The following is a 55,921-nucleotide window of genomic DNA, read 5'->3' on the forward strand; positions in this document are numbered from 1 at the left end:
GCCGCGTCCCCAGTCCCTGGCCCCGGAAGGCGGGGTCGGTGCAGACCGCGCTGATCTCCGTCCACCCCGGCGGCCGGAGCCGCTCCCCCGCCATGGCGACGAGGGCGCCCTCCCTGCGGATGCCCAGATAGCTCCCCATCTCGATGGTGCGCGGCAGGAAGGGGCCGGGCTGGGTGCGGGCGACCAGGTCGAGCATCTCGGGCACGTCGGCGGGGCCGAGGCGGACCGCTTCCGGCTCGGGTGCGGCGGGCGCCCCGTCGTCGACGAGCTGTACGCCGTCCACACGGAACGTGAACTCCCAGCCGTCCGGCACCTCCCCGCGATATCCCAGCAGCGGGACCTCGCCCCCGGGCCCGGCGAGGACCGCGAGGTCGGCCCAGTCGTCGGCGTCCAGTTCGGCGGGGAGCGCCAGCCAGGGCGAGACGTCGACGGGGTAGCGCACGATGCGGCCGCGCCACTCGGCGAAGTGGGCGTGCGGACCGGTCAGCGAGGCGAGGGCGGGACGGTCCAGGACGTGGGAGTCATCGGTCCCGAGCGCGTCGGAACGGGGTGTCTGGGAGCTCATCCGGCGACCTCGATCACGATCTTGCCGCGGGTGTGCCCTTCCTCGACCGTGCGCAGCGCCTCACCGGCGCGCTCCAGCGGGAAGGTCCGCGTCACCTGCGGGTCCAGGGCGCCGTCTACGACCAGTCGCGCGACCGCGTCGAGGCGTTCCGAGGTGCGGAACCGGGTGACCCGCGCGCCGCCCAGCCGCTCGACGACCTCGGCCGGTGCCCCGGCGGTGATCAGCCTCGTCCGGTCGTCCAGCAGGGTCGCCGCCTCGGCGAGGACCTCACCGCCCACCAGGTCGTAGACCCCGTCCGGGGCGGCTGCCCGCGCCCGCTCGACCCAGCCCGGCCCCGAGGCGACGTGCACCGCGCCGAGGGACTCCAGGAAGTCCCGCTTCCCCTCGCTCGCGACCCCGACGACCTTGAGGCCGAAGGCCCGGGCGATCTGTACGGCCGCGACCCCGACCCCACCGCCCGCACCGGTGACCAGCAGGGTCGCTCCGGCGGGCAGGTCCAGCTGCCGGATGCCGTCGTACGCGGTCACCGCCGCGACGGGCAGGGTCGCCGCGTCGGCGAAGGACAGGCCGGCGGGCTTGCGGGCGATCAGGTCCACCGAGAGCAGCGCGTACTCGGAGTACCCGCCGACGACGGGACGGCCGAAGACCGCCTCCCCGACGGCGAAGTCCGCCACGCCCTCGCCGAGCTCCTCGACGACACCGGAGACCTCGTTGCCGAAGAAGGCGGGGAAGTCACGTGTGTCGGTCTCGCCGGGACGGCGGTAGCCGGTGCGCTGCTTCCAGTCGACCGGGTTCACCCCGGCCGCGCGGACCGCGATCAGCACCTCACCGGGTCCGGGACGGGGCCGGTCGACCTCGATCAGCGCCTCCGTCTCCGGACCGCCGTACCGCGTGAACACGTATGCCTTGGGCATCGCTGTCCCACTCTCCTTCGCTCGCGCCGGGCATCAGTCGGCAAGGAAGATCAGCGGCCGGCTATTCCCGGGCCGGCGGAGTGTTCATACGGCCGCAATGATCGCCGTCCTGACCAGGGACGGAGCACCGGAGAGGACAGCGTACGGTTGGACCATGAACGTCACCCGAGGCTTCACCGGACGCCCGCGCGTCCCCGACGCCGGGCTGCCACCCGGCCAGTACGACGCGGGCGACGACTGGCCCGTGCTGTCCGCGGAGGTCACCCCGGAGCTGTCGCCGGCCGACTGGACCTTCCGGGTGGACGGGCTGGTCGAGGCACCGCACACCTGGGACTGGGACGAGGCGCACGCGCTGCCGGGTTCGGTCTACGAGGGTGACATCCACTGTGTGACGAGCTGGTCGAAGTTCGGGGTGCGGTTCGGGGGCGTGTCCCTGGACGCCTTCCTGGATGTGGTCCGGCCCCATGGGTCCGCCACCCATGTCGTCGCCTACTCGCACACCGGGTACACCACGAACCTGCCCCTGTCCGACGTGACCGGTGGCAGGGCGTGGATCGCCTGGGAGTTCGACGGGAAGCCGCTGTCCCCGGAGCACGGGGGCCCGGCGCGGCTGCTGGTGCCGCATCTGTACTTCTGGAAGAGCGCCAAGTGGGTCGCGGGCCTCAGGCTGCTCGACCACGACGAGCCGGGGTTCTGGGAGCAGAACGGCTATCACGCGCGGGGCAACCCGTGGGAGGAGCAGCGGTACTCCGGTGACTGAGACGTCCCTCTCCCCCGCCTTCACTCCCCCGACACGGTTCGCCGTGCCCGGGCGGATCGCCGTCAGCAACCGGGCCGCCGCGGTGTGGCAGACCGCCACGCTCACCGAGATCCGCCGCGAGACCCCGTACGTGTCCACCTTCCGGTTCGCGGTGCCCGCCTGGGCGGGGCATCTGCCCGGGCAGCACCTGATGCTGCGGCTGACCGCCGAGGACGGGTATGTGGCCCAGCGCCACTACTCGATCGCCTCCGCGCCCGACGAGCCGGGGCACATCGAACTGACCCTGGACCATGTCGAGGGCGGTGAGGTGTCCAGCTGGTTCCACACCGTCGCCGAGCTCGGTGACGAGGTCGAGGTGCGCGGCCCGCTGAGCGGCTTCTTCGCCTGGCCCGGTGACCGGCCCGCACTGCTGATCGGCGCCGGTTCCGGGGTCGTACCGCTGATGTCTATGGTCCGGCACCACCGGGCGCGGGCTCTCGCCGTGCCGCTGCGGATGCTGGTGTCGGCGCGCGGCCCCGAGGAGCTCATCTACGCGGCCGAGCTCGGCGCCGAGACGACTCCCGTCTTCACGCGGACGGCGCCGGACGGTGTGCCGGTGGGCCGTATGACCGCCGCACATGTGGCGCCGCTCCTGGCCGAGCAGCCACCCGGTGGGTGGGAGGCCTATGTGTGCGGGTCCAACGCCTTCGCGGAGCACGCGTCGCGGCTGCTGGTCGAGGCGGGGCAGCCGGTGGACCGGATCCGGATCGAGCGGTTCGGCTGACGCGGCCGCCGCGACCCGGCCCGCGTTTCGGCGCGTCCTGCCCGGGCACCCCTCCCCGGCGGCCCCGTGGCACACGCCGCGTCGGGCCGTGGTGAACGAGGTGCGGCGGACGGGGTATCAGACTCATGTGGGCACTCGCGCATGTGCCTGGTGCTGAGGGAGGCGGACCGACCCCGGCAGGGCCGTCCCGCCCTCCGCTCCGGAGACGGCGAGGAGGTCGTGATGCGAACCCGGGTGCGCGGCTGGCGCTGGCGGGAGAACCCGTTGCGGCGCCGGTCCGACGTCGTCGAGGCGTGGGCGGCACTGTTCGTCGCCGTTCTGCTGCTCGTGGGCGCCCCGCTCGCCGGAACGGTCGCGGCGCGGTGGGCGCACTCCGAGGCGGAGGCGACCGCGACGGCCCAGCGTGCCGACCGGCACAGTGTGCGTGCGGAGGTCGTCGGTGCGGAGCCCGACCGGGTGCCGGCCGCGCAGAGCGGACGGACGCACGGCTACCGCACGACGGTCCGCTGGACGGAGCCGAGCCAGGAGACCAGGACCGCGACGGCCCGGGTCCCCGCCGGCACTCGGCACGGTGACAGCGTCGAGGTGTGGTTCGACTCCCGGGGCCGCAACGTCGCGCCACCACCGGACGCTCTGTCCGTCTGGCAGTACACCGTCACCATGGGCGTCTGCGGCACCGGCGGCGCGGTCGCCCTGATCCTCCTCGGCCGTTCCGTCGCAGGCCATGTGGCCACCCGCCACCGGCTGGCGGAGTGGGAGGAGGAGTGGACCCGCACGGAGCCGGTGTGGACCAGGCGCAGGTGGGCGTGAGGCCGGCCGTGACTACGGGATGTTCTGCATCCGCCGGGCGATCCGCCCGTGGTCCCGCAACGCGTCGGCCAGACCCGGCAGCACGGGCTCGCCCCCGTCGACGAGCACCCGGCCGCCGACCATCGTCGTCCAGGCCCGCGCCGGTCCGCAGCGCAACCACGCCTCCACGGGGTCGCTGAGGGCGCCCGCGAGGGCGACCTCGTGGAGGTCCCAGACGACGAGGTCGGCGCAGGCGCCGGGGCGGAGATGGCCGATCTCCTCGTCGCGGCCGAGACAGCGGGCCGAGCCGCAGGTGGCCATGTCGAGGGCGTCCCGCGCGGTCATCGCACCGGGGCCGCCGCGATAGCGGCCCAGCAGCAGGGCGTTGCGTGTCTCCATCCACAGGGAGGCGTGGTCCGTGGAGGCGGAGCCGTCACAGCCGATGCCCACGGGCAGGCCCAGCTCGCGCATCTCCCGCACCCGGGCCGTGCCGCCGCCGATCAGCATGTTGGAGCTGGGGCAGTGCGCCACCCCGACGCCCGCGGCGGCGAGCCGCCCGAGTTCGTCGTCGTCGGGGTAGATGCAGTGGGCGACCCAGGTGCGGTCGCTCATCCAGCCGCAGTCCTCGAAGTACTCCACGGGCCGGCAGCCGTACGTCTCCAGGCAGTAGGTGTCCTCGTCATGGTCCTCGGCGAGATGGATGTGCAGGCGTACGTCGTGGCGCTCGGCGAGTTCGGCCGTGGCCGTCATGACGTCCTTGGTCACCGAGAACGGCGAGCAGGGCGCGAGCGCGACGCGGATCAGGGCGCCCGGCGCCGGATCGTGGTGGGCCTTGATGAGCCGCTCGCTGTCGGCGAGCACCTCGTCCGTGGTCTGGGTGACGCTCCTGGGCGGCAGTCCGCCGTCCTCGACGGACCGGGTCATCGAGCCGCGGGTCGCGTGGAAGCGGAAGCCGATGTCGCGGGCGGCGCGGATCTCGGCGTCGACGAGCTGGGGGCGCGGGTGGACGTAGAGATGGTCCGAGGACGTGGTGCAGCCGCCCATGAGCAGTTCGGCCATGCCCACGTACGCCGAGACGTACGCGGCCTCCTCGTCGAGGGCGGCCCACAGGGGGTAGAGCGTGGTCAGCCAGTCGAAGAGGGAGCCGTTGACGGCGGGCGCGTAGGAGCGGGTGAGGTTCTGGTAGATGTGATGGTGCGTGTTGACCAGGCCCGGGGTGACGAGCCGTCCGGCGGCGGGGACGGTTCGCGTGGCCTCCGGTTCGGTTCCTGGCGTGCCCACGGCTGTGACCCGACCATTCGCGACGGCCACCCAGCCGCCGGGGATCTCCCGGTCCCCGTCCACGACCAGCAGTCCGGCGTCCTTGACCAGCAGATCCACGGCTGACGTCATGGCGCCATCGTAGACAGCCGGCCGGCCAAAGACCTGGCGAGTCGTCGGACGTCACACGTACGGTGTGATCATCCGCAGTGTCCTTCTTCAAAGGCGGTCCTACATGGCCCTGTTCGACCTCCCCCTCGACGAGCTCCAGGAGTACCGCAGCGCGTCCATCGAGCCCGAGGACTTCGACGCGTTCTGGACCAAGACCCTCGAGGAGGCCCACGAGCACGACCTGGACGCCCGTTTCGAGCCGGTCGACACGGGTCTGACGACGGTCGAGGTGTACGACGTGACGTTCGCCGGGTACGGCGGGCACCCGGTGAAGGGCTGGCTGACGCTGCCCGCCGGGGCCACCGAACCGGTGCCGCTGGTCGTGGAGTTCGTCGGGTACGGCGGCGGGCGTGGGCTGCCGCACGAGCACCTGCTGTGGGCCTCGACGGGCCGGGCGCACTTCGTGATGGACACGCGCGGCCAGGGCAGCGCGTGGGGCGGCGGTGGCGGCACGGCGGACCCCGTGGGCGGCGGGCCCGCCTTCCCCGGTTTCATGACACGTGGCATCGACGCACCCGAGAACTACTACTACCGCCGGGTGTTCACGGACGCGGTGCGCGCCGTCGAGGCGGCCCGCTCGCACCCGGCGACCGACGCCTCCCGCACGGTCGCGATCGGCACCAGCCAGGGCGGCGGCATCACGATCGCCGTAGGCGGTCTGGTCCCCGACCTGGTCGCGATCGCCCCGGACGTGCCGTTCCTGTGCGACTACCCGCGCGCCGCCAAGCTGACGGACCGTCACCCGTACCGGGAGATCGGCCTGTTCCTCAAGACCCACCGCGGCCGCACCGAGGACGCCCTGCGCACCCTGTCGTACTTCGACGGCGTCCACTTCGCCGCCCGCGGCCGCGCCCCGGCCCTCTTCTCCGCGGCCCTGGAGGACCAGACCTGCCCGCCCTCGACGGTCTTCGCGGCGTTCAACGCCTGGTCCCATGACGACAAGCAGATCGAGGTCTACGACTTCAACGACCACGAGGGCGGCGGGCCTTACCAGGAGGCGCTGAAGCTGCGCTGGCTGCGCTCGTACGCCTGAGGAACCGGGTCTTCCCTCCAGTCCGACCAGTCGGTACGTTCATCGGACCCGGGCCGCAGTGTCGCGGTCCGGGTTTCCGGCGTACGACGGAGGCGGTCCATGGCCGAGCACGAAGCCCGCGTTCAGGGGCACTGTGACGAGCGGTTCGCGGCGGTGCGTGCCGCGTTCGAGGAAGGCTTTCGGGAGCGGGGAGAGCTGGGTGCGGCGGTCGCCGTCACGGTGGACGGGCAGACCGTGGTGGACCTGTGGGGCGGGTGGGCCGACGCGGCCCGCACCCGGGCGTGGGAGCGGGACACGCTGGTCAACGTCTGGTCGACCTCGAAGGGCCCGGTCGCCCTGTGCGCGCACATCCTCGCCGACCGGGGCCTGCTGGACCTCGACGCCCCGGTGGCCACGTACTGGCCCGAGTTCGCCGCGGCGGGCAAGGAGAAGGTCCTCGTACGGCATCTGCTCTCACACCGGGCGGGACTGTCCGGGCTGCGGGAACCGCACTCGCTGGAGCAGCTCTACGACTGGGAGGTGACGACCCGGCGGCTGGCCGCGACGGAGCCCTGGTGGGAGCCGGGGTCGCGGTCCGGGTATCACGCGCTGACGTACGGGTTCCTGGTCGGAGAGGTGGTGCGGCGGGTGTCGGGGCTGCTGCCGGGGGCCTTCCTGGAGCGGGAGGTGACCGGGCCGCTCGGCATCGACTTCACGATCGGGCTTCCGGAGAAGGAGCACGGCCGCGCGGCCGAGCTGGTCCACCCGACGACCGCGACGGACAGTGAACAGGCCGCGATCTTCAGCCAGTTGGCGCCCCTGGCGCTGGCCGCGCTGGCCAACCCCTTGACGGGCGCCGCCGAGGCCAACACGCCGGGGTGGCGGTCCGCCGAGATTCCCGCCGCGAACGGCCACGGCACCGCGCGGGCGGTGGCCCGGCTGTACGGCGTCTTCGCGGGCCGGGGCACTTTCGACGGCCGGCGCGTCCTGTCGCCCGAGGCCGCCGAGCGGGTGCGCGAGGGACAGGGCCGCTGCCGGGACCTGGTGCTGGGCGCGGGCTTCGAGAGCGAGACCGAGATCGGGCTGGGGTTGTGGCTGAGCGGTGCGAACGGGTCGTACGGACCGAATCCGCGCGCTTTCGGCCATGACGGCTTCGGCGGTTCCTGCGGGCTGGCCGACCCCGAGGCGGGGGTGTCGCTCGGGTACGTCATGAACCGCATGGGGCCGCACATCGCCGACGATCCACGGAAGATGGCGCTGGTGGACGCCGTCTACCGCGCCCTGTGAGGGGTGGGACGGTTTCGGCCGATCCGGCGGGCCACCCTTCCCCTGTGGTTTAGACCAATGCTAGACCTGGTGGCGCACCGAGGCCGCACGGCTACGGCACGTCACCGACAGGAGGCGCGGCATGGCCCGCACCACCCCGCACCAGGACCCACCCCTGTACTGGAGGATCGCCACGGAGTTGCTCGGCGAACTGCGCGACGGCACCCTGGCACCCGGCGAACGGCTGCCGGGTGAGCGGAAGTTGGCCGAGCACTTCGGGGTCAGCAGGGAGACCGTCCGGCAGGCGCTCCAGGTGCTGCGCCGCGGCGGTCTGGTCGCCACCGACCGCCGGGGCACCCATGCCGCCCTGCCCGCGACACCGGTCGAGGCCCCCTCCACGCTCGCCTTCCCGGTGGGCGCCGACTCCGCGGGCCCGGAGGCGGCCGACCGGACGACCGTGGCCTGGGAGGCTCCCCCGCCGGAGCACGCGAAGGCCCTGGGGCTCGCCCCGCACCGGCCGACCCTGGTGCACCGGTACGAGTCGGACCGCCGCACGGCCGTCACCTCCTTCTCCGCCGTGGCGCTCGCCGAGGTCGAGGAGCTGGCCAGGTACCGGGAACGGGCCGACGGCCGCGCGTCGGCGCAGCTGCGGCGGGCCTACGACTGGATGCGCAGGGCGGGCCTGACCCTGCACCACCGCGACTCGATCACCCCGCTCGCCGACACCCCCTCGGTCCGGGTCACCCGCCGGGTGCACGACCAGTACGCCCGGCCGCTGGAGATCACCGACCTCGTGCTGGACGCCCGACAGGAGGCGCTGGTCTACGAGTTCACCCTCCCAGCCGATCTCCCGGCCGATCTGACGGCCGACCTTCCGGCCGACGGAAGTACAGCTGCACGACCGAGCCCGACGGATCCAGGTCCTCGGTGACCAGGTCGGTCAACTGCCGTACGAGCCACATCCCGTGACCGCCCGGGGCCGCCGGACCGGACGGCGGCAGATGCCCGGGGAAGGGCGGGCGGGGCACGGAGGTGTGCGCGCCCTCGTCCCTGACCTCGCAGATCACGTACTCGCCGTCGCCGCGCAGCCGCACCACGCCTCGACCGCCGCCGTAGCGCAGGGCGTTGACCACGGTCTCGTGCACCGCCGCCACCAGGTCGTACGTCCGCTGTTCCGGCAGGCCGGCGCGGCGGGCGTACACCGCGAGGCCCTGCCGCACGGCGGCCGAGCCCCCGCGGGCGAACGGGATGTCGTCCGGACAGGCCGGCAGAGAGCGGGGGCGCAGTGCGTCGCACTCCGCGTAGAAGTCGGCGGGGTCGGTGAAGTCGGCGGCCCCGTCGGTGAGTTCGGGGTGGGTGCGGGCCGCGGTGCGCACGATGTCGGCGGGCAGCGTCCGGGTGTCGTAGGGGCAGAGGATCCAGTGCGCCGAGTCGGCGAAGGCGACGTTCAGGAGGGACTCGTAGCGCATCCACTCCCGGGTCTCGAAAGCTCCGCGGCCCGCCCAGAGGGGCTCGCCGATGATCCGCACGCGCCGGTCGGGGCCGTGCCGGTCGCAGTAGGCGTGGTAGCGGCCCAGGGTGCGGGAGGGGTAGTCGTACCAGTCGCGGGCCTCGACGAACTCGACCGCGCCGGAGCGGTCGCCGAGCGCCTCCTCCAGCAGGGCGATGTTGTGCGCGGTCAGTACGGCGAGGACGGGGTCGCCGGCGTCCAGGCCGTCGGTGACGAAATCGGCCGTGGCGGCGAGGAACGCGGCGTCGGAGCCGTAGCGGAGCGCCTGGTGGACGAAGCCGGCGCGGATCACGGCGCACCTCCGTCGGGTTCGAAGAGCAGACCGGGGACCCGGTCCCAACCGGCCACCCGCATCACCCGCCGGATGTGCGGGGCGACTCCCGACAGCACGAGGGTGCCTCCGACGGCGGACAGGGCGAGGGCGGAGAAGACCAGCAGACGCAGGGCGCCGACGTCGACGAAGTGCAGTTCGCGCAGGTCGAGCCGGATGCGGGCGCCGCTCGCGGGGCGGGCCCGTTCGGCGCGCAGGGCGCGGGCGACGGCGGTGACGTTGGAGTCGTCCACCTCGCCGGCGAGGGCGAGGCCGGGGGGTGCGAAGGTGCGGGTGATGGAGAGCAGGTCGTCGCGCCACACCTCGTCGGCGCCCACCCGGCCGTGGTGGAGCCCGGCGAGCGGGGCCAGTTCGGTCTCGTCGAAGACCCGGCTGTCGTACTGGCAGATGCCGAGCACGGGCAGCGCCGCGAACACCGGGTCGAGGAGGAGCTCGCTGTCGTGCAGCGTCTTGAGTCCCTTCCCGGCCAGCGCGCGCAGGATCTCCGCGCACACCCGCAGCCCCAGGAAGCCGTCGCCGACCGCGCGGCGCGTCTCGCGGCGGATCACCTCGTCCAGGTCCCACAGGCCCTCGGGAGCGGCGAGATGGGCGTCGACGCACAGCCGGCCGGCCGCGAGCTCCTCGTCGACCCGGCAGCCGTGCGACTCCAGGAAGGAAAGGGCGACGCCGGCGGGCATGTCGGCGGGCGGCAGCAGCAACCCGCGATGGCCGCTGGCCAGGCCGTCGAGCAGGAACGCGGCGAGGACGGTCTCGCGCTCCTCGTCGGTGTCGTAGCCGAGGAGCAGATGGTCGCCGTGGCGCATCTGGCCCACGGTCCTCACAGCGGGTAGGACGGCCATCGCGCGCCTCCCTCGACGGGGCGGGACCGCTTCCAAGTTACGCCGGAACCGGGCCTCCCGTGAGGGGTTAGGGTGACCTACCGTCGGGTTGCGGTGAGGGGGGACGATGGCGGCCTCTGTGCACGGCGGCAGAACCGGCAACCTGCCCCCCGAGGCGAACGAGTTCATCGGCCGCAGGCTCGAACTCGCCGAGATAGCGGGGCTGTTGGGAACCGCGCGACTCGTGACGCTGACGGGACCGGGCGGCGTCGGCAAGTCTCGGCTCGCGCTGCGCGCCGCGCATGTCGCGAAGTCGGCCTTCCGCGGCGGGACCTGGCTGGTGGAGCTGTCGGAGCTCCGCAACCCCGACCTCCTGACGAACACGGTGGCCCAGGCGACCCGGCTGACCGAGCAGACACTGCGGCCCCTTCTGGAGGCCCTGCACGAGCACCTCGCCGGGCCGCCGCCGCTGCTCGTCCTCGACACCTGTGAGCACGTCCTGGACGAATGCGCACGCCTCGTACAGGATCTCCTCGCCCACATACCGGAGTTGCGGGTGCTGGCGACCAGCCGGCAGGCGCTGGGCGTCCCGGGCGAGCATCTCCTGACGGTGGCCCCGCTGCCGTTGGGTGAACGCGACGACGCGGTGGCCCTGTTCACGGCCCGGGCCTCGGCAGCCGTGCCGTCGTTCACGCTCACCGAGGCCAACCGGGCCGCCGTGGCGGCGATCTGCGCCCGCCTGGACGGGATACCGCTGGCCCTCGAACTCGCCGCCGTACGACTGCGCGGTCTCCCCCTCGACCGGCTGCTGGAGGGGCTGGGCTCCCGTTTCGACCTGCTGGTGTCGTCCGCCCGGCCGCGCCTAGCCCGCCACCAGACCCTGCGCACGGCCATCGGCTGGAGCCACGAGCTGTGCACCCCGCTGGAACGGCTGCTGTGGGCCCGGCTGTCGGTGTTCGCCGGCGGCTGGGACGTGGAGGCGGCCGAGTTCGTCTGCCACGGCGGGCCGTTGAGCGCCGAGGACGTGCTCGCGCTGCTGGTCTCGCTCACCGAGAAGTCCATCGTCACGCGGGACGGGGAGGGGCCGGCGGGACGGTACCGGATGCTCGACACCGTGCGCTCGTTCGGCGCGGAGTGGCTCGCCGGGCTCGGCGAGGAGGCGGCGGTCCGGCGGCGCCACCGGGACTACTTCCGGTGGATCGCCCGCCAGGGCGAGGCCGAGTGGCTGGGCCCCGGCCAGCGGATGTGGGCCGAGCGGCTGTCCGCGGAACACGCCAATCTCCGGCTGGCGATCGAGGAGTGTCTGGCGGCGCCCGAACCGGAGACCGCGCTCGAACTCACCGGCAGCCTCTGGTACTTCTGGTTCGCCTGCGGTGTCGCGGAGGAGGGCCGTGGCTATCTGGAACAGGCGCTGCGCCACGCCCCCGAGGGTGGCGGCCCCGAGCACACCCTCGCCGTGTGGGCGCACCGGCTGGTGACCGTCGTACCGGATGATCTGGAGGCCGCCGAGTCGGTGAGCTCCGCGTATGTCTGGCTGGCCGCGGAACGTCATCTGCCGGTCCCCGCGCTGCCGTTGACCGGGGCGAGCCTCGCCGTACGGGGTGAGTCGGCGCGCTCGGCGGTGCTGTACGGGAGCAGTGGGCATGCTCCGGCGGGTGACGGTGGCGCCGAGTTCTTCCAGCTGATGACCCTCGCCCTCCAGGCGTATCTCCTGGCCGGGCAGGCCGCGTTCGAGCGCTGCGCCTCGGTCGCCGAACGACTGCGCCGGGACTGCGCCGAGCGGGGCGAGCTGTGGATGCGGGCGTGGGGCGACTTCTTCGTCTCGCTCGCCGGGATCGGGCTGGGCCGTCCGGACGAGGCCCTGCGTCCGGCCCGCGAGGCGCTGACCGCGAAGTGGCGGGTGCACGACCGGCTCGGCGCGGCCGCCGTAGCGGACCTGCTGGTCGCCGCGCAGGCGTCCCGCGGCGAGGACGAACTCGCCGCCCGCCTCCTGGGCATCAGCAGGCGTCTGTGGCGTACGGCCGGGCTGCCGCAGCTGGGCCGACCGGACACCACCGTCTTCCACCGGGAGTACGAGCGCCGGCTGCGAGCGTCCCTGGGCGACGCCCGGTTCACCGAAGCGGTGCGCGAGGGCGGGGAGTTGGGGTCGGAGGCGGCGATCGGACTGGCGTTGGGCGACGGGGGTGGTGCGGGGGACGACGTCTGAGCGCGGGGCGGTGCGAACGGCCGGCAAGCCTCCGGCCGAACCGAGGAGCGCCCCGATCAGCTCGGCAGCGTCGCCACCACCATCCGGACGCGTGGACTGCCGTCGCGCCGGCGCCCGAACTCGGGCAGCGCCACGAGGTCCACGCCGAACCCGGCACGCTCGAGCTCCCGGCGCACGTCGGCGAGCCGGAACGCCCGGTAGTACATGACGAAGGGCGGCCGCCACACCGCGTTGCGGACCCGCATCACCGTGTCGAAGCCCAGCAGCATCCAGTAGCCGAGCGATCCCGGGCGAGGCGGCGCGATCACGGGGAAGGCGAAACGGCCCCCCGGTCGCAGCACGGAACGGACCTGCCCGAACAGTCCGGGCAGCTCGCCCGGCAGGAAGTGCCCGAAGGCCCCGAAGCTGACGACCAGGTCGAAGGCGGGCCCGAAGGGGAGCGCCCGGGCATCCGCACGGACCCAGTCGGCCCGCGCCCCGGCAGGCCCCACCTGCCGTCGCGCGACCTCGAGCATCCCGGCGCTGAAGTCGACCCCGACGACCCGCTCCCGGCACAGCCGCGCGAGCACGTCGACCCCCGCCCCCGTCCCGCAGCACAGGTCGAGCCCGGCGGAGAAGGGTCCCATCCGCGCCAGCGCCGCCTCGACGGAGTCGAGCACGGAGTCCGGGGTCCGGAAGGGCGTGTGGTCGAACTTGGGGGCGAGGAGGTCGTAGCCGCGTTCCACGGACGACAGAGCCTGGACGGCGAGTTCACGCAGGCTCGGGCCTTCTGGGCTGAACATCGCGTCAGCTTAGGCGAGCGCCCCCATGGACACGCCGCGGGCCGAGGCATACCGTAGGCCACGATTATTCAACTAATTGACTATGAGGTGAGGTCGGATGCGAGCTTTCCGCGAGGCCGTCGAGGCGTGGGACTTCGACGCGGTCGAGGCCCTGCTGGCGGAGGACGTCGTCTTCACCAGCCCGGTCGTCTTCAAGCCGTACCCCGGCAAGGCGATCACGGCGGCGATCCTTCGGGGCGTCTCCCGGGTATTCGAGGACTTCCGGTACGAGCGTGAGCTCGCCGGCGCCGACGGCCGCGACCACGCCCTGGTCTTCTCGGCCCGGGTGGGCGACCGCGCGCTGACGGGCTGCGACTTCATCCACCTCGACGAGAACGGCCTCATCGACGAACTCACGGTCATGGTGCGGCCGTTGTCGGGCGCCCAGGCCCTCGCGGAGGCCATGGGCGCCCAGTTCGACCGGATCGCGAAGGAGGCGGCGGCGAGCAACGCCGACTAGGCGCTCCGCTGGAGGTGCGGCGACGCGCCGTCGATCGTCTGCGGCACCGACGTGGCCGGTCGCGCCCACGCGGCGGCAGCCGCACGTCGACACCGCCCCGCGCCCCTTCAGGGCGCGGCCGAACCGCAGTACGGCTGTTGCGGTTGGATGGCCTCATGACCACCGACGAGCACGCGCGGTTCATGCGGGCCAACCAGGCGAACTGGGACGCCCGCACCCCCGTCCATCTCGCCAGCCGGTTCTACGGCCTCGACGGGGATCTCGACCCCGAGCGCTGGTTCGCGGCCTTCGAGTGGGCAGATCTGGGTGACCTCGCCGGCCGCAATGTGCTCCACCTCCAGTGCCACCTCGGCACGGAGACGCTCGCGCTCGCCCGGCGCGGGGCCCGGGCCGTCGGGCTCGACTTCTCGGAGGCCTCCGTGGCGGCCGCGACCGACATCGCCGCGCGGGCGGACGTGGCCGTCGAGTACGTCAGGGCCAACGTCTACGACGCCGTGGAGGCGCTCGGCGGGCGGCAGTTCGACGTCGTCTACACCGGGAAGGGCGCGCTGTGCTACCTCCCGGACCTGGACCGGTGGGCCGACACGGTCGCCCGACTCCTGTGCCCCGGCGGCCGGTTGTCCCTCGTCGAGTTCCACCCGCTGCTCAACTCGCTGGGCCCGAAGCCCGCTCCGGGTGAGGGACCCGAACTCCTCCTGCGCCACGACTACCTGGGCGGCGGCGGCCCTGTGCACCGGGACGCCACCCACACCTACACCGACGGCCCGGCCGTCGAGGGTGCCACGGACAGTTACGAGTGGATGCACGGAACAAGCGAGGTCATCAACGCGTTGGTGGGTGCGGGACTGACGATCCGGCGCCTCACGGAGAGCGACGAGCTGCCCTGGCCGCGCTGGTCGCGCATGGTGCGCACGGAGTCCGGCTGGTGGCGTCTGCCCGAGCCCCGGATCCCGCTGCTCTACGGAGTCCTCGCCACCCGCTGAACCACCGTGATACGGTCCTGACAGCACTTGTGTACGCCCCGTCGAGGGCGCCGGTGCTGGTTTCTCCTTCAATTCGCCGGTTGATCGACCGGCTTCTCAGCACCACCTCGCGACCGCGGTTCGCCGTACCCGAGGTGCTGTTCTCCGCCGCCCGAAGGCGCTTCGACCGCCTTCCCGATGTGCGCGGCAACCCCCTTCCTTCCGCATGTCCCATGCCTTCCGTCCTCGAAAGGACACACCCACCATGACCACCACACTCGAACCCTCTGTCCAGCAGCAGCTCCCGGTCCGCGCCGCCACCGGCTTCCTCGACATCGACGCGAACGGAAAGGGCCACCTGCGCACCGAGAGCCTGCTGCCGCTGCCGTCCGACCTCCAGGTCTCCCCCGCACTGATCCGCAAGCACGGTCTGCGCAAGGGAGACGCCGTCGACGGCGTACGCGGCACCCAGCGCGCCCTCACCGAGGTCGCCCGGGTCAACGGCCGTTCCCCCGAGGAGCTGCGCGGCCGCCGCCACTTCCGCGACCTGACCCCGCTCCACCCGAGCGAGCGGATCCGTCTCGAACACCCGGCGTCCGGTCTGACCGGCCGGGTCGCCGACCTGATCACCCCCGTCGGAAAGGGCCAGCGCGGCCTCATCGTCGCCCCGCCCAAGACCGGCAAGACGGTCCTCCTCCAGCAGATCGCGGCCGCCGTCGCCGGCAACCACCCCGAGTGCCGGCTGATGGTCGTGCTGCTCGACGAGCGCCCCGAGGAAGTCACCGACATGCGGCGCTCGGTGCGCGGCGAGGTGTACGCCTCCACGTTCGACCGCACGCCCAAGCAGCACATCGCGCTCGCCGAGCTGGTGATCGAACGGGCCAAGCGGCTCGTCGAGGCCGGCGAGGACGTCGTGATCCTGCTCGACTCCCTGACCCGGCTGTGCCGGGCCCACAACAACGCGGCCGCCGCCGGTGGCCGCACCCTCAGCGGCGGTGTCGACGCGACCGCGCTCATCGGCCCGAAGCGGTTCTTCGGCGCCGCCCGGTCGGCCGAGGAGGGCGGCTCGCTCACCATCCTCGCCACCGCGCTGGTGGAGACCGGCTCCCGTGCCGACGACTTCTTCTTCGAGGAGCTCAAGAGCACCGGCAACATGGAGCTCCGGCTCGACCGTGAGCTCGCCGCGCGCCGTGTCTTCCCGGCCGTCGCCATCAACCCCTCCGGCACCCGTCGCGAGGAACTCCTGCTGCCCCCGGCCGAGTTGACGACCACGCACGGTCTGCGCCGGGCCCTGCAGAGCCGTGACGGCCAGGCCAACCTGGAAACGCTCCTGGAGCGCATGCGCGAGACCCCGGACAACGCGACCTTCCTGCGCCGCATCCAGCCCACGCTGCCCACGGGCTGAGCACTCCCCCGTCCGGGTGCTCGCGCGCCCCGCACGGCCCGGGCAGCGCCTCGGACGGAGGGTGCGTTCCTACGTTTGCGGTATGACCATCGGATTTCCTTCCCGGGTTGCCGTGTCGGCCTGCGCGCTGTGCACGGCGGGCCTGCTGACGCTCGCCCCTGTCCCCGCGGTCGCTCACACGGGCTCCGACCCCGACACGCCCGGCGGGGCGCCGGCCGCGGCCCCGCGCCCCGCCCTGCTGTACCGCTCCGGCACGCACCTCCGGCCGCACCAGGGCGCTCCCCGGGTGCCGAGCGTCTCCGCGCTGTCGTGGGTCGTGGCCGACGCCGAGAGCGGCGAGGTGCTCGCGGCGCACGACGCGCATCGCAGGCTGCCGCCCGCCAGCACGCTCAAGACCCTCTTCGCCCTGGCCGTGCTGCCCGTGCTGCCCGGCGGGATCCGGCACCGGGTCGGACGGGACGAGCTGGCCGACGTCGGCGCCGGAAGCAGCCTGGTCGGGGTGCGGGAAGGACACACGTACCGCGTGTCCGACCTGTGGCGCGGGGTCTTCCTCAACTCCGGGAACGACGCCGTGCACGTCCTGGCCCGGCTCAGCGGCGGCTGGCACTCCGCGGCCGCCCGGATGCAGGCCAAGGCACGCTCGCTCGGCGCCCTCGACACCCACGTCCGCTCCCCCGACGGCTACGACACACCCGGCCAGGTCTCGTCCGCGTACGACCTGGCCGTCTTCGGCCGGGCGGGGCTGCGCAACCCGGACTTCGCGCGGTACTGCGGCACGGTCGGGGCCAGGTTCCCCGGGGGCGGCGGCTGGTCGTACGCCATCCAGAACACCAACCGGCTGCTCACCGGCGCCGACGGGGTGGAGCCCTACGACGGGCTGATCGGTGTCAAGAACGGCTACACCAGCCATGCGGGCAACACGCTCGTCGCCGCCGCCGAGCGGGGTGAGCGCACGCTCGTCGTCACCGTGATGAACCCTCAGGCGGGCGGTGGTTTCGCCGTGTACGAGGAGGCGCGCGAACTGCTCGACTGGGGGTTCGACGCGGCGGGGCGGGTGGATCCGGTGGGGTCGCTGGACGCGCTGCGGGCCAGACCGCGGCCGGGGCCCGAGGCGGTGCCCGCGGCCGCCACGGTCGCGGTGGCCCGGGACAGCGGCTCGGGCCTGCCGGAGACATGGGCGATCGCAGGGGCCGCCGGGCTCGGCGCGCTCGCCGTCGCGTTCGTCCTGCGGGCCAGGGCCGGACGGGCGCCGCGGGGCTGACCGGTCGGCAGCCACAGCAGCAGGCCGAGCGTGATCCAGGTGTACGTGTTGGATCCGAGGAAGCCGTCGACGCCGGACGCGTCGTCGAACCAGAGCCACACCACGCTGGTGCACAGCACCGCGTACAGGGCACCCGCCACGCGCGGGTGCCCGGCGCGGACCAGCACGGCGAAGGCCGGGAGCAGCCACACCAGGTGATGCACCCAGGTGATCGGGCTGACCAGACAGGCGGTCAGTCCTGTGAGCGCGAACGCCGCCGGCCAGTCACCGGCAGTGGCCGCCCGGCGGGCCCGGACCGCCCAGACGCCCAGGACCAGCAGGGCCGCCACGGCCCACACGGCCCGGTCCGGCTCGCCCAACCGGGCCAGGATCCCTTGCAGCGACTGGTTGGAGACGTAGTCCAGGCGTCCCACCCTGGTCGTGTCCCACATCGCCTCCGTCCAGTAGATACGCGAGGCCTGCGGGGCCACCCCGGCCGCGAGCGCGGTCGCACCGACGGCCACCGCGGTCGCGACGGCGGCCGCCCGTCTGCGCCCGGCGAGCAGCAGCAGGACGATGAACAGGGCGGGCGTGAGCTTGATCGCGGCCGCCACGCCGATGCCCCAACCCGCCCGCCGCTCCCGTCCCGTGGCAAGCAGCCAGCCGTCGCACAGCACCAGGGCCAGCAGCACGAGGTTGACCTGGCCGAAGCTGAACGTGTCCCGCAGCGGCTCGAACAGCGCGAGCGCGCAGGCGCCCAGCGCACAGCCGTACCACCCGTGACGCCGCCAGGACCGCCCGGCCAGCAGACGCGCGATCACCGCGAGGGCGGCCAGGTTGAGCAGCATCGAGCCGGCGATCGCGACGGGCAGTGGCATCAGCGCCATCGGCAGCATGACGACCGCGGCGAAGGGCGGATAGGTGAAGCCGTACGTCGTGCCCGGCACCAGGTAGTCGTAGATCCGTCCGTCGTGGTGGACCCAGGTGTCGATCGTGCCGTAGTAGACGCGCAGGTCGAACCAGTCGCGCAGCAGCGGCACGGTCGCGGTGAAGACGGTGACCGCCGTGGCGAGGGCGAGGACCAGCGGCAGTCGGCCGCGGTCGGTGCGGGGCCGGTTCATACCGTACGGCCCGATGCCGGTGCGGGTGCCTGGGCCGCTTGGCGGGCCTGCCACAGGACGACGACGGCCAGTGCCCCGCCGGAGACCGCCAGGACCAGCTGAGCGGTGTCGACGGGGCCACCGCTGGGCAGGGTGGCGAGCGCGAGGACACCCGTCACGGCCGCCACCCGGTGCCGTACCGAGGTGGTGGGCGCCGCGGCCGCGATGAGGAACAGTCCCCACAGGGCGTACCAGGGCCGGATCGCCGGGCCGAACGCGGCGACCGCGGCGAGGCTCAGCCCCAGCGCGTACACCGGGCGGGGTCGCAGCCGCCACCAGATGGCCACCACCAGGACCGAGGTGAGGGCGAGTCCGAGCAGATGCCAGGCGGGCACGGCCAGCGGTGCCAGATCGCTGCCGAGCCGTTCCAGCAGGGCTCCGGTGGCCCGGCCGAGGAGGCTGGTGAGGGCCCAGTTCTGCGGTGAGACGGGGGTGTCGAGGGCGCCTGTCCAGCCGTATCCCGTCCCCGCGACGGCGGTCGCGGCGACCGTGGTGGCCCCGGCCGCGAGGGCTGTCGTCAGCACCGCCTTGGCGGGGCGGTGCCCGGCGCGGATCTGGAGGAGGACGACCGCGGCGAGTCCGAGCGCGGCGGGCGCCTTGACGAGTGCGGCGAGCGTGACGAGCACGGCGCCCAGGACCGGCCACCGTCCCAGCGCCGCGACCAGACCGGCGCCGAGCAGCCCGAGCATGATGGCGTCGTTGTGGGCACCGGCGACCAGGTGCAGCAGGACGAGCGGGTTGAGGACGCCGAGCCAGAGCGCGGCGGCCGGGTCGGCGCCGCTGTGCCGGGCCAGCCGGGGCAGTGCGGCCGCCATCAGGGCCACCCCGAACAGTGCCACGAGCCGCATCCCGAACAGACCGGCGGGCAGCTCGCCGCGGGTCAGTCCGGCCAGCGCGGAGGCCAGGGCGAGGAAGACCGGGCCGTACGGGGCCGCCGTGTGCTGCCACAGCGGGGCCACCTCGTCGGCGAGCGGACCGCCGAGCTGGGCGGGGCCATGCGTGTAGACGTCCATGTGGGCGTCGACCATGGCGCCCTGGGCGAGGTAGCTGTAGACGTCCCGGCTGAAGAGCGGCGGGGCGAGCAGGAGCGGGGCCGCCCAGATCGCGAGGACGAGGAACAGGGCGCGCGGGGTGGGCGGTTCGGCGCCGCGGACGAGACGGCCCAGCAGGAGCCAGGCAGCTATCAGCAGGACGACGCCGAAGTAGACCCCGATCAGGCCCAGCGCGGCACGGACGCTCGCGGGGGCCAGCAGCTCCCGTACGGGCAGGGCGCCGGCCGTGTCACCGCCCAGCGCTAGGAAGGCGGTGCCGGCCAGGCCGAGAACCTGACAGCGGCGGAGATCGACGGGGAAAGCCATGGCCAACACTCGGGAAGCGTCGCAACGCCGGGTGGCCGGGAATTGACGAACCGCACTCGGTGCAGCGGCCTTCGTGTGACCGCCGTGTGATCAGAACACCGACAGTCCCGTCAGCGTCGTGAACCGGTCCAGGGCCGCCACTCCCGCCACCGAGTTGCCCCGCTCGTCCAGCCCCGGGCCCCACACACTCAGCGCGCACCGACCCGGCACGACGGCAATGATCCCGCCGCCCACACCGCTCTTGCCCGGCAGCCCGACCCGGTAGGCGAAGTCCCCGGCCGCGTCGTACGTCCCACAGGTCAGCATCACCGCGTTGACCTGCTTGGCCTGGCTGCGGGTGAGCAGTCGGCTGCCGTCGGCGCGGATCCCGTGCCGGGCCAGAAAGGTGGTGGCCAGGGCCAGGTCGGCGCAGGACGCCAGCAGGGAGCACTGCCGGAAGTACTGGTCGAGCAGGACGGGGACCGGGTTGTCGATGTTGCCGTACGACGCCATGAAGTGGGCGAGGGCGGCGTTGCGGTCGCCGTGGGCGGACTCGGAGGCGGCGACCTCCTTGTCGAAGTCCAGGCTCGGGTTGCCGCTCTCGGCGCGCAGGAACGACAGGAGTTCGCCGGCCGCGTCTCCGGTACGGGTCTGGAGACGGTCGGTGACGACGAGCGCGCCCGCGTTGATGAACGGGTTGCGCGGGATGCCGTTCTCGTACTCCAGCTGGACCAGGGAGTTGAAGGGGTTGCCGGAGGGCTCGCGGCCCACGTGCTCCCAGAGCGCGTCGCCCTCGCGGGCCAGATCGAGGGCGAGGGTGAAGACCTTGGTGATGGACTGGGTGGAGAACGGCTGCCGCCAGTCCCCCACGCCGTAGACCGTGCCGTCCAGCTCCGCGACGGCCATGCCGAAGCGGCGTGGGTCGCAGGCGGCGAGCGCCGGGATGTAGTCGGCGGGCCGGCCGCGCCCGGGCGTGCGCTCGATCTCCTCGGCGATGCGTGCCAGGACCGGCTCGAAGGTCATGGACGAAGTCATGATCACCATTGTGCCTCCGCTGGTGCCTCCGCGCCGGTCCGGCGCCCGTCCTCAGGTCAGGCCGACAGCTGTCCGGTGCCCGCGACGACCTCGGGCCGCAGCAGGTCGGCGAGGGTCTCGGCGGGCAACAGGCCCTTCTCCAGCACGAGTTCGGCCACCCCACGCCCGGTGGCGAGGGCCTCCTTGGCGATGTCGGTGGCGGCCGTGTACCCGATGTGCGGGTTCAGGGCGGTGACCAGGCCGATGGAGTTCTCCACGGTGGCGCGCAGTACCTCGGTGTTGGCGGTGATGCCGTCCACGCAGCGCTCGGCGAGGGTGAGGCAGGCGGCGCGCAGATGGGTGAGGGACTCCGACAGGGAGTGCAGGATGATCGGCTCGAACGCGTTGAGCTGGAGCTGTCCCGCCTCCGCGGCCATGGTGATGGCGACGTCGTTCCCGATGACCTCGAACGCGACCTGGTTGACCACTTCGGGGATCACCGGGTTGACCTTGCCGGGCATGATCGACGAACCGGCCTGCACCGGCGGCAGGTTGATCTCGCCGAGGCCCGCGCGCGGACCGGAGGACAGCAGCCGCAGATCGTTGCAGCTCTTGGAGAGCTTGACCGCGACCCGCTTGAGCACGCCGGACATCTGGACGAACGCCCCGCAGTCCTGCGTCGCCTCGACCAGGTTGGCGGCGGTGACCAGCGGCAGCCCGGTGATCTCGGCGAGATGCCGACGGGCCGACTCGGCGTAACCGGCGGGCGCGTTGAGCCCCGTACCGATGGCCGTGGCGCCGAGGTTGATCTCGTGGATCAACCGCACGGCCTCGTCGAGCCGAAGACGGTCCTCGTCGATCATGACGGCGAACGCGGAGAACTCCTGGCCGAGCGTCATCGGCACCGCGTCCTGCAACTGCGTACGGCCCATCTTGAGCACATCTCGGAACTCGACGGCCTTGCGGGCGAACGAGTCCTGCAACACGGCCATCGCCTCGAGCAGCCCGCGCACCGCGAAGACCGTCGCCACCTTGACGGCGGTCGGGTAGACGTCGTTGGTCGACTGCCCCAGGTTGACGTCCTCGTTGGGGTGCAGGTGCTGGTACTGCCCCTTCTCGAACCCCAGCAGCTCCAACGCCCGGTTCGCGACGACCTCGTTGGCGTTCATGTTGGTCGAGGTACCGGCTCCGCCCTGGATCACATCCACGACGAACTGCTCGTGCAGCTTGCCCTCCCGGATCTCCCGACAGGCCTCGACGATCGCGGCGGCCTTCCGCGGCTCCAGCAGCCCCAGCTCCTCGTTGGCGAGAGCGGCGGCCTCCTTGACGGCGGCCAGCGCGTCGATGAGATGCGGATAGGCGGAGATGGGCGTACCGGTGATGGGAAAGTTCTCGACGGCCCGCAGGGTGTGAACACCCCAGTAGGCATCGACGGGAACATCACGGTCGCCGAGCAGATCGTGTTCACGGCGGCTGACTGCGGCGGTCATGGGAGTAAGGGTCCTCTTTCTGAAGGGGCTCGGTGTGAGCGCCCCTTTAGGGGCGCGGGGAACTGCGCGACCAGCCACGAACGGCCCGCGGTCGCCAATCTCGAAATCCGGCACATCCTTAGGCGCAGGCCGGCACGACAACCGGCTCCAACGAACGAACGGGCCGCACACACCCGACCTCTCGCCCGCCGCCCAGCAGGGCTTCCCCCTGGAACTCGCCCAGAACCGCAGGATCAACCCCGGCCCAAGCCAACGCCGCAGCAGCAACAGGCACCCGCGCCCGATTGGCCCCGTCAGCGATCTTCACAGCAACAGAACGCCCGTCAGGCAGCGCAGCGACCTGCACACCCTCGAACCCGTCCTTGGCAAGAAGCCCCGGTACAGCGGCCATCAACGCGGCCACATCCCGCCCCGCCCCGGACGCCATCTCCGGATGCGACCGCATCGCATCGGCCACCCGCGCCTCCGGCGTCCCCGGCACCGCGGAGGTGATCCGCGCGGCGGCCCGCGCCAGCCCGTGCAGGGAGATGGAGAACAGCGGCGCCCCACACCCGTCGACCGTCACCTGGGCGATCCGCTGCCCCGTGAGGTCCTCGACGATCTCGGCGATCGCCTGCTGGAGCGGGTGCGCGGGGTCGAGATAGCCCTCGAGAGGCCAGTCGTTGAGCACGCACGTGTACAGCATCGCCGCGTGCTTGCCGGAGCAGTTCTGGGCGAGCCGCGAGGGCAGCCGGCCCTCCCGCACCCATCCGTCCCGCACGACCGGGTCGAACGGCATGTCCGGCACATTGCGCAGCGCGTCCTCGCCGACCCCCGCGAGCTCCAGGATCCGCCGGGTACCGGCGAGATGGCGCTCCTCGCCGGAGTGGCTGGCCGCGGTGAGCGAGAGCAGCTCGCCGTCGAGCGGGAGCCCGGCGCGGACCATGGCGACGGCCTGCACCGGCTTGAGCGCCGACCGCGGGTAGAACGCCGCCTCGATGTCGCCGAGCTGGAACTGCACCTGCCCGTCCGCGCCGAGGACGACGACGGAACCGTAGTGGATGCCCTCCACGACCCCGCCGCGTATCAGGTGGGCGACGGGGGCGTGGAGGGGCTCGCGGATCATGGGTGGGGCCGCGACGGAACTGCTGTACATCACTTCCTACTTCGCAAGGAGCGTCACGCGGGTCACGCGCCGACGCCGGTGGTGGACTGGCGGGCGATCCGGCCGCGGATGGCGTACCAGCCGCCGACCAGCGCACCGACGATCAGGGGCAGGCACAGCACGGTGGTGCGTCCGGCGCCGCCGTCGGCGTACATGAGGACCAGGACGGAGGCGAGGAAGGCCAGCGTCACGAGTTCGGTCCAGGGGGATCCCGGCAGTCGGTAGCCGGGGCGGGTCAGTTCGCCCTTCTGGGTCTTCTGCCAGAAGAGCAGGTGACAGAGCATGATCATGCCCCAGGTGGACAGGATGCCGATCGCGGCGAAGTTGAGCACGATCTCGAACGCGTCGGCGGGGACCACGAAGTTGAGGCCGACGCCGAGGACGCAGATGCCGCTGGTGAGCAGGATGCCGCCGTAGGGGACCTGGCTGCGGCTCATCACTCCGGTGAACTTGGGCGCGGAGCCGGACTTGGCCATGGAGCGCAGGATGCGGCCGGTGGAGTAGAGGCCGGAGTTGAGCGAGGACATGGCCGCGGTGAGGACGACGAGGTTCATCACGCCGCCGGCCGCGGGGATGCCGATGTTGGAGAGCACGGTCACGAAGGGGCTCTCGCCCGACTTGTACGCCGACCAGGGCAGCAGCATCGAGAGCAGGACGACCGAGCCGACGTAGAAGAGGCCGACGCGCCACATGATCGAGTTGATCGCCTTCGGCATGATCTTCTCGGGGTTCTCGGTCTCGCCGGCGGCGACGCCGACGAGTTCGACGGAGGCGTAGGCGAAGACGACACCCTGGATGATCAGGAGCATGGGCAGCAGGCCGTTGGGGAAGACGCCGCCGTTGTCGGTGATCAGTGCCGGGCCGGGGGTGGTGTCGCCGACCTCGTGCTGGGTGACCAGCAGGAAGATGCCGATCAGCATGAAGGTCACCAGCGCGCCGACCTTGATGATGGCGAACCAGAACTCCAGCTCGCCGAACATCTTCACCGAGACCAGGTTGACGGTGAGGACCACGGCGAGCGCGATGAGCGCGATCACCCACTGCGGGATGTCGGAGAACATGCCCCAGTAGTGGGTGTAGACGGCCACCGCGGTGATGTCGGCGATGCCGGTGGTGGCCCAGTTCAGGAAGTACATCCAGCCCGCGACGTACGCGCCCTTCTCGCCCATGAACTCACGGGCGTACGACACGAAGGCGCCGGAGGAGGGGCGGTACAGGACGAGTTCGCCGAGGGCGCGGACCACGAGGAAGGCGAAGATGCCGCAGACCGCGTAGGCGATGAAGAGGGAGGGGCCGGCGTCGGCGAGGCGGCCGCCGGCGCCGAGGAAGAGGCCGGTGCCGATGGCGCCGCCGATGGCGATCATGTTGACGTGCCGGGACTTCAGCGACTTGCTGTAGCCCTCGTCTCCGGCGTCGACATGGCCGGAACGTTTCTGCACGCCTTCGTGCAGGCTCTGCTCGCTCAAGGCTGGGGTTCGCCTTCCGTGGGGGTGTCCGTGCCCGTGCCCGGGGAACGCACGATGTCGGTGAGGGTGGTCTCGACGCGGTCGAGGTGGTGGGACATGGCCTCCACCGCGTCGAGTTCGGAACCGTCGATCAGCGCCTCGACGATCGCCCGGTGCTCCCGGTTGGACTGCTCGCGGCGTCCACCGAGCTCGTTGAGGAAGGCCGACTGACGCGCCAGTGCGTCACGGATCTCCTCGATCACCCGGCGGAAGACCGGGTTCTGGGCGGCCTCGGCCACGGCCAGATGGAACAGGGTGTCCATCGCGACCCACGCGGTGGTGTCCGTCTCCCGCTCCATGCGGTCCAGGAGATGGGCCAGGTGGTCGAGGTTCTCCGGGGTGCGGCGCAGGGCCGCGTACCCGGCGACGGGGATCTCGACGTGGCGGCGGACTTCCAGCAGGTCGCTGGCCGCGTAGTCGCCGAAGGTCGGGTCCTCGACCGCGTCGGCGATCACGAAGGTGCCCTTGCCGGTCTTGGAGACGGTCAGGCCCATGGTCTGCAACGCCCTGAGGGCTTCGCGCAGGACGGGCCGGCTGACCTCCAGGGTGCGGCAGAGCTCGGCCTCGGAGGGGAGCTTGTCGCCGATGGCGTACTCCCCGCGCTCGATGGCGGCACGCAGATACGCCAGCACCGCTTCCATGGCACTGACGCGCCGCGGGGGCTGTCCGGCTGTCCGGCTGTCTGACAGGTTCACGGGAGAGATACTCCGGGCGGCGGGAGGGTGCTGTCAAGGCGTGTGAATGAGGATTTTCACGGGGTGCGAGCGGTGAAAGCCGTCTCACACCCCGCTCCCCGGCCGTCAGCCGCTCAGTACGCCCGCGCCCAGCAGGCCGAACAGCAGCAGACCGACGACGATCCGGTAGACGACGAAGGCGTTGAAGGAGTGCTTGGCCACGAACTTCAGCAGCCAGGCGATGGAGCCGTAGGCGACCACGAAGGAGACGGCCGTGCCGACGGCGAGCGGGGCCGCGCCCGCGCCGGTGCCCAGCGCGTCCTTGAGCTCGTAGATGCCGGCGCCGGTCAGGGCGGGGATGCCGAGGAAGAAGGACAGCCTGGTGGCGGCGACGCGGTCCAGGTCGAGCATGAGGGCGGTGGACATGGTGGCGCCGGAGCGGGAGAAGCCGGGGAAGAGCAGGGCGAGGATCTGGGAGCTGCCGACGAGCATCGCGTCCTTGAACGAGGTGTCGTCCTCCCCGCGCTTGTGCCGCCCCATCTGGTCGGCCGCCCACATCACACCGCTGCCGACGATCAGGGAGCCTGCGACCACCCACAGCGAGGCGAGCGGGCCCTGGATGAGCGGCTTGGCGGCGAGGCCCACGACGACGATCGGGACGGTCGCGTAGATGACCCACCACGCGAACTTGTAGTCGTGGTGGTACCGCTCCTCCTTGTTCCGCAGCCCGCGGCCCCACGCGGAGACGATCCGCACGATGTCCTTGAAGAAGTACACGAGCACGGCGGCGATCGCGCCGACCTGGATGACGGCCGAGAAGCCGACCACGGCGTCGTCGTCGACGGGGATGTTCATGAGCCCCTCGGCGATCTTCAGATGGCCGGTGGAGGAGACGGGCAGGAACTCGGTCACCCCCTCGACGGCTCCGAGGACGACGGCCTGACCGACGCTGATGGCGCTCATGGGTTCCAGTTCTTCTACGGGGAGGGCGGGTGCGGCGGGGACAGTCTTACTACACGCGGATGTGCCCCGAACCCCTACGCCCAGACGGCCTGGGCGAGTTCCGCCCCCGCGAACGCCGCCCCGAGCCCGGCGACCAGGCTGCCGCCCACGTTGAGGAGCGCGTACAGCCCCGCGCCGGTCTCGGCGAGCCGCAGGGTCTCGTACGAGAAGGTCGAGTACGTGGTCAGGGCACCGCACAGGCCGGTGCCCAGCAGGAGCTGGACGTGCGGGGAGACGGCGGCGCCCGTGAGCAGGCCGAGGACGAGACAGCCGGTGACGTTGACCGCGAAGGTGCCCCAGGGGAAGACCGAGTCGTGCCGGGACTGGATGGCGCGGTCGGTGAGATACCGGAGCGGGGCACCGACCATGGCGCCCGCTACGACGAGCAGCCAGTTCACAACGAGCTCTTACCCTTCGAGTCCGGTTCGTCCGGGTTGTCCACGCCATCGCGGCCGGCGTACCGGATGACCTCGCAGTCGTCGAGGATCACCAGTCCCTCGGTGACTAGCTCGTCGAGCTGGGGCAGGAAGGCCCGGACGCGCTCCTCGGTGTCGACGACGACGATCGCGACCGGCAGGTCCTCGCTGAGGGACAGCAGCCGTGAGGTGTGGATCCGGGAGGAGGCGCCGAAGCCCTCGACCCCCCGGAAGACGCTGGCTCCCGCGAGGCCCGCCGCGTGGGCGCGGTGCACGATCTCGCTGTAGAGGGGCTTGTGGTGCCAGGTGTCGTGCTCGCCGACGAACACGGTCACCCGCAGGGCGTGGCCGGTCAGCCTCGTCATGACTGCCTCCGCTTCAGGACGCGCCGGGTCGCGGTCGCCGCGAGCCACACCGCCGTGAGGGCCGCGAGGAGAGTCGCGGCGAGGTAGGCCAGGCCCGTACCCGGGTGGCCGGAGTCGGCCAGTTTCCGGATGTCGACGGCGTACGTGGAGAAGGTGGTGAAGCCGCCGAGGACGCCGGTGCCGAAGAAGGGACGGACCAGGCGGTGGGCGGCCCACACGTCGGTGATGAGCACCATGAACACGCCGATGACCGCACAGCCGACGACATTGGTCCAGAACGTCGCCCAGGGGAAGCCGCCGGGATGGACGGGCCACCACAGGGACAGCGCGTACCGTGCCGTGGCCCCGAGGGCTCCGCCGAGCGCCACCACCGCGACGACAGGCGCCTGGCCGCGCGCGACGGGCTGCCTGGGGGTGCGGAGGCGTTCGGCCTCCGGAGCTGTCATGGTCGTACGTCTCCTGCCTGGACGGCCCCGATCAGGGCCGGTCATCAGGCTAACGCGGGACTCCCTTGCCGGCGGGCGGCTCGCACAGGGCCACGCCCCGCTCCCACAGACTGCCCAGGACCAGATGGCCGGCGGCCTCGCAGACGCTGGTGACCATGCGGAAGCCGGAGTGGCGGCGGGTGAGGTGGTGGACGGTCTCGCCGTGGTCGTCGACGGCGAGGACGCCGATCGTGCCGGTGGGCCGGAACGGGGCGCGCACGGCCAGCCGGGCGGCGGTGCGGCGGGCGGCCGGTGCGGCGCGGTGCAGGAGGTCCAGCGGGGGGACGCGGGGGCCGGCCAGGGAGACCCAGATCGGTCCGTCGGGACCGCCGCGCCAGATGTTGTCGGGCATGCCGGGGAGGTTTTCGACGAAGGGTTCCGAGCTGCCCGCCTTCGGGCCGGTGAGCCAGTGGCGGGTGAGGCGGTACGCGCCGGTCTCGGCGACGACCAGGAAGGACTCGTCGCCGCTCGGGGCGAGGCCGTTGGCGAACTGGAGCCCCTCCAGGAGGACTTCGGGTGTCTCGCTGCCGGGGGCCAGCCGCAGCAGACGGCCCGTGCCGGTGTGCTCGACGAGGTCGCCGATCCACTGGTCGAGGGGGTAACGGCGGCTGGAGACCGTGAAGTACACGCTGCCGTCGGAGAGGGCGACCGTGTTGCTGCAGAACCGCAGCGGCTCCCCCGCCACCGAGTCGGCGAGGATGCGTACGACACCGGTGGTCAGGTCGACACGCAGCAGACCGAGTTCTGCGTCGCACACCAACAGGGTGTCGTCCGCGAGGAGTTCGAGGCCCAGCGGCCTGCCGCCGGTCTCGGCGAGCACCTCGACGCGGGCCGTGGCCGGGTCGGTGAGACCGTGCAGGCGGAGGATGCGGCCGTCCTCCACGCCGGTGAGCACCCGCCCTCGGCTGTCGGCGACGACGTCCTCGGGGCCACGGCCACCGATCGCGACGTACCTGTGCGGGACCAGCACCTGTGCACGCTCCACGGACATCCGCCCTTCGTCGCCTGAGGGTTTGTCAGGGCCTTACGGCCCTTCTTACCAGCCCTTCTCGAACATGCGCGCCACTTCCGCTATTCGCACCTCGTCACGCCGGTAGTACGTGCGCCGACGAATCCGTTTGGCACGCAACAGGCCGATGTCCGCCAGGAGTTCGAGGTGGATGTCGGCGACCTGGCGGCGCACGCCGAGCTTGGCGGCCACGGCGTCGGCGGTGACGCCGTCCTCGGTCAGATCACCGCGACGCTGCGACGGGAAGTGCGCGGCCGGATCCTTCAGCCATTCCAGTATGTCCAGCCGTCGCTCACTGACGGGAGTCCTCAGCATGCCATCCCCTCCGGTCCGACCTCCTCGTACCGCGTGTTCCCACTGTCCCGCAGTTGAGGCTGTCGTGTACGGACTTCGCACGGCTTGTCCGATTCCGAACGGGCGTGCGAGGAACGCCAGTTCATTTGTGAGGGCCCGGCCGCACACCGCGCGTCCGGGCCCTTGCCTCGCGGGACTACCGGTGGCTGAACCACGCCATCGCCGGCAGCGCCTTGTCGTCGTAGCCGAACAGGGCCTGGTTCTCCCAGCCGTTGCCGGAGGAGGAGTCGGTCGGGTCCCAGCCGTTGCCGGTGACCGCGGTCCAGGTGGACTCCCAGTAGAAGACGCCGAGACCGCGGCCGTTCGGGACGGCCTCCACGATGCTGGCGACGTCGTTCATCCAGCGGGTCTGACCGGCGGTCGTGGCCGGGTAGCCGGAGACCAGCTCGCTGTCGAGGTTGATGATGTTCTCGTGCGAGTCCTCGCTGTCGAGACGGAAGGGGTACGCCGTCTCGGCGACGAACACCGGCTTGCCGTAGCGGGAGGCCGCGTCGTCCAGGGTCGTCTGGAAGTCGGCGAGCGTGCCGTGCCAGTAGCCGTAGTAGGACAGCCCGATGACGTCGAACTTCACACCGCCCGAGACCGCGTTGTCGAACCACCAGCGGGTGCCGGTCAGGTCACCGCCCTTGGCGAGGTGCAGGGCCACCTGCGTGGAGGAGCTGACCGCCTTGACCGCGTCGTAGCCGGAGTTGAGGAGACCGGCGAGCTGCGACCAGTTGGAGGTGGAGCCCACGTTCCACAGCATGCCGCCGTTGATCTCGTTGCCCACCTGGACCATGTCGGCCGTGGTGCCCTGCGCCTTCAGCGCGTTGAGGACGTCGTACGTGTGGTTGTACACATCCGTCTTCAACTGGCTGTAGCTGTGGCCGGTCCACGGGGACGGCACGGTCTGGGCGCCCGGGTCGGCCCAGGTGTCCGAGTAGTGGAAGTCGACCAGCAGCTTCATGCCCTGTGCCTTGATGCGCTTGGCCAGCGCCAGCACCTGCGTCTTGGTGTTGTAGCCGTCCTTCGGGCTCACCCAGACCTTGACGCGCGCGTAGTTCTGTCCGGCGGACTTGAGGATGGCGAGCGCGTCGCCGCTCGTGCCGGAGCTGGTCCTGTAGGTGCCGCCGAGGGCCTCGCTCTTGGCGAGTGAGGAGACGTCGGAGCCCTTGATCGTGGTGCCGCCGGTGCCCGACGCGAAGGTCAGGTCGTCGACGTTGATCCAGTTGCCCGCGTTGGCGTCGCTGTTGATGCTGATCGTGCACTGGTTGTTGGTCACGCTGACCGGCACGACGATCCGGATCCAGCCGCTCGCGGAGACCGGGAGGTCGGTGCGCCGGTCGGTGCCGCCGCAGTTCTTCAGGGCTATGTAGGCGGAGTTCTGGCCGCCTCCGGAACGGACCCAGGCGGTGAGCTTGTAGTTGCCGTTGGTCAGCCCGGACAGGTACTGGTACGTCTCCACCTTGTACGCGGAGGACGCCCAGTGGGTCAGGCGGTAGCTGCCGCCGTGGCCGCCGGACTCGCTGAACGAGGCGGCGGTCGTGCCGTACTCGGACCATCCGGTGGGGGCCGACGAGCCCGCGCCGTCCGATTCGAAGCCGCCGTTGGTGAGCGTGCTGGCCGCCGTGGCGGTCTGCGCGGGCAGGGCGGTGAGGGCGAGCCCCGCGGTGAGCGGGAGGAGCAGGGCGCGCAGGGTGCGTCTGGGATGGAACATCTTCGTCCGTCGTCCCTTCGACAAATGGGTTGGGGGTGTCCTTCGACGGGGATGGCGAAGGAGCCCCTCCACCCGCGGCTCGCGGCTCGCACGGGCGGAGGGGAGTTCGGTGGGGTCCACAGACCCTCGACCAGTGGGCCTGGGTTCAGCCGTCGAGGCGGACGACCCGCACGGCTCCCGCGGGGACCTCCAGGCGGCCGGCAGCACGTTCGCCGGTCAGCAGCTCGGTGCCCGAGGCCTCCAGCGACACCTTGGCGTCCGCGACGGTGTGGTTGACGGCGAAGAGGTACGTGCCCGACTCACCGGTCCGGCGTACGACCTCCACGTCGCGGGGCAGGTCGGCACGCGAGGTGACCTGCGCGTCCTCGATGGCCCAGCCGAGCAGCGCGTCGAGGCCCTCGGCGCCCAGGCGGGTGGAGACGTACCAGGCGGTGCCCTCGCCGAGCCGGTTGCGGGTGACGGCCGGGTGGCCGGCGGTGAGGCCGTCGGCGTAGGTCCACACCGTCTCGGCGCCGCGCGGCACCACGAACTCGGTCCACACGTCGCCGCTGAGCTCGGAACCGTCCGGGCCGGTGATGCGCACGTTCTCGCCCGGGAGCAGCGGCGAGAACTCCTCGATCGTCAGGCCGAGGACGTCGCGCAGCGGGCCGGGGTAGGCGCCCTCGTGCACGGCGTCGTGCTCGTCGACGATGCCGGAGAAGAAGGAGACGACGACGGTGCCGCCGTTCGCCACGTACTCCTTGAGGTTGTTCCCGGCCGCCTCGGTCATCAGGTAGAGGGCGGGCACGACGACAAGGGGATAGCTCGACAAGTCGCTTTCGGGGTGGGCGAAGTCGACGGTGAGGTGCCGGTCGTAGAGCGCCTCGTAGAAGGCGTCGGCACGCTCGCGCGGGTCGTGGTCCTCGCTGGGGCGCCAGGCGAGGTTCTGCGCCCACCAGGAGTGCCAGTCCCACAGGACGGCGACGTCGGCCTGGGTGCGGGTGCCCCGCAGGGTGCTCAACGAGTCGAGGGACGCGCCGAGTTCGACGACCTCGCGCCACACGCGCGTGTCGGTGCCGCCGTGCGGGAGCATCGCCGAGTGGAACTTCTCGGCGCCGCGCCGGGACTGCCGCCACTGGAAGAACATGGCGCCCTCGGAGCCCCGGGCCACATGGGCGAGGGAGTTGCGGGCCATCTGGCCGGGGGCCTTGGCGGGGTTGCGGGCCTGCCAGTTGACGCCCGAGGTGGAGTGCTCCAGGAGGATCCAGGGCGCTCCCCCGCCGACCGAGCGGGTGAGGTCGGCGGCCATCGCGAGGTTCACGTGGGTGCGGCGGCCGTCGGTGATCAGGTAGTGGTCGTTGGTGACGATGTCGACCTCGCGTCCCCAGGCCCAGTAGTCGACGGAGTCGCACTGGCTGAGGGCGGTCATGAAGTTGGTCGTCACCGGGACACCGGGCGCGAGGCGGTGCAGGATGTCCCGCTCCATCACGAAGTTCTCGCGCATGGTGGCGTCGGCGAAGCGCTTGTAGTCCAGCGCCTGGGCCGGGTTGCCGACCGTGGGCGCGAGGCGCGGCGGGTTGATGTCGTCGAAGTCCGCGTAACGCTGGCCCCAGAACGCCGTGCCCCAGGCCTCGTTGACCGCGTCGACGGTCTCGTACGTCGAGGCCAGCCAGCGGCGGAAGTGGGCCGCGCAGTTGTCGCAGTAGCAGGCGGAGACGGGGACGCCGTACTCGTTGTGGACGTGCCACATCGCCAGCGCGGGGTGGTCGGCGTAGCGCTCGGCGAGCTGTGTGGTGATGTTCGCGGCGGCCGCCCGGTAGTCGGCGTTGCTGTGGCAGATCGCGCCGCGGGAGCCGAACTCGTAGCGCACGCCCTCGGCCGTGACGGGCAGGGCCTCGGGGTGGGCCCGGTAGAACCAGACCGGGGGCACCACGGTGGGGGTGCCGAGGTCGGCGCGGATGCCGTTCTCGTGGAGCAGGTCGAGCAGGCGGTCGAGCCAGCCGAAGTCGTGGACCCCGCGTGAGGGCTCCAGGAGCGCCCAGGAGAAGATTCCGACGCTCACCATGGTGACGCCGGCCTCCCGCATCAGCCGGACGTCCTCGTGCCAGACGCTCTCCGGCCACTGCTCCGGGTTGTAGTCCCCACCGAAGGCGAGCCTGGTGAGGCCCCTGGGGGTGGCTTCCGGCATGGATCTCTCCCGTTGTGGTCTATCGGTTGGGAACGTGCACACAGCGGATCACCGGTGCGAGGCCAAGATAACCGCACGGCAACAACCATTGACAAGTGTCCAGGATGTTTCTCTACTGTGAACGCTCACAGACGCATGGCAGGCCTTCCGCAGCAGGCGGGGGCCCTGGTCAGGGGAGAGATCCATGCCCATCACGAAGCGCAGCCGGCTCAGCAGAGTGGCAGCATCCGCCGTCGCCGTCGCCCTCGGCGCCACCGCACTCGCCGCCTGCGGCTCGTCCGACGACGACAGCGAGGCCGAGTCCGGCCCGGTCTCGCTGACGTACTGGACCTGGACGCCCGGCATGGACAAGGTCGTCGACCTCTGGAACAAGGGCCAGGGCAAGAAGGACCAGATCACGGTCACGGTGAAGAAGCAGGCGTCCGGTGACACGCTGATCACCAAGATCCTCACCGCGCACAAGGCCGGCAAGGCCCCCGACCTGGTGCAGGCCGAGTACCAGGCGCTGCCGACCCTGGTCAGCAATGACGCCCTCGCGGACATCTCCAAGAACGTGGGCGACGCGAAGGGCAAGTTCGCCGACGGTGTCTGGCAGCAGACCACACTGGGCACGGACGCCGTCTACGCGGTCCCGCAGGACATCGGCCCGATGATGTTCTACTACCGCCAGGACCTCTTCAAGAAGTACGGCCTGACCGTCCCCACCACCTGGGACGAGTTCGCCGAGACGGCCCGCGCGCTGAAGAAGAAGTCCCCCGGGACGGACCTCACGACCTTCTCCGCCAACGACTCCGGCCTCTTCGCGGGCCTGGCCCAGCAGGCCGGCGCCAAGTGGTGGACCACCGAGGGCGACAAGTGGAAGGTCGGCATCAACGACGCCGCCACCAAGAAGGTCGCCGACTTCTGGGGCGGCCTGGTCAAGGAGGGCGCCATCGACAACCAGCCGATGTACACCCCGGCCTGGAACAAGGCGCTCAACACCGGCAAGCAGATCGCCTGGGTCTCCGCCGTGTGGGCGCCGGGCACCCTGACCACCGCCGCGCCCGACACCAAGGGCAAGTGGGCGATGGCCCCGCTCCCCCAGTGGTCCACGGGTGAGAGCGTCACGGGCAGCTGGGGCGGCTCCTCCACCGGCGTCACCACGGACTCCAAGCACCAGGAGGCCGCCGCCAAGTTCGCCGCCTGGCTGAACACCGACGACCAGGCCCTCCAGGCGCTGGCCAAGGAGAGCGGCATCTACCCGGCCGCCACCAACGCCCAGACCTCCGGCGCCTTCGCCACGTCGCCCGAGTACTTCTCGAACCAGGCGGACTTCTACACCAAGGCCGCCGAGATCGCGAAGACCACGGCGCCCTCCGCCTGGGGCCCGAACGTGAACGTCGCCTACACGACCTTCAAGGACGCCTTCGGCGCCGCCGCCAAGAACAAGTCGGACTTCACCGCCGCCCTGGACAAGATGCAGGACGACACCGTCGCCGACCTCAAGAAGCAGGGCTTCGGGGTCTCCGAGTGACGAGCGCACGCCGGAAGTCGTACGGGGTCAAGGGGGCCCCGTACGCCTTCCTCATCCCCGCCACCGTCCTCTTCGCGCTGTTCTTCGCGCTGCCCATCGGGTACGCGGTCTGGCTCAGCTTCCGCAAGGTGCATGTCTCGGGGCTCGGCCTCGGCAAGGGCGCCCGCACCGAGGTCTGGGCCGGTCTGGAGAACTACACCGACGCCCTCACCGACAGCGAGCTGCTGAACGGTGCCCTGCGCGTCCTCGGCTACGGCTGCATCGTCGTCCCGGTGATGCTCGGCCTCGCCCTGCTGTTCGCGCTGATGCTCGACTCGGACAAGGTGCGCTTCACCCCGTTCACCCGGCTCGCGATCTTCCTGCCGTACGCCATCCCCGGCGTCGTCGCGGCGCTGCTGTGGGGCTTCCTGTATCTGCCCGACGTCAGCCCGTTCTACTACGTGCTGGAGAGGCTGGGCCTGCCGCAGCCGGACCTGCTGGACGGCGGCCCGCTGTATCTCGCCCTGTCCAACATCGCGGTCTGGGGCGGCACCGGCTTCAACATGATCGTCATCTACACCTCGCTCCAGTCCATCCCGGCCGAGGTGTACGAGGCGGCGAAGCTGGACGGGGCCACCCCGACCCAGATCGCGCTGCGGATCAAGATCCCGATGGTGGCGCCCTCGCTGGTGCTGACCTTCTTCTTCTCGATCATCGCCACGCTCCAGGTGTTCAACGAGCCGACCACGCTGAAGCCCCTCACCAACTCCGTGTCCACGACCTGGAGTCCGCTGATGAAGGTGTACCGGGACGCGTTCGGCACCGGTGACATCTATGCGGCGGCCGCCCAGGCCGTGATCATCGCGCTCGCCACGCTGCTGCTGTCCTTCGGGTTCCTGCGGGCCGCGAACCGTCGTCAGAAGCAGGAGGCAGCACGATGAGTTCTCTTGCCGTCCGCAAGACCGAGCCGGCGGCCGGGACCACGCCCGGCGCCGCCCAGGGCCCGCCCCTGCGCCGCCGTATCGCGCTCGTCCCGACGATCACGCTGCTGATCGGCGCCGCGTACACGCTGCTGCCCGTCGCCTGGGTGGTGATCGCCTCCACCAAGTCCGGCTCCGAGCTGTTCTCCACGTTCACGTTCCTGCCCGGCACGGGATTCACCGAGAACCTCAAGGACCTCAACGCCTACCGCGACGGCGTCTACTGGCAGTGGATGGGCAACTCCGCCTTCTACGCGATTCTCGGCGCCCTGCTCTCCACGGTCGTGTCGGCGTTCAGCGGCTACGCCCTGGCCACCTACCGCTTCCGCGGCCGGGAGAGCATCTTCAACGTGCTCCTCGCGGGCGTGCTGATGCCGCCGATCATCCTGGCGGTCCCGCAGTACCTGCTCCTGGCGCAGGCGGACCTCACGGACTCCTACCTGTCCGTGCTGCTCCCGCAGATCCTCTCCCCGTACGGCGTCTACCTCGCGCGTATCTACGCCGCGGCGGCGGTCCCGGCCGACGTGGTGGAGGCCGGGCGGATGGACGGCGCCAGCGAGTGGCGGATCTTCACCCGGGTCGCGCTGCCGATGATGATCCCCGGCATGGTGACGGTGTTCCTCTTCCAGTTCGTGGCGATCTGGAACAACTTCCTGCTGCCGTACATCATGCTGAGCGACGACGAGAAGTTCCCGATCACGCTCGGTCTGTACACGCTCCTGGAGCAGGGCGCCAACACCCCGGCCCTGTACACGCTGGTGATCACCGGCGCCTTCCTCGCGGTGTTCCCGCTGATCGCGCTCTTCCTGGTCATCCAGCGGTTCTGGAGCCTCGATCTGCTGTCCGGGGCCGTAAAGTCATGACCATGAGCAACACGGGGGGCCGGCGCAGACCGCCGACGATCCACGACGTGGCCCGCGAGGCAGGGGTCTCGCGGGGCACCGTCTCACGCGTCCTCAACGGCGGGCACTACGTCAGCCCGGCCGCCCAGGAGGCGGTCAACGCCGCGATCCGCAAGACGGGTTACGTCGTGAACCGGCACGCCCGTTCACTGATCACCGGTCGTTCGGACTCCATCGGCTTCCTGCTGACGGAGCCTCAGGAGATGCTCTTCGAGGACCCCAACTTCAACGTCCTGCTGCGCAGTTGCACCCAGGCGCTGGCCGCCCACGACATCCCGCTGCTGCTGATGCTGGCCGGCACGGAGGACGAGCGGCGCCGGATAACGCGGTACATCACGGCGGGCCATGTCGACGGCGTGCTGCTGGTCTCCAGCCACTCCGCGGACCCGGTCGCCGAGGAACTGCGCGAGGCGGGGGTGCCCCTCGTCCAGTGCGGCAAGCCCATGGGGCGCGGTTCCAAGGTGAGCTACGTGGCCGCCGACGACCGGGACGGCGCGTGCGACATGGTGCGCCATCTGCTGTCGCTGGGCCGCCGCCGTATCGGTGTCGTGACCGGTCCGCTGGACAGCCCGGGTGGTGTCGACCGCCTCGCCGGCTACAAGGAGGTGCTCACCGAGGCGGGCATCGAGATCGACGAGCGCCTCATCACCTCCGGCGACTACAGCCGGGCCAGCGGCGAGGCGGGTGCCGAGCGGCTGCTCGCGCAGGCCCCGGACATGGACGCCGTGTTCGTGGCCTCCGACCTGATGGCGCAGGGCGCCCTCACGGCGCTGCGCAGGGCGGGCCGCCGGATCCCCGAGGACGTGTCCGTGGGCGGTTTCGACGACTCCGCCGCGGCGACGGAGTCCACTCCGGCGCTCACCACGATCCGCCAGCCCTACGACCGCATCAGCAACGAGATGGTCCGGGTGCTGCTGGCGCAGATAGGGGGCGAGGACCCGGCCGCGGTGATCCTCCCCACCGAGCTGGTCAAGCGCGAGTCGACCTGACGGACGGCCCCTGTGCGCACGGGCGCGCCGCTCGGCCATCCGGCCGTCGGCGCGCCCGTCCGTCGTTTCCCCGGCGGCCCTCGCCCGGCAGCCGGTCAGGATCGGAGAAGCCGCGCCCCACTCCCCCGTCCTACGGTGAAACCACCGACGAAGGAACCCACGGAGGAGAACCCCGATGACCGCAGGGCTGAACACCATCATCTACCCCGTCAAGGACATCGCCCGGGCGAAGGCCCTGTTCAGCGCGTTGCTGGAGACCGAGCCGTACGCCGACGAGCCCTACTACGTCGGCTTCAAGGACGCCGGTCAGGACGTGGGCCTCGACCCCAACGGACACGCCCGGGGCATGACCGGACCGGTCCCGTACTGGCATGTCACCGACATCAGGGCCCGGCTGGCGGCGCTGCTGGAAGCGGGCGCCGAGCTGCTCCAGGACGTCACGGACGTCGGCGGCGGCAAGCTGATCGCCTCGGTGAAGGACGCGGACGGCAACCTGGTCGGCATCACCCAGGACAGCTGAGGGATCGGGCCCGTTCCCGAATGTGGATGCACACGCATTAACATTCGGTGTATGGCAGTGAACGCGGCCGGCGCCCGGCTCGAAGAACAGTGGCGGGACATCCTGGCGGTCCACGCGCGCACGATGTGCGAGATCGACCGGGTGCTGCACCCGCACGGCCTGGGCGCGAGCGACTTCGAGGTGCTCGACATCCTCGCCGCCGAGGCGCCCGCGCAGGGCGACCTGTGCCGGGTGCAGAACCTGGTCGGCCGGGTCCATCTCAGCCAGAGCGCGCTCTCCCGGCTCATCGGCCGGCTGGAGAAGGACGGTCTGGTGGAGCGTTCCGTGTGCATGGAGGACCGGCGCGGGGTGTGGGTGACGCTCACCCCCAAGGGCCGCGACCTGCACGCCGAGGTACTGCCGCTCCAGCGGGACGCCCTGGGGCGCACCCTCGGCGGCTGAGGACCCTCAGCTCCGGGTCCGGATACGGAAGACGCGATGGTCCGGGGGGTCGGGCAGCGGCGGGCACTCGGCCTCGGGCACCTCTCCTGCGCGGTGATCTCCTCGGTACGCCCCCCTTCGGTCAGCCGTCCGTCGGGCACCGCCCGCGGATTGAGCGCGGGGTTCGACCGGGTGACGGTCGCCGAGGTGGCACGGGTCGCGCAGGTCTCCGAGGCCACCGTGTTCAACTCCTTCCCGGCCAAAGAGGACCTGTTCTCCTCGCGCTTCGAGGCCTTCGGGGAGCGGCTCGTCGAGGCCGTCCGGACCCGCCCGCCCGGCGAGTCGGCACCGGCCACCTTCCGGCGTCGGCTGCTGGCGTCCGAGGGGCTGCTGACGCGGATGGAGGCGGGAGAGGCCGACGCGCTCGACTAGCTCCGTACCGTCAACCGCCTGATCGCGGACAGCCCGGCGCTGCGGGCCCGCGAGCAGCTCGCACACGCCGCCTGCGCCGACGCCCTCGCCGCGGCGCTCGGGCCTTCGCCCTGCTGGAGGACGGGATGCGGGAGTACGACGGCGGCGCACCGGCGGATCCCGGGGAAGGGATGTGAGAACCCGGCAGAGAGCGACACCTCCAAGGCCGTTCGCGGTGCCATGCTGAACAAAAAGCCGCGCGGGGACGGAGAGGCAACGCCTTGGCCGTGGAAGAGGATCTGGTCGCCGAGTTCAGCACCTACACGACGCGTTCCGTGGAGGAGACCCACGACGCGATCGCGGCGCACTACTACGACCTTCTCCTCGAAGTGGCGGGCCGCGCCGAGGACTTCACCACGGTGATGAACGTGGTCGACCTCGGCTCCCTGACCGTCGGCGACGTCACCTTCGGCACCGAGGTGCGCATGCGCTTCGGCGAACCCGGCTTCTACCACATAGGCGTGCCGCTCACCGGCGGCTTCGCCGTCCGGGAAGGGCTCCGGAAGCTGTTGTACGCCTCCACCGGACGCGCGTGCTTCTTCGATCCCGAGCGGTACATCAGCGTCGAGGAGTGGACCGGCGACTGCCACACCCTCACGGTGAAGATCGACAAGCTGGCCCTGCACCGGCAGTTGGAGGCCCTGCTCGGCAGACCGCTCGTCCGGGCGCCCCGGTTCGAGCCGTACATGGACGTTACCCGCGGCCCCGGGCGCAGTTGGGCGAACCTCGCACAGTGGAGCCTGCTGGAGAAGGACGTCTCGCACGGACTGCTGCGCCAGCCCCTCATCCGCGGCCGCCTCGAACAGACCCTGCTGGACGGCGTGTTGCTGGCCGCCGACCACTCCTACCGCGAGGCCCTGGCGGCGCCTCCACCACCGATGCGGCCCGCCTCCGTCAAACGGGTCATGGACGTCGTACAGGAACGTCCCGCCGATCCCTACGACGCCGCGCGGCTGGCGGAGATCGCCCAGGTCAGTGTGCGCACCCTGCAGGAGGCGTTCCGCAGGCACGTCGGGATGTCGCCGATGGCGTACGTCAGCGAGGTGCGGCTGGAGCGGGTGCGCGTCCAGCTGCGGGCCTCGGCGCCGGGGACGACGACCGTGTCGGACGTGGCCTACCGGTGGGGGTTCGTCCATCTCGGCCGGTTCGCGCGGCGCTACCGGGAGCGGTTCGGGGAGACGCCGTCGCAGACGCTGCGCGCCGCCTGACGTCATCCGCCTCCATCTGCCCGGATCCGCCGCGTTTTGCGGACAGTCGCCGCGTATCCCGGAGCGACAGGAGAGCCGTTCGGCCCTATCGTCTGGCACGGCGATCGTGGACGTCCGGTGATGAGCGGAGTCGGCGCCGCTCATCCGGGACGTCGGCGTGAACCCGGGCGCGGGAGCGGGAGACTGCCCGTGCCCGCGGGGCCCGGTCGCTCTCCCCCGCCGTGACCGGTGGCCGGGCCCGCCCCTGTCCGTCAGCCGTGCGCCCGGCCCAGCAGGGTCCGCACCCCCTCCGAGGTGAGGGTCAGCGGGTGTTCGGAGGCCGCGTCTATGGTCAGCGCCAGCTCGTCCGTCGGCCACTCCGAGGCGAGCGCGCCCAGCGGCACCAGCCGGTAGCGGGAGACGTAGGGCAGCAGCCCGGCCAGCTCGGACTCGGAGGTGAAGACGGGCACCACCGGCGCTCCGCCGGGCTGCTCGATCACGGGCAGCGCCACCGCCGTGGGATCGGCGGCGTCCGCGTCACTGGCGTCGTCGGGTACGGGGACGAGGACGTCGCTGCTCGCGAGCGTGTCCAGCGCCACCGTGTCCTGGGTGTTCTCGGCGAGCGCGTCCAGCGCCCGCCGGGCCGGTGTGGTGGGGTTGTCGTTCGCGGGTGTCTGCATGGGAATCCCCTGATAGCGGCGGTCGTGCGGTCGGTCCGGGGCATGCTCGGCCCCGGCGCGGCCCTGCTCGCGTACCCGATCCGGACGCGAGCATTCCTTCGGGGATCCTCGGGAGCCGCCGATCGGGCATCCGGGTGCCCCGGAGTATTCAGGGGATGAGGGGGATGTGATCCGAGGGCAGGCCCAGCCGGTCGCAGCCGACCCGGCGGAACAGCGGTTCGGCCATGCTCGGGCCGACATGGGTCCAGTAGGTGGCCGCGTCCCGGAAGTAGCGCTGCATACGCTCCCCGTCCCGGGCGTGCCGGGAGCCGGCCGTGCGGAAGAGGATGTTCTGGATCGCGTCCCAGGCCATGCGCCCGGCGTTCAGGAACATCAGCGCGAGCCGGTTGTCCTCCGCTTCGGTGAAGGGGGCCTCGCCCGCGACGTTGCGCCGGCAGGTCTCCATCCAGTCGGCGGCGGTGTGCTGGAGGGCCGCCTCGGCGGTGCGGATCAGACCGAGGGCCTCGCCGAGGTGGCGTTGGTAGTCGTGGAGCTCCGCGCGGGTGCGGTCCGGCTCCAGGATGAGCGGCCGGGCGGGCAGGATGCGGGCGTACTCGTCCACGGCGGCGTAACCGGTGCCGATCATGATGGCGGCGAGCTCGCCGTGGTAGAAGCTCGGCGCGCGATGGGCGTACATCGGGTTGCCGTGCAGTTTGGAGCCGACGCTGCCGCCCTCGCACGGCAGGTCGAGCAGGCTCGCCTCGCTGGTGAAGTGGGTCGGTATACGGGCCTGGTCCATGTGGACGCTGTTGGAGCCGCTGCCGCGCAGACCGAGGATGCCGTGCCAGTCGTCGAGGACCGTCCATACCGAGCGTGGGGCGACGAACAGCAGCGACGGTCCGGGCGGGTCGCCCGCGCGCAGGGTCTGGCCCAGGTAGTGCGTGGACCAGGGGGCGCCCGAGGAGTACGGCCAGGTGCCGTCGAGGACGACATGGCCGTCACCGTCGGGCCGCGCGACACCGATGGGCGCGACCGTGGACGCCGCCCGGAAGTCGCCGTCGGCGCCGAAGATCTCGTCCTGGGCCTGCTCCTCGAAGAACCCGGCGACCTGAAGGACATGGGCCGCGGTGAGGGACAGGGCCCAGCCGGTGGAGGGGCAGCCCCGGGCGACCTCGGTGACCACGCGGTAGAACACGGGCAGTCCGAACTCGTAGCCGCCGTATCGGCGTGGCTGGAGCATCCGGTAGAAGCCGGCCCGCAGGAAGTCGTCGTGGGTGGACTTCGGGTAGTGCGTCAGCCGTTCGGTCTCCGGCTGGCGTTCGAGCAGCACGGGCCGTAACTGCACGGCCCGTTCGATGACGTCTTCCGCGGTGAGTCCGGGTTCGGGAGCGGCGATCACGGTGCCTCCTGACGTGTGGGGACGTCCGCATGTGTCGCGACAGGATTGATTGAACACGGCAACCGCCGCCCCTGTACCCACCGGATAACGCCAACTACTTGAGGTACGGACCGTCCGTCCCGATCTTGCCGGGACCGTTCAGCACGTACACCCGCAGGTTGCCCTTGCCCGGCGCGGACACGGAGAGCGTGCCGCCCGTGACGGTCTTGACGTCACCGGTGACGGCGTCCTTGTAGGTGCCGTTCGGAATGCCGGTGTAGGTCGCGGCGCCGGTGACCGTGACGAGGGCGAAGCTGTCCGTACTGCCGCTGGTCCAGCGGCGCTTGAAGGCCATCGAGCCGCTGATGCCGTCGGTCGAGTACTGGCCCGTCTGGAGTGCCGGGATCGCCCGGCGGATCTGGTTCAGCCGCTGGAGGTGCTTGGCGAGCGGCTGGGCGAGGGTGGTGGCGACCTCGCCGGACGCCGAGTCGACGGTGCCGAACTCGGAGGCGGTGACGGTGCCTTGGAGGTGGTCGCCGTAGTACGCCCGGCCGGTGCCGGCCAGCGGGCAGGTGGGTCCGCAGTCGATCTGCTTGCCCTTCTGGAACTCGATCTCCGAGCCGTAGTACAGCGTCGGGATGCCGCGGAAGGTCCACATCAGCGCCATGTTCTCGGCCCAGGCGTCGGTGCCGCCGGTGTAGCGGGTGCTCGACTTGTTGGGGCCGTAGTCGTGGCTGTCGACGTAGACGACGTTGTACGTGGCGTCGTTGACGCTGTCGTCGGAGTCCTTGCCGTTGCCGAAGGCGTTCTGCGCGTCGCTGAAGTTCATGTGCATGCGCATGTCGATGATGTTCATGCCGGAGAACTGGCTGCGGTCCGGGGTGTGGTAGCTGTTGCCGTTCAGGAAGGCGTTGGTCGACGTGGGCTGGTTGCCGGTGCCCTGATTGTTCTCGTAGGTGAACTGCTCGATGGCCGCCTTCTCGTCGTCGGCGCTGTACTCCTTGCGCTCCTTCCAGGTGAAGAACTGCGCGGAGTGGTTCACCGACCCGCGGTTCCACTTGTCGTTGACGAAAGCGCCGACCTCGCCGAAGACGAAGAAGTTCTGGGCGGCCGTGGCACCGAACTTCTGGGTGACGCGGTCTTGGATCGCGGGCAGGAAACGGCGGTTCCAGGTGACCCGGGGGATGTGGACGGCGGTGTCGACGCGGAAGCCGTCGACTCCCATGTCGATGTACTTGTCGTAGGAGCCGATGAGGTAGTTCTGCACAGGCGTCGACTCGGTGTTGAAGTCGGCCAGGTCCTCGTGCAGCCAGCAGGAACGGGAGTCCTCGCCCTCCCAGTTGCCGATCCAGCACTGGTGGTAGTACGCCTTGGGGAACATGCCCGAAGTGGGGCTCGGCCACTGGCAGTTGTAGAGCGTGTAGCCCTCGGCGCTCTTGCCGCCGGTCGGCTTGCCCCAGTTGACGCAGGTGTTGCCGGTGGGTTCGGCCGTCGACCACAGGTCGCCGTTGTAGTACGACTTCCCGGACTTGGTCTCGACGGTCAGTCCGTCGTACTCGAAGCCCTCGTTCCTCTCGTCGTAGTACCAGCTCCACTGGGAGTCTCGGACGCCGTAGACGGTGGGCGTGTACAGGCCCTTGGCGCCCCAGCGGGAGCTGTGGTTGTAGACGACGTCCTGGTAGACCTTCATGCCCTTGGCGTGGGCGGCGTTGATGAGGTCCTGGTAGGTGGCGCCGGCCGACTCCAGGCGGGGGTCGACCTTGTAGAAGTCGTAGCCGTGATAGCCGTGGTAGTCGTAGTCGGAGCGGTTGAGGACGACCGGGGTGATCCAGATCGCGGAGAAGCCGAGCGCCTTGACGTAGTCGAGCTTGTTGACCAGGCCCTTGAAGTCGCCCCGGAACATGGGGTCGTTGTTGGCGGCGTTGCCGGACTTGGTGTGCTGGCTGCCGCCGCGGTTGTTGGAGCTGTCGCCGTCGTAGAAGCGGGCGGTGAGGACGAAGTAGATGGGGTCCTTGCGGGGGTCGGTGCCGAGCGGGGTGCCGGCCGCGGGGGCGGGAGCCGTGGAGCCGGTGGTCGCGGTCGCCCCGGCGGAGGCGGGTGAGGTGTTGCCGGCCGCATCGACCGCCTTCACGGTGTACGTGTAGGCGGTCTTCTCCTCGAGTCCGGTGTCGGAGTACACGGTCGAGCCGACGTCGACGACGACCGTGCCCTTGGTGCCGCCCGTGCGCGTGACCTGGTACTTGGTGACGCCCTTGTTGTCGGTGGCGGCGTCCCAACTCACCACGACCGAGGTGTTGGTGGCGCTCGCGGTGACCTTGGTCGGCGTGGTGGGGGCTTCGGTGTCGGGTGCTTCGGTCGCGCAGGGGTTGGCGGCGCCTGTCGTGACCGCCTTGTCCTTCACGGTCGTGGTGCCGGTCGGGATCGTGTAGTCGGCGCTGTTGTTGTTGTCCCAGACGCCGTTGCCGTTGTTGAACGCCGCCTTCAGGGAGGTGGCGGTGCCGATGTCGAGGGTCTTCTTCCACCAGCCGGTACAGGCGGACTCCATGCCGAGGCCGGGAGCGGCCGTCCACGAACCGCCGCTCGGCGCGTAGTGGATGTTGGCGGTGGTCCAGCCGGAGGTGGCGGTCGAGTAGTAGACGGTGGCCTGGTTGCCGCTGCCCGTGCCGGTGTCGGCGCACGGGTCGCTGTGGGCGATCACCCCGTCCTTGACGGTGAGGGTGCCGGTGCCCAGCGCGTAGTTGTTGCCGCCGTTGTTGTCCCAGGTGCCGCTGCCGTTGTTGAAGGTGGCCTGGAGTCCGGTGACCGAACCGAGGTCGACGGTCTTCTTCACCCAGTCCGTGCAGGCGCTCTCCATCCGCGTGCCGGGGACGGTGGTCCAGGAGCCGCCGTCCGGGGCGTAGTGGAGATAGGTGGCGGACCAGTTCTTGGTCTTCGTGTAGTAGAAGACGGTCGCCGAGTTGGCCGTGTCGGCCACCGGCGCCATGGGGGTCGACGGGTTCGCGTCCGGCACTGCGGACAGCAGTCCGAGCAGCCCGGTCGCCGCCACGAACGCCACGAGGGGGCGTCTTGGCAGCCGTGGGGGTGCGGATCTCATGGGCGACTCCAATACGGGCCGGAATCCCGGCTCTTGCAAGAAGAACCGGCAAGTTCCTGAAAGTTCTTGCGGCTTCGCGGAAGCTACAGGGACATGACAGTCACGTAAAGGGGGGTCGCACAGCTTTCAACGAACTGGTCGGCCGTCAGCGGCCCAGCAGCTCCGCGGAGTTGGTCACGCGGATCAACGGCCGGTACAGGTCCATGACGTGCAGCGCCTTGGCGTGCGAGTCGTCGTCGGCGCCCGCGCAGGCGTCGGCCACGACCACGACCTCCACTCCGGCGTCCGCGGCGGCGAGCGCGGTCGACAGCACACAGCAGTCGGTGCTGACACCGGCCAGGACCAGACGGCCCTCCGGGCCGACCAGGGAAGCCAGTTCGGGCGTCCATTTGCCGAAGGTCGGGGCGTCCAGCACATGGTGTGCCTCGGCGGCGAACTCGTCCGTCAGTCGCCACAGTTGAGCGTCAGGGGGTTGCAGGGCGAACGGCCACTGCCGGTAGTAGGCGCGCCAGGCGCCGGTGGGGTGCTCGGGTGCCAGGAAGCGGGTGAAGGTGACCTGTTCGCCGAAGGCCGGCAGCAGACGTCGTACGCCCTCGGCGGCCTCCGCGAAGCGGGGCGTGGCCCAGGGGCTGTCCGGGTCGGCGAAGACGTGCTGCATGTCGATGACGGCGAGTCGGCCTGTCATACGGCGGGCACCTCCGCCGGGCTCGGCTCCCGGGCCTCCTGCTCCCGGACCCGGCCGCGGCGCAGGGCGAGGGTGCCGAGGAAGCCGAGCGCGAGGGCGAGGAGGACGCCGAGGTTGGCGTAGGCCCAGGCGCCTGACTTGCCGCCGAGGCCCAGCGGGTCCAGGAGGTAGCCCTGCCACTCCAGCCAGCTCGCGGCCGAGTTGGTGACCAGGCCCCAGCCGAGCGCGGTGGCGGTGAGGGTGAGGAGGAGCGGGGTGAGCGGGACGTCGCCGTAGCGGCCGTGCGGGCGGTAGAGGTCGCCCTCGTCGTAGTCGCGTCGGCGCAGGAGCAGGTCGGCGAGGAAGACGCCGCACCAGGCGGCGATGGGGACGCCGAGGGTGGTGAGGAAGCCCATGAACTGGCCGAGGAAGTCGTCGGCGAAGAAGACGATGTAGACGGATCCGGCGATCATCAGCACGCCGTCGACGAGTGCGGCCAGATAGCGCGGGATCCTGAGGCCCGCCGACAGCAGCGCGAGGCCGGACGAGTAGATGTCGAGGACCGCGCCGCCGACCAGCCCGAGTACGGCGACGACGGCGAACGGGACCAGGAACCAGGTGGGCAGGATCGTGGTCAGCGCGCCGATGGGGTCGGCGGCGACGGCCTCGTTGAGCGTGCTGGAGGAGCCGGCGAGCAGCAGCCCGAAGACCAGCAGCAGGAGCGGGGCGACCGAGGCGCCGAAGGTGGTCCAGCCGATCACGCCGCGGCCCGAGGAGGTGCGGGGCAGATAGCGGGAGTAGTCGGCGGCGGCGTTGACCCAGCCGAGGCCGAAGCCGGTCATCATGAAGACGAGCGCGCCGATGAACTCCTGCGCGGAGCCCGCCGGTACGGCGCTGACGGTGCTCCAGTGGATGTGGTCGGCGACCAGGGCGACGTAGACGACGGTGAGCACGCCCGTCACCACCGTGATCACGGTCTGGAGCCGCATGATCAGGTCGAAGCCCATGACCCCGCCGACCACGGTGAGCCCGGCGACCACGATCAGCGCGACCACCTGGGTCCCGGTGCCGCCGCCCCAGCCGAGCCGGCCGAAGACCGTCGCGGTGGCCATGGTGGCGAGCGCGCACAGCACGGTCTCCCAGCCGACGGTGAGCACCCAGGAGATCACCGACGGCAGACGGTTGCCGCGCACCCCGTAGGCGGCCCGGCCGAGGACCATCGTCGGCGCCGAGCCGCGCTTGCCGGCCACGGCGACGAAACCGCACAGCAGGAAGGAGAAGACGATGCCGAGGACGCCGGCGACCAGCGCCTGCCAGAAGGAGATGCCGAAGCCGAGGACGAACGCGCCGTAACTGAGCCCCAGTACGGAGACGTTGGCTCCGAACCAGGGCCAGAACAGCGTGCGCGGGGTGCCCTTGCGCTCGGCGTCGCCGATCACGTCGAGCCCGTGCGTCTCCACCTGGAGCTGCCTGGCTCTGTTGTCGAGGGAGTCCCTGGCATCCGTCATCGTCGACCTCCCTGCGCATACATGTCGAGGTGACGCTAAGTGGGTCGCACCGGGGCGTCAAGCACCCCGAGGCGCGTACGCCGCCTTCTTGATCGCCTCGCGGATGCGGGAGTACGTGCCGCAGCGGCAGACGTTCTCGATGGCGTCGATGTCGGCGTCCGTGGGCCGGGACGTCTTCTTCAGCAGGGCGGCCGCGGCCATGATCTGGCCGGGCTGGCAGAAGCCGCACTGGGAGACGTCGCATTCGAGCCAGGCCTGCTGGACGGGGTGCAGGGTGTCACCGTCGGCGAGGCCCTCGATGGTGGTGACCTTCCGTTCGGCGCACTCCGCCACGGGCACCACGCAGGGCTGTATCTCCTCGCCGTCGAGGTGGCTGGTGCAGGCCCGGCAGACGCCGACCCCGCAGCCGTACTTGGGGCCGGTGACGTGCAGCAGGTCGCGCAGGACCCACAGCAGGGGCATGTCGGCGGGGGCCTCGACGGTGACGGGCTTGCCGTTGAGGTCGAAGGAGTAGGACGGCATCGGTACCTTCTCGCAGGTCTCAGGGGTGTCAGAAGTCGAGCGGGAAGCGGCGGGGCTTGGTGCCGGTCGCGCGGGCGTAGGCGTTCGCGACGGCGCCGGCGGCGGCCGGGACACCGAGTTCGCCCGCCCCGCCGGGCTCCCCGCCGGTGGGCAGGATGTGCGCCTCGAAGCTGAGCGGGGCGTGCCGCTGGCGGGCGTAGCGGAAGTCCGCGTAACTGCCTTCGCGGACGGCGCCCTTGTCGATGTGCAGGCCGGCGCTGAGGATCGTGGAGATGCCGTCGATCGCGGTGCCCATGAGCTGGGCCTGAAGTCCGCGCGGGTTGACGGCCGTTCCGACGTCGGCGGCCATCACCACCTTGGTGACGCGCGGGTTCTTCGGATCGGCGGCGTCGATCTCGACCAGGCAGGCCACACAGGACCCGTACTCCTCGTGCACGGCCACGCCCTGGGCCTGTCCCGCGGGCATGGTCCGGCCCCAGTGTCCGGCGCTCGCCACCTTGTCGAGCACCGCTTTGACGGACTTGCTGCGCAGGGTCGTACGGCGGAAGGCGACCGGGTCCTTGCCCAGGCCGCGTGCGATCTCGTCGACGACGATCTCCTCGGCGGTCCGCACGGTCCCGGAGTCCACCGAACGCCAGGCTCCGAGGGGTATGGCCGCCAGCTCGACGGAGCCCGAATCCCCGGACAGCCTGCCGAAGTTGTAGAGGCCGCTGTCGCTGGGCAGCGGGGAGGCCGCACGGAAGGAGGCGGTCCTGACGCCGCTGTAGGACTCGCTCACCGAGGCCGTGGCGTGGGCGAAGGCCACGACCCTGCCCTGTGCGTGGCTGGCCCGGATCCGGTGGTGGGAGGCCGGGCGCATCCGGCCGTGCCGGAGGTCGTCGGCGCGGCTCCACATCAGTTTCACCGGGCGGCCGGCCGCCTTGGAGATCAGGGCCGCCTCGATCGCCGCGTCCGAGTTCAGCCGGCGTCCGAACGACCCGCCGCCGCGCACCACATGGACCTTGACGGCGGAGCCGGGCAGCCCGACCGCCTGGGCGATGGTCTCGCGGGCCTCCTGGGGTGTCTGGGAGGAGAACCAGATCTCGGCACGGCGGTCGCCTACGTCCGCGACGGCCGTGAGCACCTCCATCGGGGCGTGGCTGACGAACGCGAACTCGAACCGGGCCTCGATCTGGGCAGATCCGCGCGGCGGACCGCCGAGCGCCGGGACGGCGGCCTTGAGCCGGGACCGGATCTCGGCGTCGGACACGCCGGCGAGAGGGCCGGCCTTCCAGGTGATCTTCAAGGCGTCCCGGGCCTTGAAGGCGTGGTGGAAGGAGTCCGCGACGACGGCGACTCCCCCGGGCACCCTGACCACTTCCAGGACCCCGGGCAGAGCGCGGGCCGCGCGGTCGTCGACCTTGACGACCTTCCCGCCGAGCGTGGGCGGCCGGGCCACCACGGTCGGCTTCGCGCCGGCCGCGGTGAGGTCGCCGGTGTACTTCGCCCGGCCGGTGACGATGTCCCGCGCGTCGATCCGGTTCGTCGGCTTCCCGATCACCTTGTGCCGCGAGGCCGGTTTGGGCTTGGTGGACACCTTCGGCCGGCGGATGCGGGCGGCGGCCTCGGTCAGCGATCCGAAGGTGGCGGTGCGCCCGTCGGGTGCGACGACCATGGTGTCTCGGGTCCGCAGCTCCCGTGCGGGCAGGCGCCAGCGCTGGGCGGCCGCGGTGACCAGACGGGCGCGTGCCGTGGCGGCCAGGTTGCGGGCGGGGTCGTAGAGCGAACTGACCGAGCTGGAACCGCCGGTGAACTGGTTGCCCTTGTTCCGGGCGGCGGCGAGCGGGATGTCGACGTCGACGAGACGGGCGTCCAGCTCCTCGGCGATCATCATGGCGACGGCGGTGGTGACGCCCTGGCCGACCTCGACGCGGGGCAGCCGGACGACGACCTTGTTCTCCCGCGTCACCTCCAGGACCAGCATCTCGTCGTCCGTGCCGGTCACGACGACGTCGGAGAGGCGGGGCGGGGTGGCCCCCTCCGCCTGCGAGGTGTCGCAGCCGAGGGGGGCGGCGACGGTGAGGGTGGACGCGGCGAGTGTGTAGACCATGAATCTGCGGCGGGACAGCTCTGCCAACGCGCACTCCTTCGTGGACGGCCTGTGCGACTGACAGGCCTGTGTGTGACTGATAGGAGGGCACCGGGGCGTGTGAGGTTGCGTGGGCCTAGCGTTCGGTCCATGGATCATCGACAGTTCGACCATTGCCCGTGGTTGTTCGCCGAGAACGCCACCGACGAACAGCGCTCCGAGCAGCGCAGACGCCAGTCGGAGATCGACGGGGACAGCGAGGTCGGCGAGCGCTGCTACGTCGCCGGGTCCGCCGCGGTGTTCCCGGACCGGCTGCGGCTCGGCGACGACTCGTACATCGCCGCGCACGCCTATGTCACCGGGGAGCTGACGACCGGGAGCGACTGCACGCTGAACCCGTTCTCCACGGTGCGGGGCACGGTCGTGCTCGGCGACGGCGTACGGATCGGCGCGCACACCTCGCTGCTCGGCTTCAACCACTCCATGGAACCGGACCGGCCGGTGTTCCGGCAGCCGCTCACGAGCCGTGGGATCACGGTCGGGGACGACGTGTGGATCGGCTCGCACGTGGTCGTCGTGGACGGGGTCACGATCGGCGACCACTGTGTGATCGGCGCCGGGGCGGTCGTCACCCGCGACCTGCCGCCGTGGACGATGGCCGCGGGCAACCCGGCGAGACCCCTGCGCGACCGACGTGACACCGACCGCGGCCGGCGCGGCACCTCGGAGGGCGCCGCCCGTCCCACGTCTCTCGCTCGCTTCGCGGACACCGCCCGTTCCCAGGCCGCCGACCTCGTCGCCCGCTGCTGGGACGGCGAGCGCTATGTCGACCGCCCGGGCGCGGCGCCGACGGTCCGGGCGCACTGCGACGCCGTGGAGATCGCCGACCTGCTGCTGGGGTCCGTGCCCGGGCAGCTCTCCGCCGAGGAGCATGTCGAGCGGCTCGCGGGGGCGCAGGATCCGGTGAGCGGGCTGGTACCGGAGCTCGGGGAGCCGGTGCCGGTGGTGGAGGAGGACGGGTTCGTCGGGGAGGGGGCCGGGCTCTACCACGTCCTGTCGGTCGGTTACGCGCTCGATCTGCTGGGCGCTTCCTTCCCTCATCCGGTGCGCGGCGCACGGGACATGACGGCACGTCAACTCACCGCGCGACTGGAGGGGTTGCCGTGGAGTGACCGGGCCTGGGAGGCCGGGGCCTGGATCGACGCGTGGGCCACGGCGGCGCACTGGAACGGGACGGCGGACGCCGGTGCCGTGGAGGCGCTGTTCGGGTGGCTGCTGACACGGGCCGATCCGTGGACCGGGATGTGGGGCCAACCCTCGGCGCGGGAAGGGAGGTTGCAGGTCGTCAACGGCTACTACCGGCTGACGCGGGGCTCGTTCGCGCAGTTCGGGGTGCCGGTGCCGTACCCGGAACGGGTGGTGGACGCGGTGCTGGACCACTCCCGGGACGCCCGCTGGTTCGGCGCGGGGCGGGAGAACGCCTGCAATGTGCTGGACGTCGTCCATCCCCTGTGGCTGTGCGCCCGGCAGCTCGGCAACGGTTACCGGGAGGCCGAGATACGCGCCTGGGCCGAGCGGCAGCTGGCGGCCGCCCTTCCCCGCTGGCGGGACGGGGAGGGCTTCGCCTTCGGTCCGGGCACGCAGGCCGGGCTCCAGGGGACCGAGATGTGGCTGGCGATCATCTGGCATCTGGCGGACGTGCTGGGCGGATCGGAGGAGCTGGGTTATCGCCCTCGGGGCGTCCACCGCGCTCCGTAGCGCGCGGGCCTGCCCGTACCGCCCCTATCGCCCCTATCGCCTCTATCGCCCCTACCGGCACCTATCGGCGCCGCCACGGCAGCACCGCCGGGTCCGTCTCGGCGGCCTCCGCCTGGTGCAGCGCGTCGCTCACCGCCTCGCCGATCTGCGCGAGTTGGTGCACCTGGTCCGGCGTCAGAACGTCGAAGACCGCCCGCCGCACCGCCTCCACATGACCGGGGGCCACCGCCGACAGCATCCCGCGGCCCTCCTCGGTCAGCACCGCGAGCTGTCCGCGCCCGTCGGCCGGATCCTCGCGCCGGTTCACGAGACCGGCCTCGCGCAGTCGGCTCACCGCATGGGTGAGCCGACTGCGGGTGATCTTGAGGCGCTGGGCGAGCTCGGACATTCCGAGTGAGTGGTCGGGCGCCGAGGAGAGGTGGGCCAGCAGGCTGTAGTCGGCGTGGGTCATACCGGCGTCCCGTCTCAGCTGCCGGTTCAGATAGTCGTTCAGCAGAGTGGAGAAGTCGATGTAGGCCAGCCAGGCCCGTTGTTCCTCGGCGTTGAGCCAACGTGGCGTCGTGGACATGGCCCACACCCTACCGGGCATCCGTTTGAATCTTAAAACACATCACGTGAGGCGGTACGCCCCTCACTCCGCGGTCTCGGGCCGCCCCGGCGCCGCCCAGTGGGTGTGGAAGCTGCCGGGCCGGTCGGTCCTGCGATACGTGTGCGCGCCGAAGTAGTCGCGCTGACCTTGCAGAAGCGCGGCGGGAAGGCGTTCGGCGCGCAGGGTGTCGTAGTGCGCGAGGGCCGCGGAGATGGCCGGCACGGGGATGCCGCGGCGGGCCGCGGAGGCCACCGTCTCGCGCCACGGCACCTGCGCGTCGGTGATCTCCATGGCGAACTCCATCTCGCCGAGCAGGCTCACCAGGTCCCGGTCGGCGGCGTACGCGGCGCGGATCCGGTCGAGGAAGGCGGCCCGGATGATGCAGCCGCCGCGCCAGATCCGGGCGACCGAGCCGAGGTCGATCTTCCAGCCGTACTCGGCGGCCGCGTCCTGGATCATCGTCCAGCCCTGGTCGTAGGCGACGACCTTCGAGGCGTACAACGCGTGCTCGACCTGCGAGGTGAAGCGATCGGCCTCGGTGCGGCTGAGCGGGGGCGTGGTGCCGCCGGGCAGGCCGCGGTAGGCGGCGCGCAGCTCGCTCTGCCCGGAGGCGGAGCGGGCGAAGGTGGCCTGGGCGACGGCGGTGACCGGAGAGGCCAGGTCCAGGGCGGTCTGTACGGTCCAGCGGCCGGTGCCCTTCTGCCCCGCGGCGTCCGCGACGATGTCGACGAAGGGCGCTCCGGTGGCGGGGTCGGTGTGGGCGAGGACCTCGGCGGTGATCTCGATCAGGTACGAGCCGAGCCGGCCCTCGTTCCAGCGGCGGAAGACGCCCGCGATCTCGGCCGGGGTGTATCCGGCGACCTGGCGCAGCAGATCGTAGGCCTCCGCGATGAGCTGCATGTCGGCGTACTCGATGCCGTTGTGCACCATCTTCACGAAGTGCCCGGCGCCGTCGGTGCCGATGTGGGCGGCGCACGGTTCGCCGTCGACCTTGGCGCTGATGGTCTCGAAGAGCGGGCCGAGCAGTCCGTACGACTCCTCCGAACCGCCCACCATGATCGACGGGCCGTGCAGCGCGCCCTCCTCGCCGCCGGAGATGCCGGTGCCGACGAAGTGGATGCCGCGTGCGCGCAGGGCGGCCTCGCGGCGCCGGGTGTCGGCGAAGTGGGCGTTGCCGCCGTCGACGATCATGTCGCCGGGTTCGAGGAGCGGGGCGAACTCCTCGACGACCGCGTCGGTGGCCGCGCCCGCCTGCACCATGATGATCAGCCGTCGGGGGCGTTCGAGCGCGGCGACGAACTCCTCGGGCGACTCGGCCGGGACGAACGCGCCCTCGTGGCCGAACTCCTCGACGAGCGCGTGGGTGCGGCCGGCGGACCGGTTGTGGACGGCGACCGCGACCCCGTGGCGGGCGAGGTTCCGCGCCAGGTTGCGGCCCATCACGCCCAGTCCGGTGACGCCGATGGCTGCGCTTGCGTTCATGAGGTCTGCCCCTTGCATCGATGGCCTGGTCCCGGGGCGCGCGGCCCCTTCCCCGCACATACGTGCGGGAGGCCGGGTCTGCTCGATACGGGCCCGCGCGGCTCACACCACCCGGTTCGAAGGGCCGAATGAGCATAGGGTTAGCATATGAGCGCCGCCTAGCTCGACTGAGAGATAGATCTGTGACTGTCAATGAGGACTCGTTCACCAATTGGAAGACGCGCGAGGAGATCGCGGAGTCGATGATCCCGATCATCGGGAAGCTGCACCGCGAGCGGGACGTGACCGTTCTGCTGCACAGCCGCTCCCTGGTGAACAAGTCGGTGGTCAGCATCCTCAAGACCCACCGCTTCGCCCGGCAGATCGCCGGCGAGGAGCTGTCGGTCACCGAGACGCTGCCCTTCCTGCAGGCGCTCACCACCCTCGACCTGGGCCCGTCCCAGATCGACATCGGCATGCTCGCCGCGACCTACCGCGCCGACGACCGCGGTCTGACGGTCGAGGCCTTCACCGCCGAGGCCGTCGCCGGGGCGACCGGCGCCAACAAGATCGAGCGCGGCGAGGGCCGTGACGTCGTCCTGTACGGCTTCGGCCGCATCGGCCGGCTCGTCGCCCGCCTGCTGATCGAGAAGTCGGGTTCCGGCAACGGTCTGCGACTGCGTGCCATCGTCGTCCGCGGGGGCGGCGACCAGGACATCGTCAAGCGCGCCTCGCTGCTGCGCCGCGACTCGATCCACGGTCAGTTCCAGGGCACGATCACCGTCGACGAGGCGACCGACACGATCACCGCCAACGGCAACGCGATCAAGGTCATCTACGCGAACGACCCCTCCGAGGTCGACTACACGGCGTACGGCATCAAGAACGCCATCCTCATCGACAACACCGGCAAGTGGCGCGACCGCGAGGGCCTCTCCAAGCACCTGCGCCCCGGCATCGACAAGGTCGTGCTGACCGCGCCCGGCAAGGGCGACGTCCCGAACATCGTGCACGGCGTGAACCACGACACGGTCAAGCCGGACGAGCAGATCCTGTCCTGCGCCTCCTGCACCACCAACGCGATCGTGCCGCCGCTGAAGGCGATGGACGACGAGTACGGTGTGCTGCGCGGTCACGTGGAGACGGTCCACTCCTTCACCAACGACCAGAACCTGCTGGACAACTACCACAAGGCCGACCGTCGCGGCCGTTCCGCGCCGCTCAACATGGTGATCACCGAGACGGGTGCCGCCTCCGCCGTCGCCAAGGCGCTGCCCGACCTCAAGGCGCCGATCACCGGCAGCTCGATCCGGGTGCCCGTGCCGGACGTGTCGATCGCGATCCTCAGCCTGCGCCTTGGCCGCGAGACCAACCGCGAGGAGGTCCTGGAGTACCTGCGGGACGTCTCGCTGAACTCGCCGCTCAAGCGCCAGATCGACTTCACCACGGCCCCCGACGCCGTCTCGATGGACTTCGTCGGCTCCCGCCACGCCTCCATCGTCGACGCGGGCGCCACCAAGGTCGACGGCGACAACGCCATCCTCTACCTCTGGTACGACAACGAGTTCGGCTACTCCTGCCAGGTCATCCGGGTCGTCCAGCACGTCTCCGGGGTGGAGTACCCGACCTTCCCGTCGACGGCGGTCTGATCCCGGCGCACCCGTCGTCCGCGCCCTCGTGGCGCCGACGGCGGGTGCGGCCGGTCCCCTCCGGCCACACCACGTCGACGGGGACCCCCGCCGCCCGCGCCTCGAGCACCGTGTCGGCCGTGCCGCCTCCCCTGCCGGTGGGCGGAGAGCCGTCCCACACGGCCACGAGCCGGTCGGCACGTTTGACGAGAACGCTGTTGGCGGCCTCGTACGCCTGCCGCCCCGCGGTCTCGATCGGCAGGACCAGCACGTCCTCCGCGGCCTCCACCAGACGGTCGAACACGGCCGCGTGATCGGACCGCACCCTGTTCCGGCGGTAGTCCCGCGAGGGGATCACAACGGCCAGCCGCCCGCCGACCCCGAGCACGGCCTCGGCGAACAGACAGTCGGCACCCCGGGCGAGACACGAGACGCCGACGAGTTCACCGTCGCCGGCGTAGCTCTGGAGCAGTGCGTCAAGCGCCGCGCGTACCAGGACGGAACCCTCCGCCGTGAAGTCTGTGTGTCCGGTCACCGCGATCGTCGTCATCACTGCCCTA

General features: G+C 71.3%; 50 protein-coding genes and 2 pseudogenes (1 of these 52 running past the window's edge). 21 read left to right on the forward strand and 31 right to left on the reverse strand.

Features of this window, described 5'->3' with window-relative positions:
• A protein-coding gene (locus ABKA17_RS20025; RefSeq protein ID WP_353693465.1) for a GNAT family N-acetyltransferase crosses the window boundary here: on the reverse strand, positions 1 to 565 show its 5' portion. It extends 188 nt beyond the left edge of the window; 565 of the gene's 753 nt are visible here — the first part of the coding sequence; the start codon lies at positions 563 to 565; its stop codon lies beyond the left edge, outside the window.
• Entirely contained in the window at positions 562 to 1,479 is a 918-nt protein-coding gene (locus ABKA17_RS20030; protein WP_353693466.1) for an NADP-dependent oxidoreductase, read from the reverse strand. The genes ABKA17_RS20025 and ABKA17_RS20030 overlap by 4 nt, the downstream gene beginning before the upstream one ends.
• A 154-nt stretch (positions 1,480 to 1,633) precedes the next feature.
• Between ABKA17_RS20030 and ABKA17_RS20035 the strand changes: the two genes are divergently transcribed.
• From ABKA17_RS20035 to ABKA17_RS20045, 3 genes are all read left to right on the forward strand, one after another.
• A complete protein-coding gene (locus ABKA17_RS20035; protein ID WP_353693467.1) occupies positions 1,634 to 2,239 on the forward strand; it encodes a sulfite oxidase-like oxidoreductase in 606 nt (201 codons plus the stop codon).
• A complete protein-coding gene (locus ABKA17_RS20040; RefSeq protein WP_353693468.1) occupies positions 2,232 to 3,002 on the forward strand; it encodes a ferredoxin reductase in 771 nt (256 codons plus the stop codon). Before ABKA17_RS20035 ends, ABKA17_RS20040 begins: the two co-directional genes overlap by 8 nt.
• Before the next feature lie 222 nt (positions 3,003 to 3,224).
• Positions 3,225 to 3,812: an Rv1733c family protein gene (locus ABKA17_RS20045; RefSeq protein WP_353693469.1), complete on the forward strand. Its 588-nt coding sequence runs from the start codon at positions 3,225 to 3,227 to the stop codon at positions 3,810 to 3,812.
• A gap of 12 nt (positions 3,813 to 3,824) precedes the next feature.
• Here ABKA17_RS20045 and ABKA17_RS20050 read toward each other — a convergent pair whose 3' ends face one another.
• Positions 3,825 to 5,183: an 8-oxoguanine deaminase gene (locus ABKA17_RS20050; RefSeq protein ID WP_353693470.1), complete on the reverse strand. Its 1,359-nt coding sequence runs from the start codon at positions 5,181 to 5,183 to the stop codon at positions 3,825 to 3,827.
• Between the two features lie 103 nt (positions 5,184 to 5,286).
• Between ABKA17_RS20050 and ABKA17_RS20055 the strand changes: the two genes are divergently transcribed.
• The 3 genes from ABKA17_RS20055 (at position 5,287) to ABKA17_RS20065 (ending at position 8,431) form a co-directional block, all read left to right on the forward strand.
• The gene (locus ABKA17_RS20055; protein WP_353693471.1) at positions 5,287 to 6,255 is read left to right on the forward strand and encodes an acetylxylan esterase; all 969 of its coding nucleotides are present in this window, start codon (positions 5,287 to 5,289) and stop codon (positions 6,253 to 6,255) included.
• A 99-nt stretch (positions 6,256 to 6,354) separates the two neighbouring features.
• Complete coding sequence (locus ABKA17_RS20060; RefSeq protein ID WP_353693472.1) at positions 6,355 to 7,521, forward strand: serine hydrolase domain-containing protein; 1,167 nt, start codon at positions 6,355 to 6,357, stop codon at positions 7,519 to 7,521.
• A gap of 121 nt (positions 7,522 to 7,642) precedes the next feature.
• The gene (locus ABKA17_RS20065; RefSeq protein ID WP_353693473.1) at positions 7,643 to 8,431 is read left to right on the forward strand and encodes a GntR family transcriptional regulator; all 789 of its coding nucleotides are present in this window, start codon (positions 7,643 to 7,645) and stop codon (positions 8,429 to 8,431) included.
• Here ABKA17_RS20065 and ABKA17_RS20070 read toward each other — a convergent pair.
• On the reverse strand, positions 8,331 to 9,302 hold the full coding sequence (locus tag ABKA17_RS20070) for an anti-sigma factor RsbA family regulatory protein (RefSeq protein ID WP_353693474.1): 972 nt from the start codon (positions 9,300 to 9,302) through the stop codon (positions 8,331 to 8,333). The two genes, ABKA17_RS20065 and ABKA17_RS20070, sit on opposite strands and share 101 nt — an antisense overlap.
• Positions 9,299 to 10,180 (reverse strand): MEDS domain-containing protein, encoded by an 882-nt coding sequence (locus ABKA17_RS20075; protein WP_353693475.1) that lies wholly within the window; start codon positions 10,178 to 10,180, stop codon positions 9,299 to 9,301. Before ABKA17_RS20075 ends, ABKA17_RS20070 begins: the two co-directional genes overlap by 4 nt.
• Positions 10,181 to 10,286: 106 nt before the next feature.
• On the opposite strand from ABKA17_RS20075, the gene ABKA17_RS20080 reads away from it, so the two are divergent.
• Entirely contained in the window at positions 10,287 to 12,365 is a 2,079-nt protein-coding gene (locus ABKA17_RS20080; protein WP_353693476.1) for an ATP-binding protein, read from the forward strand.
• A gap of 56 nt (positions 12,366 to 12,421) precedes the next feature.
• On the opposite strand, the gene ABKA17_RS20085 is transcribed toward ABKA17_RS20080, so the two are convergent.
• The gene (locus ABKA17_RS20085) at positions 12,422 to 13,147 is read right to left on the reverse strand and encodes a class I SAM-dependent methyltransferase (protein WP_353693477.1); all 726 of its coding nucleotides are present in this window, start codon (positions 13,145 to 13,147) and stop codon (positions 12,422 to 12,424) included.
• A 97-nt stretch (positions 13,148 to 13,244) separates the two neighbouring features.
• Between ABKA17_RS20085 and ABKA17_RS20090 the strand changes: the two genes are divergently transcribed.
• From ABKA17_RS20090 to ABKA17_RS20105, 4 genes and pseudogenes are all read left to right on the forward strand, one after another.
• Positions 13,245 to 13,646: a nuclear transport factor 2 family protein gene (locus ABKA17_RS20090; protein WP_353693478.1), complete on the forward strand. Its 402-nt coding sequence runs from the start codon at positions 13,245 to 13,247 to the stop codon at positions 13,644 to 13,646.
• A 155-nt stretch (positions 13,647 to 13,801) separates the two neighbouring features.
• Positions 13,802 to 14,629 carry a class I SAM-dependent methyltransferase gene (locus ABKA17_RS20095; protein ID WP_353693479.1) on the forward strand — a complete coding sequence of 276 codons (828 nt, stop codon included), beginning with the start codon at positions 13,802 to 13,804 and terminating at the stop codon, positions 14,627 to 14,629.
• A gap of 244 nt (positions 14,630 to 14,873) precedes the next feature.
• Positions 14,874 to 16,013: a transcription termination factor Rho gene (rho, locus tag ABKA17_RS20100; RefSeq protein WP_353693480.1), complete on the forward strand. Its 1,140-nt coding sequence runs from the start codon at positions 14,874 to 14,876 to the stop codon at positions 16,011 to 16,013.
• An 82-nt stretch (positions 16,014 to 16,095) separates the two neighbouring features.
• Positions 16,096 to 16,932, forward strand: a pseudogene (locus ABKA17_RS20105) (D-alanyl-D-alanine carboxypeptidase family protein); the annotation flags it as partial.
• A 59-nt stretch (positions 16,933 to 16,991) separates the two neighbouring features.
• On the opposite strand, the gene ABKA17_RS20110 reads toward ABKA17_RS20105, so the two are convergent.
• The 15 genes from ABKA17_RS20110 to ABKA17_RS20180 form a co-directional block, all read right to left on the reverse strand.
• A complete protein-coding gene (locus ABKA17_RS20110; RefSeq protein WP_353693481.1) occupies positions 16,992 to 18,374 on the reverse strand; it encodes a glycosyltransferase 87 family protein in 1,383 nt (460 codons plus the stop codon).
• Positions 18,371 to 19,771, reverse strand: coding sequence for a polyprenol phosphomannose-dependent alpha 1,6 mannosyltransferase MptB (mptB, locus tag ABKA17_RS20115; RefSeq protein WP_353693482.1), 1,401 nt, complete (start codon positions 19,769 to 19,771; stop codon positions 18,371 to 18,373). The genes ABKA17_RS20110 and mptB overlap by 4 nt, the downstream gene beginning before the upstream one ends.
• Positions 19,772 to 19,861: 90 nt before the next feature.
• Complete coding sequence (locus ABKA17_RS20120; protein WP_353693483.1) at positions 19,862 to 20,794, reverse strand: glutaminase; 933 nt, start codon at positions 20,792 to 20,794, stop codon at positions 19,862 to 19,864.
• A gap of 47 nt (positions 20,795 to 20,841) precedes the next feature.
• Positions 20,842 to 22,254, reverse strand: a complete 1,413-nt coding sequence (gene aspA, locus ABKA17_RS20125; RefSeq protein ID WP_353693484.1) for an aspartate ammonia-lyase — start codon at positions 22,252 to 22,254, stop codon at positions 20,842 to 20,844.
• 118 nt (positions 22,255 to 22,372) lie between these two features.
• Entirely contained in the window at positions 22,373 to 23,389 is a 1,017-nt protein-coding gene (locus tag ABKA17_RS20130; RefSeq protein ID WP_353693485.1) for an asparaginase, read from the reverse strand.
• A gap of 32 nt (positions 23,390 to 23,421) precedes the next feature.
• Positions 23,422 to 24,864, reverse strand: coding sequence for an amino acid permease (locus ABKA17_RS20135; RefSeq protein WP_353693486.1), 1,443 nt, complete (start codon positions 24,862 to 24,864; stop codon positions 23,422 to 23,424).
• Entirely contained in the window at positions 24,861 to 25,598 is a 738-nt protein-coding gene (locus ABKA17_RS20140; protein WP_353693487.1) for a FadR/GntR family transcriptional regulator, read from the reverse strand. The genes ABKA17_RS20135 and ABKA17_RS20140 overlap by 4 nt, the downstream gene beginning before the upstream one ends.
• Before the next feature lie 105 nt (positions 25,599 to 25,703).
• The gene (locus tag ABKA17_RS20145; protein WP_353693488.1) at positions 25,704 to 26,540 is read right to left on the reverse strand and encodes an undecaprenyl-diphosphate phosphatase; all 837 of its coding nucleotides are present in this window, start codon (positions 26,538 to 26,540) and stop codon (positions 25,704 to 25,706) included.
• Positions 26,541 to 26,614: 74 nt separating this feature from the next.
• Complete coding sequence (crcB, locus tag ABKA17_RS20150) at positions 26,615 to 26,977, reverse strand: fluoride efflux transporter CrcB (protein ID WP_353693489.1); 363 nt, start codon at positions 26,975 to 26,977, stop codon at positions 26,615 to 26,617.
• Positions 26,974 to 27,360, reverse strand: coding sequence for a DUF190 domain-containing protein (locus ABKA17_RS20155; protein ID WP_353693490.1), 387 nt, complete (start codon positions 27,358 to 27,360; stop codon positions 26,974 to 26,976). Before ABKA17_RS20155 ends, crcB (ABKA17_RS20150) begins: the two co-directional genes overlap by 4 nt.
• Positions 27,357 to 27,806 carry a fluoride efflux transporter CrcB gene (crcB, locus tag ABKA17_RS20160; RefSeq protein ID WP_353693491.1) on the reverse strand — a complete coding sequence of 150 codons (450 nt, stop codon included), beginning with the start codon at positions 27,804 to 27,806 and terminating at the stop codon, positions 27,357 to 27,359. Before crcB (ABKA17_RS20160) ends, ABKA17_RS20155 begins: the two co-directional genes overlap by 4 nt.
• Before the next feature lie 49 nt (positions 27,807 to 27,855).
• Complete coding sequence (locus ABKA17_RS20165) at positions 27,856 to 28,836, reverse strand: SMP-30/gluconolactonase/LRE family protein (protein WP_502994300.1); 981 nt, start codon at positions 28,834 to 28,836, stop codon at positions 27,856 to 27,858.
• A gap of 45 nt (positions 28,837 to 28,881) precedes the next feature.
• Entirely contained in the window at positions 28,882 to 29,169 is a 288-nt protein-coding gene (locus ABKA17_RS20170; protein WP_353693492.1) for an ArsR family transcriptional regulator, read from the reverse strand.
• Positions 29,170 to 29,344: 175 nt separating this feature from the next.
• On the reverse strand, positions 29,345 to 30,904 hold the full coding sequence (locus ABKA17_RS20175) for a glycoside hydrolase family 53 protein (RefSeq protein ID WP_353693493.1): 1,560 nt from the start codon (positions 30,902 to 30,904) through the stop codon (positions 29,345 to 29,347).
• Positions 30,905 to 31,049: 145 nt separating this feature from the next.
• Positions 31,050 to 33,071: a beta-galactosidase gene (locus ABKA17_RS20180; protein ID WP_353693494.1), complete on the reverse strand. Its 2,022-nt coding sequence runs from the start codon at positions 33,069 to 33,071 to the stop codon at positions 31,050 to 31,052.
• A gap of 184 nt (positions 33,072 to 33,255) precedes the next feature.
• Here ABKA17_RS20180 and ABKA17_RS20185 point away from each other — a divergent pair, with 184 nt between their 5' ends.
• The 8 genes from ABKA17_RS20185 to ABKA17_RS20220 all read left to right on the forward strand — a co-directional run bounded on the left by ABKA17_RS20185 (position 33,256) and on the right by ABKA17_RS20220 (position 40,053).
• Positions 33,256 to 34,584 carry an ABC transporter substrate-binding protein gene (locus tag ABKA17_RS20185; RefSeq protein ID WP_353693495.1) on the forward strand — a complete coding sequence of 443 codons (1,329 nt, stop codon included), beginning with the start codon at positions 33,256 to 33,258 and terminating at the stop codon, positions 34,582 to 34,584.
• Positions 34,581 to 35,504, forward strand: a complete 924-nt coding sequence (locus ABKA17_RS20190; RefSeq protein WP_353693496.1) for a carbohydrate ABC transporter permease — start codon at positions 34,581 to 34,583, stop codon at positions 35,502 to 35,504. The genes ABKA17_RS20185 and ABKA17_RS20190 overlap by 4 nt, the downstream gene beginning before the upstream one ends.
• Positions 35,501 to 36,406, forward strand: coding sequence for a carbohydrate ABC transporter permease (locus ABKA17_RS20195; RefSeq protein ID WP_353693497.1), 906 nt, complete (start codon positions 35,501 to 35,503; stop codon positions 36,404 to 36,406). Before ABKA17_RS20190 ends, ABKA17_RS20195 begins: the two co-directional genes overlap by 4 nt.
• Positions 36,403 to 37,434, forward strand: coding sequence for a LacI family DNA-binding transcriptional regulator (locus tag ABKA17_RS20200; RefSeq protein ID WP_353693498.1), 1,032 nt, complete (start codon positions 36,403 to 36,405; stop codon positions 37,432 to 37,434). Before ABKA17_RS20195 ends, ABKA17_RS20200 begins: the two co-directional genes overlap by 4 nt.
• Before the next feature lie 175 nt (positions 37,435 to 37,609).
• Positions 37,610 to 37,954: a VOC family protein gene (locus ABKA17_RS20205; RefSeq protein WP_353693499.1), complete on the forward strand. Its 345-nt coding sequence runs from the start codon at positions 37,610 to 37,612 to the stop codon at positions 37,952 to 37,954.
• 51 nt (positions 37,955 to 38,005) lie between these two features.
• Positions 38,006 to 38,395: a MarR family winged helix-turn-helix transcriptional regulator gene (locus ABKA17_RS20210; protein WP_353693500.1), complete on the forward strand. Its 390-nt coding sequence runs from the start codon at positions 38,006 to 38,008 to the stop codon at positions 38,393 to 38,395.
• Positions 38,396 to 38,431: 36 nt separating this feature from the next.
• Positions 38,432 to 38,806, forward strand: coding sequence for a TetR/AcrR family transcriptional regulator (locus ABKA17_RS20215; RefSeq protein ID WP_353693501.1), 375 nt, complete (start codon positions 38,432 to 38,434; stop codon positions 38,804 to 38,806).
• A gap of 266 nt (positions 38,807 to 39,072) precedes the next feature.
• Entirely contained in the window at positions 39,073 to 40,053 is a 981-nt protein-coding gene (locus tag ABKA17_RS20220; RefSeq protein WP_353693636.1) for an AraC family transcriptional regulator, read from the forward strand.
• A gap of 251 nt (positions 40,054 to 40,304) precedes the next feature.
• On the opposite strand, the gene ABKA17_RS20225 is transcribed toward ABKA17_RS20220, so the two are convergent.
• The 7 genes from ABKA17_RS20225 to ABKA17_RS20255 form a co-directional block, all read right to left on the reverse strand.
• Positions 40,305 to 40,712, reverse strand: coding sequence for an SseB family protein (locus tag ABKA17_RS20225; RefSeq protein ID WP_353693502.1), 408 nt, complete (start codon positions 40,710 to 40,712; stop codon positions 40,305 to 40,307).
• Positions 40,713 to 40,860: 148 nt separating this feature from the next.
• Positions 40,861 to 42,090, reverse strand: coding sequence for an acyl-CoA dehydrogenase family protein (locus tag ABKA17_RS20230; protein ID WP_353693503.1), 1,230 nt, complete (start codon positions 42,088 to 42,090; stop codon positions 40,861 to 40,863).
• Between the two features lie 94 nt (positions 42,091 to 42,184).
• Positions 42,185 to 45,163 carry a carbohydrate binding domain-containing protein gene (locus ABKA17_RS20235; RefSeq protein WP_353693504.1) on the reverse strand — a complete coding sequence of 993 codons (2,979 nt, stop codon included), beginning with the start codon at positions 45,161 to 45,163 and terminating at the stop codon, positions 42,185 to 42,187.
• 145 nt (positions 45,164 to 45,308) lie between these two features.
• Positions 45,309 to 45,848: an isochorismatase family protein gene (locus ABKA17_RS20240; RefSeq protein ID WP_353693505.1), complete on the reverse strand. Its 540-nt coding sequence runs from the start codon at positions 45,846 to 45,848 to the stop codon at positions 45,309 to 45,311.
• On the reverse strand, positions 45,845 to 47,335 hold the full coding sequence (locus ABKA17_RS20245) for a purine-cytosine permease family protein (protein ID WP_353693506.1): 1,491 nt from the start codon (positions 47,333 to 47,335) through the stop codon (positions 45,845 to 45,847). Before ABKA17_RS20245 ends, ABKA17_RS20240 begins: the two co-directional genes overlap by 4 nt.
• 57 nt (positions 47,336 to 47,392) lie before the next feature.
• Complete coding sequence (locus tag ABKA17_RS20250; RefSeq protein WP_353693507.1) at positions 47,393 to 47,857, reverse strand: (2Fe-2S)-binding protein; 465 nt, start codon at positions 47,855 to 47,857, stop codon at positions 47,393 to 47,395.
• A 28-nt stretch (positions 47,858 to 47,885) separates the two neighbouring features.
• Entirely contained in the window at positions 47,886 to 49,946 is a 2,061-nt protein-coding gene (locus tag ABKA17_RS20255; RefSeq protein WP_353693637.1) for a xanthine dehydrogenase family protein molybdopterin-binding subunit, read from the reverse strand.
• A 129-nt stretch (positions 49,947 to 50,075) separates the two neighbouring features.
• Between ABKA17_RS20255 and ABKA17_RS20260 the strand changes: the two genes are divergently transcribed.
• Positions 50,076 to 51,683, forward strand: a complete 1,608-nt coding sequence (locus tag ABKA17_RS20260) for an acyltransferase (protein ID WP_353693508.1) — start codon at positions 50,076 to 50,078, stop codon at positions 51,681 to 51,683.
• A 61-nt stretch (positions 51,684 to 51,744) separates the two neighbouring features.
• Here the strand turns inward: ABKA17_RS20260 and ABKA17_RS20265 are convergent, their stop codons facing one another.
• Together ABKA17_RS20265 and gnd are read right to left on the reverse strand one after the other, a co-directional pair.
• Entirely contained in the window at positions 51,745 to 52,251 is a 507-nt protein-coding gene (locus tag ABKA17_RS20265; protein WP_353693509.1) for a MarR family winged helix-turn-helix transcriptional regulator, read from the reverse strand.
• A gap of 63 nt (positions 52,252 to 52,314) precedes the next feature.
• On the reverse strand, positions 52,315 to 53,754 hold the full coding sequence (gene gnd / locus ABKA17_RS20270; RefSeq protein WP_353693510.1) for an NADP-dependent phosphogluconate dehydrogenase: 1,440 nt from the start codon (positions 53,752 to 53,754) through the stop codon (positions 52,315 to 52,317).
• 182 nt (positions 53,755 to 53,936) lie between these two features.
• On the opposite strand from gnd, the gene ABKA17_RS20275 reads away from it, so the two are divergent.
• Positions 53,937 to 55,382 (forward strand): glyceraldehyde-3-phosphate dehydrogenase, encoded by a 1,446-nt coding sequence (locus ABKA17_RS20275; RefSeq protein WP_353693511.1) that lies wholly within the window; start codon positions 53,937 to 53,939, stop codon positions 55,380 to 55,382.
• A 46-nt stretch (positions 55,383 to 55,428) separates the two neighbouring features.
• Here ABKA17_RS20275 and ABKA17_RS20280 read toward each other — a convergent pair.
• Positions 55,429 to 55,911 (reverse strand): annotated as a pseudogene (locus tag ABKA17_RS20280) (hypothetical protein); the annotation flags it as partial.
• Positions 55,912 to 55,921: the final 10 nt, after the last annotated feature.

Origin of the sequence: Streptomyces sp. RG80 (assembly GCF_040446465.1) — a bacterium.
Lineage (GTDB): Bacteria > Actinomycetota > Actinomycetes > Streptomycetales > Streptomycetaceae > Streptomyces.

Excerpts from the sequence above, each read along its gene's own strand:
- ABKA17_RS20060 (WP_353693472.1), top strand. The coding sequence starts at position 6,355 with ATGGCCGAGCACGAAGCCCGCGTTCAGGGGCACTGTGACGAGCGGTTC.
- ABKA17_RS20245 (WP_353693506.1), bottom strand. The coding sequence starts at position 47,335 with ATGACGGATGCCAGGGACTCCCTCGACAACAGAGCCAGGCAGCTCCAG.
- ABKA17_RS20065 (WP_353693473.1), top strand. The coding sequence starts at position 7,643 with ATGGCCCGCACCACCCCGCACCAGGACCCACCCCTGTACTGGAGGATC.
- ABKA17_RS20175 (WP_353693493.1), bottom strand. The coding sequence starts at position 30,904 with ATGTTCCATCCCAGACGCACCCTGCGCGCCCTGCTCCTCCCGCTCACC.
- ABKA17_RS20080 (WP_353693476.1), top strand. The coding sequence starts at position 10,287 with ATGGCGGCCTCTGTGCACGGCGGCAGAACCGGCAACCTGCCCCCCGAG.
- ABKA17_RS20035 (WP_353693467.1), top strand. The coding sequence starts at position 1,634 with ATGAACGTCACCCGAGGCTTCACCGGACGCCCGCGCGTCCCCGACGCC.
- ABKA17_RS20195 (WP_353693497.1), top strand. The coding sequence starts at position 35,501 with ATGAGTTCTCTTGCCGTCCGCAAGACCGAGCCGGCGGCCGGGACCACG.
- crcB (WP_353693491.1), bottom strand. The coding sequence starts at position 27,806 with ATGACAGCTCCGGAGGCCGAACGCCTCCGCACCCCCAGGCAGCCCGTC.
- ABKA17_RS20235 (WP_353693504.1), bottom strand. The coding sequence starts at position 45,163 with ATGAGATCCGCACCCCCACGGCTGCCAAGACGCCCCCTCGTGGCGTTC.
- ABKA17_RS20265 (WP_353693509.1), bottom strand. The coding sequence starts at position 52,251 with ATGTCCACGACGCCACGTTGGCTCAACGCCGAGGAACAACGGGCCTGG.
- gnd (WP_353693510.1), bottom strand. The coding sequence starts at position 53,754 with ATGAACGCAAGCGCAGCCATCGGCGTCACCGGACTGGGCGTGATGGGC.
- ABKA17_RS20180 (WP_353693494.1), bottom strand. The coding sequence starts at position 33,071 with ATGCCGGAAGCCACCCCCAGGGGCCTCACCAGGCTCGCCTTCGGTGGG.
- aspA (WP_353693484.1), bottom strand. The coding sequence starts at position 22,254 with ATGACCGCCGCAGTCAGCCGCCGTGAACACGATCTGCTCGGCGACCGT.
- ABKA17_RS20210 (WP_353693500.1), top strand. The coding sequence starts at position 38,006 with ATGGCAGTGAACGCGGCCGGCGCCCGGCTCGAAGAACAGTGGCGGGAC.
- ABKA17_RS20170 (WP_353693492.1), bottom strand. The coding sequence starts at position 29,169 with ATGCTGAGGACTCCCGTCAGTGAGCGACGGCTGGACATACTGGAATGG.
- ABKA17_RS20045 (WP_353693469.1), top strand. The coding sequence starts at position 3,225 with ATGCGAACCCGGGTGCGCGGCTGGCGCTGGCGGGAGAACCCGTTGCGG.
- ABKA17_RS20085 (WP_353693477.1), bottom strand. The coding sequence starts at position 13,147 with ATGTTCAGCCCAGAAGGCCCGAGCCTGCGTGAACTCGCCGTCCAGGCT.
- ABKA17_RS20050 (WP_353693470.1), bottom strand. The coding sequence starts at position 5,183 with ATGACGTCAGCCGTGGATCTGCTGGTCAAGGACGCCGGACTGCTGGTC.
- ABKA17_RS20165 (WP_502994300.1), bottom strand. The coding sequence starts at position 28,836 with ATGTCCGTGGAGCGTGCACAGGTGCTGGTCCCGCACAGGTACGTCGCG.
- ABKA17_RS20255 (WP_353693637.1), bottom strand. The coding sequence starts at position 49,946 with ATGGTCTACACACTCGCCGCGTCCACCCTCACCGTCGCCGCCCCCCTC.
- ABKA17_RS20205 (WP_353693499.1), top strand. The coding sequence starts at position 37,610 with ATGACCGCAGGGCTGAACACCATCATCTACCCCGTCAAGGACATCGCC.
- ABKA17_RS20095 (WP_353693479.1), top strand. The coding sequence starts at position 13,802 with ATGACCACCGACGAGCACGCGCGGTTCATGCGGGCCAACCAGGCGAAC.
- ABKA17_RS20030 (WP_353693466.1), bottom strand. The coding sequence starts at position 1,479 with ATGCCCAAGGCATACGTGTTCACGCGGTACGGCGGTCCGGAGACGGAG.
- ABKA17_RS20155 (WP_353693490.1), bottom strand. The coding sequence starts at position 27,360 with ATGACGAGGCTGACCGGCCACGCCCTGCGGGTGACCGTGTTCGTCGGC.
- ABKA17_RS20120 (WP_353693483.1), bottom strand. The coding sequence starts at position 20,794 with ATGGTGATCATGACTTCGTCCATGACCTTCGAGCCGGTCCTGGCACGC.
- ABKA17_RS20055 (WP_353693471.1), top strand. The coding sequence starts at position 5,287 with ATGGCCCTGTTCGACCTCCCCCTCGACGAGCTCCAGGAGTACCGCAGC.
- ABKA17_RS20130 (WP_353693485.1), bottom strand. The coding sequence starts at position 23,389 with ATGTACAGCAGTTCCGTCGCGGCCCCACCCATGATCCGCGAGCCCCTC.
- ABKA17_RS20250 (WP_353693507.1), bottom strand. The coding sequence starts at position 47,857 with ATGCCGTCCTACTCCTTCGACCTCAACGGCAAGCCCGTCACCGTCGAG.
- ABKA17_RS20110 (WP_353693481.1), bottom strand. The coding sequence starts at position 18,374 with ATGAACCGGCCCCGCACCGACCGCGGCCGACTGCCGCTGGTCCTCGCC.
- ABKA17_RS20240 (WP_353693505.1), bottom strand. The coding sequence starts at position 45,848 with ATGACAGGCCGACTCGCCGTCATCGACATGCAGCACGTCTTCGCCGAC.
- ABKA17_RS20090 (WP_353693478.1), top strand. The coding sequence starts at position 13,245 with ATGCGAGCTTTCCGCGAGGCCGTCGAGGCGTGGGACTTCGACGCGGTC.
- rho (WP_353693480.1), top strand. The coding sequence starts at position 14,874 with ATGACCACCACACTCGAACCCTCTGTCCAGCAGCAGCTCCCGGTCCGC.
- ABKA17_RS20225 (WP_353693502.1), bottom strand. The coding sequence starts at position 40,712 with ATGCAGACACCCGCGAACGACAACCCCACCACACCGGCCCGGCGGGCG.
- mptB (WP_353693482.1), bottom strand. The coding sequence starts at position 19,771 with ATGGCTTTCCCCGTCGATCTCCGCCGCTGTCAGGTTCTCGGCCTGGCC.
- ABKA17_RS20075 (WP_353693475.1), bottom strand. The coding sequence starts at position 10,180 with ATGGCCGTCCTACCCGCTGTGAGGACCGTGGGCCAGATGCGCCACGGC.
- ABKA17_RS20215 (WP_353693501.1), top strand. The coding sequence starts at position 38,432 with ATGGTCCGGGGGGTCGGGCAGCGGCGGGCACTCGGCCTCGGGCACCTC.
- ABKA17_RS20260 (WP_353693508.1), top strand. The coding sequence starts at position 50,076 with ATGGATCATCGACAGTTCGACCATTGCCCGTGGTTGTTCGCCGAGAAC.
- ABKA17_RS20200 (WP_353693498.1), top strand. The coding sequence starts at position 36,403 with ATGACCATGAGCAACACGGGGGGCCGGCGCAGACCGCCGACGATCCAC.
- ABKA17_RS20185 (WP_353693495.1), top strand. The coding sequence starts at position 33,256 with ATGCCCATCACGAAGCGCAGCCGGCTCAGCAGAGTGGCAGCATCCGCC.
- ABKA17_RS20145 (WP_353693488.1), bottom strand. The coding sequence starts at position 26,540 with ATGAGCGCCATCAGCGTCGGTCAGGCCGTCGTCCTCGGAGCCGTCGAG.